The sequence below is a fragment of the Alphaproteobacteria bacterium PA2 genome, assembly GCA_002256425.1.
Lineage (GTDB): Bacteria > Pseudomonadota > Alphaproteobacteria > Caulobacterales > Caulobacteraceae > Phenylobacterium.
The window spans coordinates 1,870,331-1,925,609 of record NKIZ01000001.1; the positions used below are offsets into that span (position 1 = coordinate 1,870,331).

The 55,279-nt window shown below is 62.2% G+C and carries 60 protein-coding genes and 1 pseudogene (1 of these 61 only partly in view); 36 read left to right on the top strand and 25 right to left on the bottom strand.

The genetic code is table 11. The features are described from left to right. The first annotated feature begins 24 nt into the window (after positions 1–24). A complete protein-coding gene (locus CFE28_08940) occupies positions 25–1,374 on the top strand; it encodes a serine hydrolase (GenBank protein OYU70108.1) in 1,350 nt (449 codons plus the stop codon). A 101-nt stretch (positions 1,375–1,475) separates the two neighbouring features. Continuing rightward, positions 1,476–3,254, top strand: coding sequence for an aspartate--tRNA ligase (locus CFE28_08945; protein ID OYU70109.1), 1,779 nt, complete (start codon positions 1,476–1,478; stop codon positions 3,252–3,254). Here the strand turns inward: CFE28_08945 and CFE28_08950 are convergent. Beyond that, on the bottom strand, positions 3,244–4,107 hold the full coding sequence (locus CFE28_08950; protein ID OYU70110.1) for a hypothetical protein: 864 nt from the start codon (positions 4,105–4,107) through the stop codon (positions 3,244–3,246). The two genes, CFE28_08945 and CFE28_08950, sit on opposite strands and share 11 nt — an antisense overlap. A 93-nt stretch (positions 4,108–4,200) precedes the next feature. Next, entirely contained in the window at positions 4,201–4,692 is a 492-nt protein-coding gene (locus tag CFE28_08955) for a hypothetical protein (GenBank protein ID OYU70111.1), read from the bottom strand. Between the two features lie 94 nt (positions 4,693–4,786). On the opposite strand from CFE28_08955, the gene CFE28_08960 reads away from it, so the two are divergent. Continuing rightward, positions 4,787–5,104: a hypothetical protein gene (locus CFE28_08960; GenBank protein ID OYU70112.1), complete on the top strand. Its 318-nt coding sequence runs from the start codon at positions 4,787–4,789 to the stop codon at positions 5,102–5,104. Positions 5,105–5,120: 16 nt separating this feature from the next. Continuing rightward, complete coding sequence (locus CFE28_08965) at positions 5,121–5,471, top strand: ArsC family reductase (GenBank protein OYU71636.1); 351 nt, start codon at positions 5,121–5,123, stop codon at positions 5,469–5,471. Here the strand turns inward: CFE28_08965 and CFE28_08970 are convergent. Further along, positions 5,468–6,631, bottom strand: a complete 1,164-nt coding sequence (locus CFE28_08970) for a hypothetical protein (GenBank protein ID OYU70113.1) — start codon at positions 6,629–6,631, stop codon at positions 5,468–5,470. The two genes, CFE28_08965 and CFE28_08970, sit on opposite strands and share 4 nt — an antisense overlap. A 73-nt stretch (positions 6,632–6,704) precedes the next feature. On the opposite strand from CFE28_08970, the pseudogene CFE28_08975 reads away from it, so the two are divergent. The 9 genes and pseudogenes from CFE28_08975 (at position 6,705) to CFE28_09015 (ending at position 13,443) form a co-directional block, all read left to right on the top strand. Further along, a pseudogene (locus CFE28_08975) lies at positions 6,705–6,854 on the top strand (hypothetical protein). 347 nt (positions 6,855–7,201) lie between these two features. Further along, entirely contained in the window at positions 7,202–7,762 is a 561-nt protein-coding gene (locus CFE28_08980) for an RNA polymerase subunit sigma-70 (GenBank protein OYU70114.1), read from the top strand. After that, the gene (locus CFE28_08985; protein ID OYU70115.1) at positions 7,752–8,048 is read left to right on the top strand and encodes a hypothetical protein; all 297 of its coding nucleotides are present in this window, start codon (positions 7,752–7,754) and stop codon (positions 8,046–8,048) included. Before CFE28_08980 ends, CFE28_08985 begins: the two co-directional genes overlap by 11 nt. Positions 8,049–8,152: 104 nt before the next feature. Next, entirely contained in the window at positions 8,153–8,536 is a 384-nt protein-coding gene (locus CFE28_08990; protein OYU70116.1) for a hypothetical protein, read from the top strand. Between the two features lie 25 nt (positions 8,537–8,561). Then, entirely contained in the window at positions 8,562–9,140 is a 579-nt protein-coding gene (locus tag CFE28_08995; GenBank protein ID OYU70117.1) for an RNA polymerase subunit sigma-70, read from the top strand. Continuing rightward, entirely contained in the window at positions 9,133–9,513 is a 381-nt protein-coding gene (locus CFE28_09000; protein ID OYU70118.1) for a hypothetical protein, read from the top strand. The genes CFE28_08995 and CFE28_09000 overlap by 8 nt, the downstream gene beginning before the upstream one ends. Before the next feature lie 158 nt (positions 9,514–9,671). Further along, complete coding sequence (locus tag CFE28_09005; GenBank protein OYU70119.1) at positions 9,672–10,433, top strand: hypothetical protein; 762 nt, start codon at positions 9,672–9,674, stop codon at positions 10,431–10,433. Beyond that, positions 10,430–11,833 carry a dehydrogenase gene (locus CFE28_09010; GenBank protein ID OYU70120.1) on the top strand — a complete coding sequence of 468 codons (1,404 nt, stop codon included), beginning with the start codon at positions 10,430–10,432 and terminating at the stop codon, positions 11,831–11,833. The genes CFE28_09005 and CFE28_09010 overlap by 4 nt, the downstream gene beginning before the upstream one ends. 20 nt (positions 11,834–11,853) lie before the next feature. Beyond that, entirely contained in the window at positions 11,854–13,443 is a 1,590-nt protein-coding gene (locus CFE28_09015) for a ribosome biogenesis GTPase Der (protein ID OYU70121.1), read from the top strand. On the opposite strand, the gene CFE28_09020 is transcribed toward CFE28_09015, so the two are convergent. The 11 genes from CFE28_09020 to CFE28_09070 form a co-directional block, all read right to left on the bottom strand. After that, positions 13,388–14,143 carry an oxidoreductase gene (locus CFE28_09020; protein OYU70122.1) on the bottom strand — a complete coding sequence of 252 codons (756 nt, stop codon included), beginning with the start codon at positions 14,141–14,143 and terminating at the stop codon, positions 13,388–13,390. The genes CFE28_09015 and CFE28_09020 overlap by 56 nt on opposite strands. Positions 14,144–14,152: 9 nt before the next feature. Further along, positions 14,153–15,088 carry a bile acid:sodium symporter gene (locus tag CFE28_09025; protein ID OYU70123.1) on the bottom strand — a complete coding sequence of 312 codons (936 nt, stop codon included), beginning with the start codon at positions 15,086–15,088 and terminating at the stop codon, positions 14,153–14,155. Positions 15,089–15,156: 68 nt separating this feature from the next. Then, the gene (locus tag CFE28_09030; protein ID OYU70124.1) at positions 15,157–16,641 is read right to left on the bottom strand and encodes an amidophosphoribosyltransferase; all 1,485 of its coding nucleotides are present in this window, start codon (positions 16,639–16,641) and stop codon (positions 15,157–15,159) included. After that, on the bottom strand, positions 16,638–17,258 hold the full coding sequence (locus CFE28_09035) for a colicin V production protein (protein OYU70125.1): 621 nt from the start codon (positions 17,256–17,258) through the stop codon (positions 16,638–16,640). Before CFE28_09035 ends, CFE28_09030 begins: the two co-directional genes overlap by 4 nt. Positions 17,259–17,263: 5 nt before the next feature. After that, positions 17,264–18,628: a DNA repair protein RadA gene (locus tag CFE28_09040; GenBank protein ID OYU70126.1), complete on the bottom strand. Its 1,365-nt coding sequence runs from the start codon at positions 18,626–18,628 to the stop codon at positions 17,264–17,266. A gap of 89 nt (positions 18,629–18,717) precedes the next feature. After that, positions 18,718–19,809 (bottom strand): alanine racemase, encoded by a 1,092-nt coding sequence (gene alr / locus CFE28_09045; GenBank protein ID OYU70127.1) that lies wholly within the window; start codon positions 19,807–19,809, stop codon positions 18,718–18,720. 33 nt (positions 19,810–19,842) lie between these two features. Then, a complete protein-coding gene (locus tag CFE28_09050) occupies positions 19,843–21,333 on the bottom strand; it encodes a replicative DNA helicase (protein OYU71637.1) in 1,491 nt (496 codons plus the stop codon). Between the two features lie 156 nt (positions 21,334–21,489). Next, the gene (locus CFE28_09055) at positions 21,490–23,922 is read right to left on the bottom strand and encodes a TonB-dependent receptor (GenBank protein OYU70128.1); all 2,433 of its coding nucleotides are present in this window, start codon (positions 23,920–23,922) and stop codon (positions 21,490–21,492) included. Between the two features lie 251 nt (positions 23,923–24,173). Beyond that, positions 24,174–24,758, bottom strand: a complete 585-nt coding sequence (locus tag CFE28_09060; GenBank protein OYU70129.1) for a 50S ribosomal protein L9 — start codon at positions 24,756–24,758, stop codon at positions 24,174–24,176. A 14-nt stretch (positions 24,759–24,772) separates the two neighbouring features. Next, positions 24,773–25,036 carry a 30S ribosomal protein S18 gene (gene rpsR / locus CFE28_09065; protein OYU70130.1) on the bottom strand — a complete coding sequence of 88 codons (264 nt, stop codon included), beginning with the start codon at positions 25,034–25,036 and terminating at the stop codon, positions 24,773–24,775. An 11-nt stretch (positions 25,037–25,047) separates the two neighbouring features. Next, positions 25,048–25,413, bottom strand: a complete 366-nt coding sequence (locus tag CFE28_09070; GenBank protein ID OYU70131.1) for a 30S ribosomal protein S6 — start codon at positions 25,411–25,413, stop codon at positions 25,048–25,050. Positions 25,414–25,640: 227 nt separating this feature from the next. Between CFE28_09070 and CFE28_09075 the strand changes: the two genes are divergently transcribed. Further along, positions 25,641–26,162, top strand: a complete 522-nt coding sequence (locus CFE28_09075) for a hypothetical protein (GenBank protein OYU70132.1) — start codon at positions 25,641–25,643, stop codon at positions 26,160–26,162. 46 nt (positions 26,163–26,208) lie between these two features. Here the strand turns inward: CFE28_09075 and CFE28_09080 are convergent, their stop codons facing one another. Continuing rightward, positions 26,209–26,778, bottom strand: coding sequence for a peroxiredoxin (locus CFE28_09080; GenBank protein OYU70133.1), 570 nt, complete (start codon positions 26,776–26,778; stop codon positions 26,209–26,211). A 93-nt stretch (positions 26,779–26,871) separates the two neighbouring features. Between CFE28_09080 and CFE28_09085 the strand changes: the two genes are divergently transcribed. Further along, positions 26,872–27,831 (top strand): phosphoribosylaminoimidazolesuccinocarboxamide synthase, encoded by a 960-nt coding sequence (locus tag CFE28_09085; GenBank protein ID OYU70134.1) that lies wholly within the window; start codon positions 26,872–26,874, stop codon positions 27,829–27,831. An 11-nt stretch (positions 27,832–27,842) separates the two neighbouring features. Continuing rightward, the gene (locus CFE28_09090; protein ID OYU70135.1) at positions 27,843–29,135 is read left to right on the top strand and encodes an amidohydrolase; all 1,293 of its coding nucleotides are present in this window, start codon (positions 27,843–27,845) and stop codon (positions 29,133–29,135) included. Here CFE28_09090 and CFE28_09095 read toward each other — a convergent pair. Further along, on the bottom strand, positions 29,132–29,635 hold the full coding sequence (locus CFE28_09095) for a polyketide cyclase (GenBank protein ID OYU70136.1): 504 nt from the start codon (positions 29,633–29,635) through the stop codon (positions 29,132–29,134). The genes CFE28_09090 and CFE28_09095 overlap by 4 nt on opposite strands. 116 nt (positions 29,636–29,751) lie before the next feature. Here CFE28_09095 and CFE28_09100 point away from each other — a divergent pair, with 116 nt between their 5' ends. Continuing rightward, complete coding sequence (locus tag CFE28_09100; protein OYU71638.1) at positions 29,752–30,537, top strand: hypothetical protein; 786 nt, start codon at positions 29,752–29,754, stop codon at positions 30,535–30,537. Here CFE28_09100 and CFE28_09105 read toward each other — a convergent pair whose 3' ends face one another. The 3 genes from CFE28_09105 to CFE28_09115 form a co-directional block, all read right to left on the bottom strand. Then, positions 30,538–31,341, bottom strand: coding sequence for an oxidoreductase (locus CFE28_09105; GenBank protein ID OYU70137.1), 804 nt, complete (start codon positions 31,339–31,341; stop codon positions 30,538–30,540). 2 nt (positions 31,342–31,343) lie between these two features. Further along, complete coding sequence (locus tag CFE28_09110) at positions 31,344–31,913, bottom strand: carboxymuconolactone decarboxylase (protein OYU70138.1); 570 nt, start codon at positions 31,911–31,913, stop codon at positions 31,344–31,346. Positions 31,914–32,267: 354 nt separating this feature from the next. Next, positions 32,268–32,477 (bottom strand): cold-shock protein, encoded by a 210-nt coding sequence (locus tag CFE28_09115; protein ID OYU70139.1) that lies wholly within the window; start codon positions 32,475–32,477, stop codon positions 32,268–32,270. 380 nt (positions 32,478–32,857) lie between these two features. Here CFE28_09115 and CFE28_09120 point away from each other — a divergent pair, with 380 nt between their 5' ends. Next, positions 32,858–33,115, top strand: a complete 258-nt coding sequence (locus CFE28_09120) for a hypothetical protein (protein ID OYU70140.1) — start codon at positions 32,858–32,860, stop codon at positions 33,113–33,115. Positions 33,116–33,134: 19 nt separating this feature from the next. Continuing rightward, positions 33,135–33,359, top strand: coding sequence for a hypothetical protein (locus CFE28_09125; GenBank protein ID OYU70141.1), 225 nt, complete (start codon positions 33,135–33,137; stop codon positions 33,357–33,359). 111 nt (positions 33,360–33,470) lie between these two features. On the opposite strand, the gene CFE28_09130 is transcribed toward CFE28_09125, so the two are convergent. After that, on the bottom strand, positions 33,471–34,547 hold the full coding sequence (locus CFE28_09130; GenBank protein OYU70142.1) for an alcohol dehydrogenase: 1,077 nt from the start codon (positions 34,545–34,547) through the stop codon (positions 33,471–33,473). Positions 34,548–34,684: 137 nt separating this feature from the next. On the opposite strand from CFE28_09130, the gene fabD reads away from it, so the two are divergent. From fabD to CFE28_09165, 7 genes are all read left to right on the top strand, one after another. Then, positions 34,685–35,629 carry a [acyl-carrier-protein] S-malonyltransferase gene (gene fabD / locus CFE28_09135; protein OYU70143.1) on the top strand — a complete coding sequence of 315 codons (945 nt, stop codon included), beginning with the start codon at positions 34,685–34,687 and terminating at the stop codon, positions 35,627–35,629. Positions 35,630–35,637: 8 nt separating this feature from the next. Further along, the gene (locus tag CFE28_09140; GenBank protein ID OYU70144.1) at positions 35,638–36,375 is read left to right on the top strand and encodes a beta-ketoacyl-ACP reductase; all 738 of its coding nucleotides are present in this window, start codon (positions 35,638–35,640) and stop codon (positions 36,373–36,375) included. 140 nt (positions 36,376–36,515) lie between these two features. Further along, positions 36,516–36,755: an acyl carrier protein gene (locus tag CFE28_09145; GenBank protein ID OYU70145.1), complete on the top strand. Its 240-nt coding sequence runs from the start codon at positions 36,516–36,518 to the stop codon at positions 36,753–36,755. A 75-nt stretch (positions 36,756–36,830) separates the two neighbouring features. Further along, a complete protein-coding gene (gene fabF, locus CFE28_09150) occupies positions 36,831–38,114 on the top strand; it encodes a beta-ketoacyl-[acyl-carrier-protein] synthase II (protein ID OYU70146.1) in 1,284 nt (427 codons plus the stop codon). 68 nt (positions 38,115–38,182) lie between these two features. Beyond that, positions 38,183–39,169: an aminodeoxychorismate lyase gene (locus CFE28_09155; GenBank protein ID OYU71639.1), complete on the top strand. Its 987-nt coding sequence runs from the start codon at positions 38,183–38,185 to the stop codon at positions 39,167–39,169. Next, positions 39,166–40,050, top strand: a complete 885-nt coding sequence (locus tag CFE28_09160; GenBank protein OYU70147.1) for a YicC family protein — start codon at positions 39,166–39,168, stop codon at positions 40,048–40,050. Before CFE28_09155 ends, CFE28_09160 begins: the two co-directional genes overlap by 4 nt. Before the next feature lie 3 nt (positions 40,051–40,053). Continuing rightward, the gene (locus CFE28_09165) at positions 40,054–40,716 is read left to right on the top strand and encodes a guanylate kinase (GenBank protein OYU70148.1); all 663 of its coding nucleotides are present in this window, start codon (positions 40,054–40,056) and stop codon (positions 40,714–40,716) included. Here the strand turns inward: CFE28_09165 and CFE28_09170 are convergent. Continuing rightward, positions 40,713–41,840 (bottom strand): hypothetical protein, encoded by a 1,128-nt coding sequence (locus CFE28_09170; protein ID OYU70149.1) that lies wholly within the window; start codon positions 41,838–41,840, stop codon positions 40,713–40,715. The two genes, CFE28_09165 and CFE28_09170, sit on opposite strands and share 4 nt — an antisense overlap. Before the next feature lie 186 nt (positions 41,841–42,026). Then, the gene (locus CFE28_09175) at positions 42,027–42,797 is read right to left on the bottom strand and encodes a hypothetical protein (GenBank protein ID OYU70150.1); all 771 of its coding nucleotides are present in this window, start codon (positions 42,795–42,797) and stop codon (positions 42,027–42,029) included. Positions 42,798–42,961: 164 nt separating this feature from the next. Between CFE28_09175 and CFE28_09180 the strand changes: the two genes are divergently transcribed. From CFE28_09180 to CFE28_09190, 3 genes are all read left to right on the top strand, one after another. Next, positions 42,962–43,387: a preprotein translocase subunit SecG gene (locus CFE28_09180; GenBank protein OYU71640.1), complete on the top strand. Its 426-nt coding sequence runs from the start codon at positions 42,962–42,964 to the stop codon at positions 43,385–43,387. Positions 43,388–43,530: 143 nt separating this feature from the next. Further along, entirely contained in the window at positions 43,531–45,171 is a 1,641-nt protein-coding gene (locus CFE28_09185; protein OYU70151.1) for a CTP synthetase, read from the top strand. 134 nt (positions 45,172–45,305) lie between these two features. After that, positions 45,306–45,488, top strand: a complete 183-nt coding sequence (locus CFE28_09190) for a 50S ribosomal protein L32 (GenBank protein ID OYU70152.1) — start codon at positions 45,306–45,308, stop codon at positions 45,486–45,488. A gap of 17 nt (positions 45,489–45,505) precedes the next feature. Here CFE28_09190 and CFE28_09195 read toward each other — a convergent pair whose 3' ends face one another. Continuing rightward, complete coding sequence (locus CFE28_09195; GenBank protein ID OYU70153.1) at positions 45,506–46,276, bottom strand: enoyl-CoA hydratase; 771 nt, start codon at positions 46,274–46,276, stop codon at positions 45,506–45,508. A 124-nt stretch (positions 46,277–46,400) separates the two neighbouring features. Here CFE28_09195 and CFE28_09200 point away from each other — a divergent pair, with 124 nt between their 5' ends. The 7 genes from CFE28_09200 to lpdA all read left to right on the top strand — a co-directional run bounded on the left by CFE28_09200 (position 46,401) and on the right by lpdA (position 53,585). After that, the gene (locus CFE28_09200; protein OYU70154.1) at positions 46,401–47,684 is read left to right on the top strand and encodes a phosphopyruvate hydratase; all 1,284 of its coding nucleotides are present in this window, start codon (positions 46,401–46,403) and stop codon (positions 47,682–47,684) included. Between the two features lie 74 nt (positions 47,685–47,758). Continuing rightward, positions 47,759–48,055 carry a septum formation initiator gene (locus tag CFE28_09205; protein OYU70155.1) on the top strand — a complete coding sequence of 99 codons (297 nt, stop codon included), beginning with the start codon at positions 47,759–47,761 and terminating at the stop codon, positions 48,053–48,055. A gap of 61 nt (positions 48,056–48,116) precedes the next feature. Then, entirely contained in the window at positions 48,117–49,148 is a 1,032-nt protein-coding gene (gene pdhA, locus CFE28_09210; protein ID OYU70156.1) for a pyruvate dehydrogenase (acetyl-transferring) E1 component subunit alpha, read from the top strand. Then, entirely contained in the window at positions 49,145–50,488 is a 1,344-nt protein-coding gene (locus CFE28_09215) for a pyruvate dehydrogenase complex E1 component subunit beta (protein OYU70157.1), read from the top strand. The genes pdhA and CFE28_09215 overlap by 4 nt, the downstream gene beginning before the upstream one ends. Then, a complete protein-coding gene (locus CFE28_09220; GenBank protein ID OYU70158.1) occupies positions 50,485–50,880 on the top strand; it encodes an aldehyde-activating protein in 396 nt (131 codons plus the stop codon). Before CFE28_09215 ends, CFE28_09220 begins: the two co-directional genes overlap by 4 nt. A 22-nt stretch (positions 50,881–50,902) precedes the next feature. Further along, the gene (locus CFE28_09225) at positions 50,903–52,174 is read left to right on the top strand and encodes a pyruvate dehydrogenase complex dihydrolipoamide acetyltransferase (GenBank protein OYU70159.1); all 1,272 of its coding nucleotides are present in this window, start codon (positions 50,903–50,905) and stop codon (positions 52,172–52,174) included. A 10-nt stretch (positions 52,175–52,184) separates the two neighbouring features. Then, positions 52,185–53,585: a dihydrolipoyl dehydrogenase gene (gene lpdA, locus CFE28_09230; protein ID OYU70160.1), complete on the top strand. Its 1,401-nt coding sequence runs from the start codon at positions 52,185–52,187 to the stop codon at positions 53,583–53,585. 5 nt (positions 53,586–53,590) lie between these two features. Here lpdA and CFE28_09235 read toward each other — a convergent pair whose 3' ends face one another. Both CFE28_09235 and CFE28_09240 read right to left on the bottom strand, forming a co-directional pair. Beyond that, positions 53,591–55,147 (bottom strand): 2-acylglycerophosphoethanolamine acyltransferase, encoded by a 1,557-nt coding sequence (locus CFE28_09235; protein ID OYU70161.1) that lies wholly within the window; start codon positions 55,145–55,147, stop codon positions 53,591–53,593. A gap of 129 nt (positions 55,148–55,276) precedes the next feature. Further along, positions 55,277–55,279, bottom strand: partial view of a lysophospholipase gene (locus tag CFE28_09240; GenBank protein ID OYU70162.1) — the 3' portion only. The gene runs 1,056 nt beyond the window's last position; only the last 3 of its 1,059 coding nucleotides appear in the window; its start codon lies off the right edge, out of view; it ends in the stop codon at positions 55,277–55,279.

Sequence of the window (55,279 nt, forward strand, 5' to 3'; positions counted from 1 at the left end):
TTCCAGGTCGTATTCGTATATTTGATGGGGGGATTTTTCATGACGCGTCGTTTCCGGTTGCTGGCCAGCGTATTTGCCGTCGCCAGCCTGACACTTTCCGCGCCTGCTGTTGAAGCCAGGCCGGCCGCAAAGGCCGCACCAGCTGCGCCCATGGCGCCTGAAGCGGTCGGCTTTGATTCAGCGCGGCTGAAGAAGCTGGACGCCGCCATGGCCAAGGTTGTCGCAGACGGACGGGTTTCGGGAATGACCACCCTTTTGGTCAGGCATGGCAAGGTCGTGTCGTTCAACACCTACGGAAAGTCCGACATCTCGACCGGCGCAGCCACCCGGAAGGACGACATTTTCCGGATCTATTCCATGACCAAGCCACTGACCGGCGTGGCCATGATGATCCTGTTTGAGGAAGGCAAGTGGAAGCTGGACGACCCGGTGACCAAGTTCCTTCCCGAGCTGAAGGACCTCAAGGTCATGACGGCCCTGGACGAGAAGGGCAATATCGTCACGGTTCCGGCGACCCGCGCCCCGACCATGCGGGAAATCATGAGCCATACAGCCGGCTTTGGTTATGGCCTTGGGGACAAGCATCCCGTGGACAAGCTCTTCCGCGAGCGCCGGGTCCTTGGGTCATCGGGCATGAAGGAACTGGTGACCAGGGTCGCCGACATCCCACTCATGTTCCAGCCGGGGACAAACTGGTCCTACTCGGTTTCGGTGGACCTGCAGGGCGCGATCGTCGAACGGATTTCAGGTCAGAAGTTCGGGGATTTCCTCGGTGATCGCATCTTCAAGCCGCTGAAGATGACCGATACCGCCTTCTACACCGGCCCGGAAAAGGCTTCCCGCCTGGTCGCGCTCTATATGACCGACCCCAAGACCTACAAGATGGTCCCGGCCAGTGAGCTGTTTGGCAATCCTCCGCCCGACTACACCAAGCCGCCAGCCATGGAGTCCGGCGGCGGTGGCCTGGTTTCGACGACTGCCGACTATGGCCGATTTGCGCAGATGATCCTGAACAAGGGTGAGCTGGATGGCGCACGCATCCTGTCCCCGGCCGCAGTGGAGCTCATGGGGACGAATGTCATTCCTGAGAGCGTTCTGGTGAACACCAATGGCACCAGCGGCTCACGGTTCAACAATTCCGTGGGCTTTGGTCTCGACTTCATGGTGGTCAATGATCCGCGCAAGGCCGGAAGCCTGACCGGAAAGGGTGAAATGAGCTGGGGCGGCGCCGCTGGCACCTGGTTCTGGGTCGATCCGACCAATGACCTCTATTTTGTCGGCATGGTCCAACGCCTTGGTGGAACCGGCGGCGAGGACCTGGGGACCCAGGCCCGGACCCTGACCTATCAGGCTCTGACCCACCCGGAGAAGTAAATCGGGACGACAAGGATGAGGGGAGGCGGTCGCCGTCCTTGACTTTCGCCCCCCCTCATGCGCCCTTCCGCGCCTCGATTTTTTGAGCTTCAGCGATCCACATGCACGCCTATCGCAGTCATACATGCGGCGCCCTCCGGGCCGCCGACACCGGTCATACCGTCCGCCTTTCAGGCTGGATCCACCGTAAGCGCGACCATGGCGGTCTCGTCTTCATCGATCTGCGCGACCACTATGGGCTTACCCAGCTGGTGCTGGCGCCTGATACCCCCGGCTTCGCGGTCGTGGAGCGGCTGCGCGCCGAAAGCGTGATCAGGGTGGACGGCGAGGTTGTCGCCCGCAGCGCAGACACCATCAACGCCAACCTCGCCACCGGCGAAGTGGAAGTGCGTGTGAAGGCCGTCGAGGTCCTTTCCGAAGCCGCTGAACTGCCTCTGCCGGTCTTTGGGGAGCCCGATTACCCGGAAGAAATCCGCCTGAAGCATCGCTATCTCGACCTGCGTCGTGAGACCCTGCACAAGAACATCGTGCTGCGGTCCAAGGTGATCCATTCGATCCGCAACCGCATGATCGACCAGGGCTTTCTCGAGTACCAGACCCCGATCCTGACGGCGTCGTCGCCGGAAGGCGCCCGGGATTTCCTGGTGCCATCGCGGATGCACCCGACCAAGTTCTACGCCCTCCCGCAGGCCCCCCAGCAGTTCAAGCAGCTGCTGATGGTGTCCGGGTTCGACCGCTATTTCCAGATCGCCCCCTGCTTCCGGGACGAGGACTTGCGCGCTGATCGCTCACTGGAATTCTATCAGCTCGATGTCGAAATGAGCTTCGTCACCCAGGAAGATGTGTTCGCGGCGATTGAGCCTGTCATGCACGGGGTCTTTGAAGAGTTCTCCGACGGCAAGCCGGTCACCCCATATCCGTTCCCGCGCATTCCCTATCGGGAGTCCATCTCGAAGTACGGCACGGACAAGCCTGACCTGCGCAACCCCCTGGTCATGCAGGACGTTTCGGAACACTTCCGCGGCGGCGGCTTTGGCCTTTTCGCCCGGATGCTTGAGACCTCGAAGAACGCCATCTGGGCCATTCCGGCGCCAGGCGGCGGAAGCCGCGCCTTCTGCGACAAGATGAACAGCTGGGCCCAATCTGAGGGTCAGCCTGGCCTTGGTTATATCTTCTGGCGGGAAGGCGAGGAGGGCGGAGCTGGCCCCATCGCCAAGAATATCGGAACCGAGCGCACCGACGCCATCCGGGAACAGCTGGGCCTCAAGGTCGGCGACGCCGCCTTCTTTGTGGGTGGAGATCCCAAGACCTTCGTCAAGTTCGCTGGCCTGGCCCGCACCAAGGTCGGGACGGACCTCTCCCTGGTGGATGAGAACCGCTTCGAGTTCGTGTGGATCGTGGACTTCCCCATGTTCGAGATGAACGAAGAGTCCAACCATGTGGACTTCTCGCACAACCCCTTCTCAATGCCCCAGGGGGAGATGGAGGCTCTGAACACCAAGGATCCCCTGGATATCCTGGCCTACCAGTACGACATCGTCTGCAATGGCTATGAACTGTGCTCTGGCGCCATCCGGAACCATCGTCCGGACGTCATGCTCAAGGCCTTTGAGATCGCCGGGAATGGGCCTGAGTTCGTCGAAGAGCAGTTCGGCGGCATGCTCAACGCCTTCAAGCACGGCGCGCCGCCCCACGGCGGTCTGGCGCCCGGCATTGACCGGATCGTCATGTTGCTGGCCAACCAGACGGCCATTCGCGAAGTCATCGCCTTCCCGCTGAACCAGCAGGGTCAGGATCTTCTGATGAATGCGCCTTCAGAAGTGTTCGACAAGCAGCTGAAGGAGCTGCACATCCGCACCGCGCCGCCGATCAAGGTCTAGGCGGCGCTGGCGGAGCCGGCGGGGCAGGGGGCGCCTTGGGAGACCAGTGGGGCGTCACACCCCTGCAGGTCCTGGGAACCAGGCCCTTGGGCAATCTGGTCGAGGCGTCACTGCAGGCGTGGTTGATCTGGTCCTGATCGAGGTTGCGGGCCCCTGACAGGTCTGCGCCGAACAAGGCGGCCCGGTGAAGGCTGGCGTCCCGGAAATCCGCGCCATCGAACTGTCCGCCGTTCAGGACAGCGCCGTCCATGCTGGCGTCGACAAAAATGGCCCTGTCAAAACGCCCGCTGGATAGATTGGCGCCTTGCAGGGCGGCGTCGCGGAAACTGGCGCCACGCCCATCCACACGGCTGAGGACGGCGCCTTGCAGTGAGGTGTCGTTGAACTGGGCGCTGGACAGGTCAGCACGGCTGAAATTCGCGCCCTGGGCCTCGGTGTCCCGCAGGTCTGCCTTGACCATGATGGCGGAGCTGAAGGCGACGCCCCGGGCCTGAACCCCTCTGAGGCGCGCGTTCGAAAGATTGGCGTTGGAAAAGTTCGACCCGATCATTTCGGAGTCCGTAAGGTCAGCCCTTGAGAGGTCAGCCCCAGAGAAGTTGGCGCCCAGCACCCGAACACTACGCATGTCAGAGCCGACCAGGGCCGCGCCGGAGAAGTTCGCGCCCAGAATCTGGGCGCCCGACATCCGGCGGCCAGAGAGGTCACACTTTTCGCAGGCGCCGCCGAAAGTCACAACGCGGGCGACGACCTTGTCTCCATCCCCTCCGAGGGCGTGCGCAGCTGAAGGCGCCAGAATGGATGTGGCGGCAAACAACCCGAGCAGGAATTCTGTCAGTCGCGAGTGCTGGAACATGGTGGCTATCAACTGCCCCTCATCTTCCGGGAAGGCTACTTAATTCGCCGTAACCCCCTGGGTCGCAGAGTTGGGGGTCAGCAGAGTCGGGGGTCAGCAGCGGGGAATGCGCAGGCCTCTGGGCAGCAGGGTCTGACCATCTCCGCAGGCGCGATCCAGCTGGCCCTGGGTGAGCCCGTGTGCATGTCCCAATTCTGCGCCGGAGAAGTTCGTTCCGTCCAGACGGGCGCCGCTGAGGTTCGCGCCTTCCAGATAGGTCCCCACAAATGTAGCGTGGGTCAGGTCGGCGCCAGCGAAATTCGCAGATGAGAAGACGCCGCCATAGGCATTGACGTCACGCATGTCAGTACGGGAGAAATTTGTGCGGTTCATGACCGAAAGGCTCAAATCCGCCTGGCGAAGGCGCGCCCCGGCATAGCTTCGACCCGATATCTCCATGCCTGCGAAGTCAGCCTGAAACAGATTGCATCCCGTGCAATTGGCGCCCCGCTTGGCCGACGCGATATGGCCGACATTTTGAGCCGAGGCGGCGAGCGGCGATGCGAGCATGGCGATAACACCAAGGATCGGAACCAGCTTCGTCATGTCTTTCGTCTCCATCTGGTCCCAAGCAGATAGGGACCTATGCTTAAGAGCCGGTGACCATGGTCAAACTCGCCTATCCTGCTAGTCTGACACAATGTCCCTGCGATTGCCCCAGTCCCTGCAAAGGGGGCGCCAGTTCGAAACCGGCGAAAGCGTGCTCAATGGCGAGATCGCCTCTGAGAAGGCTTCAACCCTCGGACGTGCCGGCCGCATGGTGGAAGAGGCCCTGCTGAGGCTGCAGGATCCCGGACTGGTCGCAGACCTTGGTCGTGAGGCCCTGCTGAGGGAGGCGGCTGACGCGGTCTGGAAGTTCTTCATCCAGCGGGATGTGGTCGGACTCCGTGACCATTCAGCCGTGATCAGGGACTACCAGATTCCTCGGGCAGTCCTGGTCAGGATCGGCGCAAGATAGTGTGGCGGAGGAAAGCATGAAGCCCATCCATGTCTATGGCATCAAGGCCTGTGACACGATGAAGAAGGCCCGCACCTGGCTGGAGGCTCATGGCATCGCCTATGAATTTCATGACTACAAGTCTGAAGGCGTTACACGGGAAACCGTGTCACGGTGGATCGACCTGGTCGGGTGGGAGCGGGTGATCAATCGAAACGGAACCACATTCCGCAAGCTGGCTGAGGCCGATCGAGCCGACCTGGACGCGGAAAAGGCGCTGGGCCTGATGCTGGCCAACCCATCGATGATCAAACGTCCCGTAGTCGAAGGCGGCGACGAGTTGGTTCTCGGGTTCAGTCCCGAAGTCTATGCGAAGGTGTATGGCTAGGCGCTCACCAGGGCGGAAGGTCCAGTCAGCAGCCTGGTGTAGAACCTCTCGCCCATAAGCTGGTAACCGGCGGTATTGGGATGCAGGTCGTCCGGCAGCATGTGGGCGTCATCCGCGCCGAACAGGTCAAGTCCGCTGAGATAGCGGATGTTGAGATCTCCCGACTGAACCCGTGCGGCCACGACCTGTTCCAGCAGATCCCTCATGGTTTGAAGTGTCAGACCGTCCCCGGCGTCTTCACGACCCGGAGAGTAGATCGGCGAAATGACGACCATAGGCGTCGCGGGGTGTTTCTCGCGGATGATGGAAATCATGGCGTGGGCGGAGTCCAGGAAGGTCCGGGTTTTCAACATGCCTTCCGGCCAGACATTGATCCCGAGCTTCAGGATGATGGCGTCGGCAGTTGAATCCCGGATGATCCGCGCGGCCTGACCGCTCAGGAGGCAGGAGCCGGCCCAACCGAGGTTCTGATGCCTGGCGCCGCAGAGGTTGGCCGCCACCGCGGGCCATCCCGCACTGGCGCCGTCAGCCTCCATGCAATGGGTGATGGAGCTGCCATGGAACAGAAGCAGCGGACCCTTTTCCGCAGCAACTGCCCAATCAGCCTCCGGGTCGAGGGCGAGTTCTGTGATGGAAACCGTCCCTGCTTGCGGAAGCCAGATCTCAAGCAATTTGTCCCGGGCAGGCAGATCGCCGAACTCGATGATGTTGGTCTCGTCTCCCGTCAGGTTTCCTGTCTGAGGGTCCACCAGGGCTCCGCCATCACCCCAGATCCGCTGGTCAAGACACCCATCAATGAACAGGTCATAGGCGCCCCGACGCTCCGCCCCGGCTGCTGGAGGTGAGAGCCGCTGGGCCACCACCAGCCTTAAACGCGTGGAGTTGGTCTGAACCCGGATACGGACGCCTGCCGGGCATGAAGCGACCCATCGATTGAACGGGTCATAGTAAGCGGCCTCGGAGACGGGAAATCGAACCGGCTGCACCGACCCGGGGCGATGGCGAAGATCTACGTGCCCCGACAGCAGTTCGGCGATTTCGGCATGGGAGAGGATTTGCATCGCGGATTCCCGAGTATGAGGTGGACCTGTCCACATGGTCGCAGGCCGCCTCTCTGTGCTTGCCTTGTCAGGTCGAAAATATCCATCGTCACGGTGCATCCAATGCGGGGTTCCGCGGCAATTAGTGGGCAAGGCCGGACGCAACGGGTGCCCGGAACTGGGAGAGTTTGCGATGCACGATTTCTGGTGGAGCTATTGGTGGTTGATTTTCCCGATCGGCGCCTTCGTCCTGGGGGCGTGGGATCGGTGGCTCAGCTACCAGCGCAGCCGTGACACGCTGGAAGTGCTGAAAACCTATGCCGCTCAGGGAAAGGAGCCCCCACCCGAAATCAGCCGCCGGCTCACGGAAGACTATGAGGGCGATGAGTTCGGGGATGAAAGGGTTGGGCGGCGCTATCGGCGCTATCGGCGCTATTACCGCGGGGGCCCATATCGTGAGTGGCGCGCGGCCATCATCACCGGGTCGATCGCCGCCGGCTTGTGGTTTGCAGCCTGGTACGGATTTGTTCCCGGGACTGAAGGAGCCTTCAAGGTGGCGGCCATCATCCTGACCTGTGTCGCGGTGGCCAATCTGATGTTCGCGGCCCTGGGCAGTCGGTATGGCCGCAAATGAGCGCCATCGCCGCTGATAGCGCATGGCGTGGATCGGGCGGCTGGCTTGTGTCGTTGATGACGCGGTCTCAAGGCGCCAGGGGCTGGGCCTCAGATGACGACGCATTGGTTGCAGCCATACGGGGCGGATCCGATGACGCCTTTGCGGTCCTTGTTCAGCGTCACCAGCAGGGACTGCGCGCCTTTCTCCGCAGGACCTGTAGCGACTGGACCCTTGCTGACGATCTGGCCCAGGAAGTGTTTCTTGCGGCCTGGTCGGGGATCGGAAAGCTTCAGCCAGGGGCGAACCTTCGGGCCTGGCTTTGCGGGATAGGATATCGCAAGGCCCTGGCGGCAATTCGGACCGACCGCCGATCGCGACTGAGGGATGCAGAATACAGCAAGGCCGAAACTGCTGTTCTTGCGCCCTCGGCTGAAGACCGGATGACTCTTGATGGCGCGATGAGCGAGCTTCCGATGGATCAGAGGGCGTGTGTCGCCCTTTGTCTTGGCGCAGAATTTACCCATGCCGAGGCCGCTCTAGCCCTGGGCATGCCCCTGGGGTCAGTAAAGTCCCATGTACAGCGCGGCAGGGCCCGATTGCTGAGCGCCCTTGGAGTTTCCGATGATGAAGGCTGACGAGAAGCTCAAGGCCCTGTTCGCTGAAGACATGCCCAGGGCAAGGGACCTGGTGTTCCAGGAGTCAGTGCTTCAGGCTCTGGCTCGGAAGATCTTCTGGCAGGAGCTCAGCATTCTGGCGGCGGCCTGTGGCTCGGCCGTGGTCCTGATCTGGATGGTCGCCCCCAGCCTGGAACCCCTACTGATCCAGTTCGGGCGTCTGTTGACGCCTGGCCTTGTCATCATGGTGCTGGGCGTTCTGCTGTTCGCTGAAGACCTGCGGCGATCAAGGTTCAAAGGATTATGACAAATATTTCATCGCGCCACGTGCATCTGCTGACAGTCTTGCGTGCCTCTTACCTGTATCGATGAGCCAGCGTGGCTCGCAAACAGACAGGAAAGAACGCCAAAATGGTCGCAGTCACAATCGTCGCTATCATATTCGGATCCATAGTTTCATTGTTTCTCGTGCCGACCATTATGCGCAGTCGGGAACGCGAGAAGCTCCAGGACACGCTGAAGGCCGCCATCGAAGCCGGACAATCCCTGCCAGCCGACGTCATCACGGCACTCTCGTCCAACGTGAAGGTGCGCATGCCGGCCTCGCCCGAGCGTGACCTCCGTGTTGGCATCATCTGGTCCGGTGTTGCTGCAGGCCTGACAGGCCTGGCGATTGCCCTCAGCTTTGACGAGCCGGACGCGACCTATCCGCTGCTGGGCCTGGCATGTTTCCCGGGTTTCATCGGTCTGGCCTTTATCCTGATGGCCTATCTGAACCGCAATCGTAAGTCCTGAGGGCGCCGGGGGGAGGGGGAAACTCGTGTCTGGCGTCCAGAGCCTTTCAGGCCACCACGACGTGGATCTGGCCAACCTTGCGGCAGCAGGGGACAGGCGTGCCTTCGGCGAACTCGTGCGCAGGCATGCGACGGGCGTACGCAGCCTGCTTCGCCGCATGGGTGCAGCCCCCTCAGAGGCTGACGATGCAGCTCAGGACACCTTTCTCGCAGCCTTCGAATCCATCAGCGAGTTCCGGGGTGAGGGCGCTTTCGCAGGTTGGGTGAAGAAGATTGCGGTCCGTTTGTATGTCCGGCGGATGAAGCGGGAGAAGCGTCTGGCGCTTCTGGCTGCAGACTCAGCCTTGCAGGAACTCCCGCCAACGGTTTCGGACACCGCGACACGCATGGCTCTCGATGACGCGCTCAACTTGCTGCAACCGGCCGAACGTATGGCCGTTACGCTTTGCTATGGCGCCGGTTTGTCTCATGTCGAAGCGGCGGAGGCCTTAAACTTGCCACTAGGAACGGTCAAATCCCATGTCAAACGTGGTCTGGAAAAGCTCAGAGCGCGACTGGCGACGTCCGAAAATCTCGCTTCAGCAGGGGGGCTGGGGAATGGCTGAGCTCGAATTTGAACGCAGGCTTGAGCGGCTGTTTGCGCAGTCAACGCCGTTTTCCGACGACGTCGAGTTCGCACGACGGGTGGAAGCCCGGCTGGATCAGGGCTGGAACCTTCGCCGTTGGCTGATTGGCGCCGCCGGTGTCTCGGGCGGCGTGGTCGGGGCCAGCCAACTGATCATGTCGAATTTCGTCCACCGTGTTGAAGATGTTTCAGCAGGCTCAAGCAAACTGATTGAAGCCAGTGTCAGTCAGTTGAAGCCGGGCGTGACGCTGTTGGGTCTGGTCTCGACGGACTGGCTGATCATATGGGTCGCCAGCGGACTGGCCGTCGTCGCCATGGGGTTTGTCCTTACCCGGGTGATCGAAGAGATCTGAACCCCCGCAAGGATGGAGATCTGCGCCACGGTTCGGCCACGGTTCCACGTCAAACGAGGTTTCCTTACGGAGTAGGGACCCGGGACATTGCGGCGCAAGGCTAGCCGCTATAGGTTCCGCCGCTCTATCCCTGTACGCCTTTCGAGCGGAGTTCCTACGTGGTCGATGTCTTTGAAGAGGTTGAAGAGCAGCTTCGCTCCGACCACTACAAGGCGCTTGCGCTGAAAATCCTGCCCTGGGCCATCGGCGTGCTCGCCGTAGTGCTCGCGTGCTATGGCGCAGTCGTGGGGTACAACTCCTATCAGAGCAAGGCGGCCGCCAAGGCTTCCGAAAGCTACAGCAAGGCCCTGGAAGCCTTTGACCAGGGGCGGTCAGCAGAGGCTCAGGGCTTGTGGACCGAAGTCTCCAATTCGCCTTCCAAGGTGTACAAGTCACTGGCCCTGCAGCATCTGGGCGCCCTGCGCCTTGCCGCAAATGACACTGCCGGGGCAGTGAAATTCTTTGACCAGTCAGCGGCAAGCGCGCCCGATCCGATGATCGGCGATGCTGCTTCCCTGAAGTCGGCCTATGCCTTGCTCGACAACTCCTCCCTCAAGGACATGCAGGCGCGTCTGGATCCCCTCATGAAAGAGGGCCGCCCCTATCGAACCCAGGCGCGGGAAGCCTTGGCCTATTCAAAGCTCCTGGCGGGAGACACGGCTGGGGCAAGGGGCGATTTCGTTGTCCTTTCCCTGAGTCCGGATGCTCAGGAAGGTTCGCGTCAACGGGCGCAGGCGGCCATGTCGCTCATTGATTCCGGCTCGGCGAAGCTGACGTCGGCTGTGGTAAAGGCTGCTCTTGCTGCGCCGCCTCCCATGATTTCCGCTCCCGGCGCCGGACTTCCCGGCATGCCGCAACAGCCAGGCCCCAACGCCCAATGACGTCCATGCGCCGGAACGGCTCCTTCATTCTCGCACTTGCGGCGGCCTTCGTTGTCAGCGGGTGTGCGACAGTTGAGCGGATCAATCCCTTTCACAAGTCTGACGCCGGTCCCGCAGAGGTGGCGTCGGAGGGTAACCGGATCGCCATCAATGCGCCGGATGAAGCCGTGGCGCCTGCTGAAGGGCTCAAGGGCGCGGACTTCTTCATCCCTGACCCCAAGACAGTGACCGAGTGGGCCCTGCCAGGGGGCACGCCGGAACAGTCTGTGGAACATGCCGACGCTGGCGGCAGCCTTGCTGTCGCCTGGCGCCGCAGCTTCGGCAAGAAGTCCGGAAACGGCGGCTACATCACAGCCCCACCCGTGGCCGCCAACGGCAAGATCTATGTGATGGATGCTGAGGCGACTGTCTCGGCACATGACGCCACTACAGGCGCCACGGTCTGGAAGGTGGATCTCCGCGCCAAATCCAAACGCGATCGCGAAGGTTTTGGCGGCGGCCTGGCCCTGGCTGATGGCAAGCTTACCGTCGCCTCGGGCTTCCGCTTTGTCGCCCAGTTGAATGCCGATACGGGTGCAGTCTTGTGGCGCACCAATACCGAACAGCCGATTCATGCGGCGCCTACCGTCGCTGGCGGCCGGGTGTTTGTGGTGGCGATCGACAATACGCTTCTGACCTTTGACGCGGCGACAGGGGCCGTGGGCTGGACCTATCAGGCCCTGTCGGAATCGGCCCGGATCCTCGCCGCATCGAGCCCGGCTGTTTCCGGCGATACGGTTGTTGCGACCTTCGGGTCTGGAGAAGTCGTGGCCCTGCGTGCGGCCAACGGCAATGATCTCTGGAATGAAGCCCTGTCAAAGGCCAGCCGCACGAACGCCCTGTCTGAAATTCGCGACATTCCTGGTCGGCCGGTCATCTATCAGGGAGATGTTTTTGCGGTCAGCCATTCCGGACTTCTGGCGGCGACCGACCTGCGCACCGGCCAGGCGCGCTGGACGCTTCCGATTACCGGCATCACGACGCCATGGCCTGTTGGCGACGTGGTCTATGTCGTGGACAAGCCGGGCAAGGTTTACTGTATCTCCCGGGAGACCGGTCAGATCTATTGGGTGCGCGACCTCAATGACGGGAAGGTCAAGAAGGGACGCTGGGATTTTGTGACCAAGATGGGCAAGGGCGCCAAGAAGAACGCCGCAAAGCCCCTCTGGAGCAGCCCGATCCTTGCCAGCGGTAAACTGATTACCGTGTCTGACCTGGGCGAACTCAAGGCCGTGAACGCCAAGACCGGTGTTGTTGAGAAAACCATTCAGCTTGGTCAGCCTGTCCTGCTCGGGCCGATCGCACTGAATGGAACCCTGTATGTCGTGACCGATGAGGCCCAACTCATCGCCTTGCGTTAGAGCGGGAAGGGGATGCCCCGATGCCGCTTAGACTTGCAATCGTAGGACGCCCGAATGTCGGGAAGTCGACACTCTTCAATCGCCTGGCCGGCAAGAAACTGGCCATTGTCGATGACCGGCCCGGTGTTACCCGCGACCGGCGCTTCGCCACGGGTCAACTGGGCGACCTTGCGCTCGAACTGATCGACACTGCCGGTTTCGAGGACGTCACCGACGAAAGTCTCGAAGCCCGCATGCGGGCCCAGACAGAAATCGCCATAGATGAGGCTGACGTCGCCCTTTTCGTGGTGGATGCCCGCGAGGGCATTACGCCCATGGACGAGGTCTTTGCAGAGATATTGAGGCGCAAGGACAAGCCGGTCGTGCTGGCGGCCAACAAGGCCGAGGGCAAGAAGGGCGATGATGGAGTCAATGACGCCTTCCGTCTTGGCCTGGGAGAGCCCATCGCCATTTCCGCCGAGCATGGGGAGGGCATGGCGGACCTGTTCAACGCCCTCGTGGATCTCTCGGATGAACATGAGATCGTCGACGGCGAGCTGGCTGAGATGCCGATCAAGCTGGCCATTGTCGGACGCCCCAATGCCGGCAAGTCGACCCTGATCAACAAGCTGATCGGCGAAGACAGACTGCTGACCGGCCCTGAGGCCGGGATCACCCGCGACGCCATTCCCGTCGACTGGGAGTGGGATGGCCGCGCCATCCGCCTGGTGGACACAGCCGGCCTCCGCCGCAAGGCGAGGGTTCAGGAGAAGCTGGAAAAGCTTTCCACAGCCGACACCATCCGCGCCATTACCTTCGCCGAAGTGGTCGTTCTGGTGATGGACGCCACCCACCCCTTCGAGATCCAGGACCTGCAGATCGCCGATCTGGTGGAACGCGAAGGCCGGGCCCTGGTCTTTGTGGTGGCCAAATGGGATCTGGTTGAGGATCCCAGGACGACACTCGAAGAGATCACCGAGAAGGTCGACCGTGCCCTGCCGCAATTGCGTGGATCACCGCTGATCGCCCTGTCCGCCGAAACGGGCCGAAATCTCGACAAGCTCATGCCTGCGGTCCTGAAGGCCCATTCGGACTGGTCGACGAAGGTGAAGACCCGCGACCTGAATGACTGGTTGGCCATGGCCATCCAGAGGCATCCGCCTCCAGCCGTTGGCGGTCGTCGTGTGAAGCCGAAATACATGGCCCAGACCAAGGCCCGTCCGCCGACCTTCGTCATGTTCGCCAGCCGGGCTGACCAGCTTCCCGAGCACTACAAGCGCTATCTGATCCACTCCCTGCGGGAGAGCTTTGACCTGCCTGGCGTGCCCATGCGTCTGACAGTCAAGTCGAACAAGAACCCCTATGCCGAGGGCGAGGCCAAGAGCGGCGTGGCCATTGATCGGCCCAAGCCCAACCGCAACAAGGCCAAGACCGGTCTCGCCACCAAGAAGAAGGCTGAGGCCGCCGCCAAGGCCAAGGCGGGCGCGACTGGCAAGCCCAAGCCCATGCGGGTCGCCAAGCCCAAGCCTACGGGTGCGCCGAAAGGGCGGGCCCAGAAGCTGGCCAGGCCGGGTGTCAAACCGAAACGGGCTGCCCGCGTTCTTTCCGCCACGCCGAAAAATCGACGTTAGTGTCTGGCTGGCCGAGGTCAGCCTGGGCCAGCTCGACCATCAACGGGCCGATCTCTGAAGGGTGAGGCAGGGTCTCGGGATCCTCGCCGGGCATGGCTTCGGCACGCATCTTGGTGCGCATGGAGCCGGGGTCGATCAGGGCTGCCCGGACAGTCGTATTCTCCATCTCGTCCGCCCAGGTCCTTACAATATGCTCCATAGCTGCTTTGGAGGCGCCATAGGGGCCCCAGAAGGCCTTGGGGCGGATCACTCGACCCGTGGTGACAAACAGGGCTCTGCCCTGCGGAGCCGCCTTCAGAAGGCGTTCTGTGGCCCGGATGAGCCTGTAGGTCGCGGTGGCGTTTACGGTCATCACCTTGTCCCAGAGCCCGGGCTCGACGTGACTGACCGGCGTCAAGGCGCCGAGGACGCCGCCGCAATGCACCAGCAGGTCAAGGCGGCCGAACCGCTGGTGAATGGCGAGGCCCAGATGGTCAATGCCGTCTGTCAGGGACAGATCGAGGGGGACCAGGGTCGCTGACTGCCCCGTCAGGGCGCGGATTTCGTCATCGAGGGATTCCAGTGCGCCTTGTGTGCGGGCCGTGGCGACGATGTGGGCGCCCGCCGAAGCCAGAGCCAGGGCCGTTGCGCGGCCAATGCCCCGCGAAGCGCCTGTAACCAGGGCGATCTGTCCTGCAAGGGGTGTAGGTGTATCGGTCATGGGAACTCTTCAGGTATTTTCGGGCGATAGCTGATCTTCAGCGCGCTCGGCATAGTGCTGGGCGATGACGGCGCTGGCCATCAGCTGGATCTGGTGGAAAATCATGATGGGCAGAAGGATCAGCCCGAGGCTTGCGCCGGGGAACAGCACGCCTGCCATGGGGACGCCGCTGGCGAGGCTCTTCTTGGAGCCACAGAAGACGATCGTGATTTCATCGGCCTTGTTGAATTTCAGGGCGCGGGCGGCGGTCCAGGTGGCCATCATGACGGCGGCAAGCAGGGCGCAGCAGATCAGTCCCAGCCGGACGAGGTCATAGGCGCCGACCCGGTTCCATATGCCTCCGACTACGGCCTCCGAAAAGGCGGTGTAGACCACCATCAGGATCGAGCCGCGATCAACATAGGACAGGATCTTGCTGTGCGCCGACACCCAGGCGCCGATCCAAGGACGCAGGACCTGGCCCGCCATGAACGGGAGCAGCAACTGGAATACTATGGCCTGGGCAGAATGCAGGGACAATCCGCCGCCATTTGTGTGCATCAGGGCGGCGCCCAGCAGGGGTGTCACCACAATGCCCAGCAGGTTGGAAGCCGTTGCAGAGGCCACGGTCGCCGCAACATTTCCCCGGGCGATGGCCGTGAAACCGATGGACGACTGAATGGTGGAAGGCAGACAGCCCAGAAAAATCAGGCCCGGCGCCAACGACACAGGGGTGATCCAGGCGGGCAGGGCGGCCAGTCCCAGAGTCAGGACCGGAAACAGTACGAAGGTCGCGGCCAGGATCAGAAGGTGCAGGCGCCAGTGCGTAATGCCTGCGAGGACAGCTTCCCTTGAGAGCTTGGCGCCATGCAGGAAGAAAACAGCTCCGATGGCGACCTTGGTGGTCAGGCTGAATACAGGTGCTGCGGCGCCATGGGCGGGCAACAGGCTGGCCAGCACCACCATGCCAATGATCAGGAGGATATAGGTGTCCGGCTTCAGCCGGGCCAGCAGGGTGCGCGAGGCGGAAATGGTCAGGCGTCCACCAGGAAGGAAAGCTGTCTCTCCGCAGCTTCGTTGCGGCCTTCAGCCACCTCCCGATCCAGCAGGCGGGTTGGATAGTCGCCGGTGAAATAGTGGTCGGTGAACTGCGGATTGGCCGGATCCCGCGGCGCCACATTCATGGCCGCATAGAGCCCGTCCACCGACAGGAAGCCCATGGAATCCACTTCAAGGATTCTGGCGATTTCTTCTACGGAATGGTTCGCCGCCAGCAGCTTGTCGCGGTCTGGCATGTCAATGCCATAGAAGTCCGGCCATTTGATCGGCGGGGAAGCCGACCGCAGATGCACTTCAGCTGCACCAGCCTCACGAACCATGCGCACTACCCGCACGGAGTTCGTGCCCCGAACTATGGAATCGTCGATCAGCATGACCCGCTTGCCTGCCAGGACCGAGCGATTGGGTGACAGCTTCATTCGAACACCCATTTCCCGGGCGCCCTGGGTCGGCTGGATGAAGGTCCGGCCAACATAGTGGTTTCGGATGATGCCCATTTCGAAGGGCACGCCGGTCTCCTGGGCATAGCCAAGCGCTGCTGGCACACCTGAGTCCGGCACCGGGACGATCACATCCACATCCACATGGCTTTCCTGGGCCAGGCGGCGTCCCATGTTCTTGCGCACGTCATAGACCGAACGGCCGTTCACAACGCTGTCGGGGCGCGCGAAGTAGACATATTCAAAGATGCAGGGCCTGGCCTGGGCAGCGGGGAAGGGGCGAAGGGATTCAATCCCGTCCTGGTCGATGACGATCATCTCGCCATGCTCCACGTCGCGGACAAAGCGCGCGCCGATCATGTCCAGGGCGCAGGTTTCGGAGGCCAGAACGGCCCTGCCGTCAAGATCGCCCAGCACCAGGGGGCGGATGCCCAGGGGGTCGCGAACGCCGATAAGCTTCTTGTTTGTAATGGCCACCAGGGCATAGCCGCCTTCGATCCTGCTCAGGGCGTCGATGAACCGGTCGACAATGCGGGCCCGGCGGGACCTGGCGATCAGATGGAGGATGACCTCGGAGTCCGAGGTCGACTGGAAGATTGCGCCTTCGCCGACCAATTGCTGGCGCAGGGTCAGGAAGTTCGTGAGGTTGCCATTGTGGGCTATGGCTATGCCGCCAGAGTCCAGGTCTGCGAACATGGGCTGGACATTGCGGATGAAGCTGCCGCCGGCGGTGGAATAGCGTGTGTGGCCGATGGCCGATTGTCCGGGCAAACGATCCATGAGGTCGCTGCCCGCAAAGGCGTCGCCCACATACCCCATATGGCGTTCAGTGTGAAAACCCTGGCCGTCAAAGCTGGCTATGCCGCAGGCCTCCTGTCCGCGATGCTGCAGGGCATGGAGGCCGAGGGCCGTAACCGCCGCCGCGTCCGCGACATCGAAGACGCCGAAGACGCCGCACTCCAGCCGGGGGGCGTCATCATCCGGATCCCGGGGAGACCATCGGTCCGGAGGGGTCTTCATCGGGCTTTCTCCACCAGATCGTCGATTCCGCCACGCGCGCCGGCGTCATACCCCGAGCTGTCGCCAGAGTCACGTTGCGGGTTCACAGAACCGTCAAGAACAGCGCGTGTCAGGGCAGGGGTCAGCTGGTCGGCGGCATCCATGCCCTTCGGGGCAAAGGCCTTGAGCAGGGCGCCCGCCGTTTCCGTAAGCGGATAGAGCTTTGACTCGGCCAGCCAGGCTGGTCTCAGACTGCTGGGCGTGGCGGCATTGAACGCCAGATTGCAAGCGCCCAGGAAGATGAAGGCGCGCAGCAGACCAAACCCCAGGCCAACTGTACGATCCAGGGCGCCAAGAACCGGAACCCCGCGGATACCCTGGCTGATCCCGGCGCCCAGGAGGCGCAAGCCGGCGAAAACCAGGATGAAGGTCACCACAAGAGCGAGAACCGTCCCGACCCACTCCGGGTGCACCAGATTCTGGGCGAATGGCCCGGTAAAGCGAAGTCCGTAAACTGCAGCAATAGCCGCAACCATGAAGGAGACCGCCGAGATCATTTCCCGCACAGCGCCCTGATAGAGGCCGATGCCCCCCGAAATGACCAGGATAGCCAGAACTATGATATCGAATGTCGGCATGTCGCCTAGGTCCAGTCGCCTCCGCCGATGCGCGCGATGGCGTCCGCCAATCGCTTTACGCCCGACATTTTCAGAGGACCACCATCTAGGTCGGAAGGCCCTAGCGCTTGCTTAAAGCCCAGCTTGGCGGCCTCTTTGAGGCGGGAATCCATACGGCTGACCCCCCTGATGTCGCCAGAAAGGCTGATCTCGCCAAAGACCACGCAGTCCTGGGGCAAGGCGATGTCGAGGGCCGAGGACGCCAGGGCGGCGGCCGCGGCGAGATCGGCCGCGGGCTCATTGATCCGGAGGCCTCCGGCGACATTCAGATAGACATCGCGATTGCCCAGGCTGACCCCGCACCGGGCTTCCAGCACAGCCAGCACCATGGCGAGACGCCCGGAGTCCCAGCCGACAACGGCCCGACGAGGGGTGCCATAGGCGGATGGCGCAACCAGAGCCTGGAATTCCACAAGGACTGGTCGGCTTCCTTCGATCCCGGCGAATACAGCCGCTCCTGCGGCCCGCTCTCCCGAAGTATCGAGGAACAGGGCGGAGGGATTTCGCACTTCGTTGAGCCCGGAATCGCCCATTTCAAAAACGCCGATCTCGTCGGTGGCGCCAAAGCGGTTCTTAACTCCGCGCAGAACCCGGAAGGGGTATCCCCGCTCACCTTCGAAGGCCAGGACGGCATCGACCATGTGCTCGATGACCCTGGGGCCCGCAATGGTCCCTTCCTTGGTGACATGTCCTACCAGAATGACGGCCACGCCCTGTTTCTTGGCCAGTCTGACCAGTTCTCCAGCGGCGGCGCGAACCTGGGTCACGGAACCCGGCGCGGCCTCGTGGGCGTCGCTCCACATGGTCTGGATGGAGTCGATCACGACCAGATCAAAGCGGTCTCGCTTCAGGCCATCCAGGATTTCCCGCAGGCTGGTCTCGGCCGCCAGCCTTACAGGGGCGTCGGCCAGACCCATACGCTGGGCCCGCCCCCTGATCTGCTCAACCGCCTCTTCGCCGGAGATATAGGCGCAGGAGGCGCCGCGACGGGAGGCGGATCCCACGACCTGCAGGAGAAGGGTCGACTTTCCGACGCCGGGATCACCACCGACGAGAATGGCTGAGCCCGGCACAACGCCGCCGCCGCAGACACGGTCGAACTCATCAATGCCTGTGGCGATGCGGGGCGGGGCAGGGGTTTCAGATTCAAGACCCTGAAAGACCAGCCCCCTCGTCTTGGTGGCCTTGGTTGGCGCAAGGGCGCCGGGCGGACGCGCCTGCACTTCCTCTACAAGGGTATTCCAGCTGCCGCAGGCAGGGCATTGGCCCGCCCATTTGGACTGGGCGGCGCCACAGGACTGACAGACATAAACGGCGCCGTCGCGGGCCATGAAAACTCCTGAGTCGGGTCACGGCCCGAGGCGCTTCCTTCTGCCATGAATTGCCGATCCACGCCCAAGTCGATTTCGTCGCGACGGGACTAAATCTCGCCGACGATGTGACGCTCGGCCCGGGCGCTGAGCCGGACCAGCCACTCATGTGCAACGGTGTCGGACGCCGCCGCCAGAAGATCAATGTGGGCGTTTGGGCCCATGAGTTCGACCCACTCACCGGGGCGGGCCGGGGCGTCGCCTATGTCGATTGAAATGAGGTCCATGGTGACGGCCACGACCGGACGCAGGGCGCCCTTGAACCAGGCCATGCCTCTGCCCATCGCCTTGCGGATATAGCCGTCTGCATACCCGACGCCGACAATGGCCAGGCGGGTGGGGCGGTCAAGGACAATGGCCTCGCCATAGCCAACGGTTTCCCCGGCAGCGACCTGCCGGATGTCACAGATTGGCGCTTCAAGGGTTGCGACCGCCCTCAGCCGTGGATCGGGGCGTTCTTCAGGACCTCCGCCGAACAGGCTGATCCCGGGCCGCACCAGGTCGAAGCGATAGTCGGCTCCCAGGAAGATGCCCGCAGACGCCGAGAAGCTGGCGGGCACGTCGGGGAAAAGGGCGCGGAGCGGCCTGAAGCGCTCAAGCTGACGCTCTGACCTTGAGGCCTCCGGTATCGTGGCCGACCCCAGGTGGCTCATGAACAGCTGGAGATCAAAGGCTGAGAGTGCATCAGACTGCCCCGCCAGCGCTGTGATCTGTTCCGGCATCAGGCCCTGCCGGTTCATGCCGGTATCGACCTGAAGAGCCACGGGCGGCCGGTTCCCGAGGGAGGCTGCCCACTCAGACCCGGTGCGAACCTGCTCGAGGCTGTTGAGAACCGGAGTGAGACTAAACTCCAGAAGTGTCTGTCCCGCGCCGTCCGCATATCCGTCGAGAACATAGATGACTGCCGGGCGGCTGGGCCCGAGCGCCTTTCTCAGGGCCACCCCTTCCGAAAGCCGGGCGACAAAGAACCGACGGGCGCCTTCACGCCAAAGCCTGGCCGCCACAAGGCCTGCGCCAAGGCCATACCCGTCCGCCTTGACGACGGGCGCCGCTTCGACGCCCCCCGCTACCTGGCAAAGCACGGCGTAGTTCGCCGCCAGGGCGTCAAGGTCTATGGTCAGACGGGCGGCGGTCGGAGTCATTGCGATCCCCTTAGCGCGGAGAATGCCTGGGGGCTAGCGGACGTCGTAGCGGCGGGCGTCGCGGGCGAGATTTCCGAACTTGGTGATCTCTTCGTTGAAGGCCAGTTTCACATTGCCGATGGGGCCGTGGCGCTGCTTGCCGATGATGACGTCAGCCTGCCCCGCCACCTGATCCATCTGTTCCTGCCAGGTGAGATGTTCCTGTGTTCCTTCCCGGGGCTCCATCCGGCTGAGGTAGTAGCTCTCGCGATAGATGAACATGACCATGTCGGCGTCCTGTTCGATTGAGCCGGACTCCCGCAGGTCGGAAAGCTGGGGTTTCTTGTCCTCCCGGTTTTCCACCTGACGGGACAGCTGGGACAGGGCGATGACCGGAACCGCAAGTTCCTTGGCCAGGGCCTTGAGACTCTGGGTGATCATCGAGACCTCCTGAACCCGGTTGTCGGAACGGCCATCGCCCCCGGTCACCAGCTGGAGATAGTCCACGAAGATCACGTCCAGGCCATGTTGACGCTTCAGGCGCCTTGCCCTGGCGGCGAGTTTGGCCATGGAAAGTCCGCCGGTGGCGTCGATGTAGAGCGGCGCCTCCTGGATCTCGAGGGCGGCGTCGCGAATTCGGCCGAATTCCACGGCATCGATCTCACCCTTCCGGAGGCGGTCGCCCGAGACGCCGGAGACTTCCGCCAGCAGACGCATGGCCAGCTGTTCTGCGGACATTTCCAGTGAGAAGAAGGCCACAACCCCGCCGGCAACGCGCTTCTTCGTGCCGTCCGGCTGTGGCTCCCAGGCATAGTGCTTGGCGATGTCGAAGGCGATGTTACAGGCCAGTGAAGTCTTGCCCATGGAGGGACGGGCCGCGAGGATCACCAGGTCAGAGGGGTGCAGGCCGCCGATCTTCTGGTCCAGGTCCATCAGGCCGGTAGATATGCCCGCAAGGCCGCCATCGCGGCTGTGGGCCTCGGCCGCCATGGCGACGGCGCCGTGCAGGGCGTCCGCGAATGGAATGAAGCCCTGATTGGCGGTCCCGGTCTCTGCCAGGGCGTAAAGCTGGGCCTCTGCGGATTCGATCTGGTCTCGGGCCGACTTTTCCGGATCCGGCGCTGCGGCCGAAACACTGATGTCACCGCCGATCCGGATCAGGTCGCGGCGGATGGCCAGTTCATAGATGGCGCGGGCATAGTCGGAAGCATTGGCGGCCGGAGGGGCCCTATCAACGAGGTCGGCCAGATAGCGCACCCCACCCAGTTCGTCGAAGGCCGGGTCGCGGCTGAACTGTTCAGCCAGCAGGATGGGCTCGGCCAGCTGTCCCTTGCGGATATGGGTTTCAATGGTCGCGTAGAGGCGCTGGTGAAAGGGTTCGTAGAAGTGGCGGCCCTGAAGATAGTCGCCGATGCGCTCGAACGCGGCATTGTCATAGAGAATGGTGCCCAGCAGGGCTTGCTCAGCCTCGACATTGGCCGGAGCGTGAGGGATCGCCGTATCATTGTGGGCGGGAACTAGATCGAGAGCCGGGACGATTGCCATGGGCTGACGATAGACGAACAAGCTGCCTCTGGCAGTGCGTCAAAGTGGGCGCGGAACGGTTTCCAACAGGATTTCAGCCAGCCTGTGGAGAACCCTGGCCAGGTCGCCCGGATAAGGGTGGCGCGGACCCCTGAGGAGTCCGCGCCGCCAGATGTCTTACCAGTTGTAGGTCAGACGAGCGTAGTAGTAACGGCCGTTGAAGCCGAAGGGCGAGAAGCCCGGGAAGCCGTTCGGGCCATTGGTGTTGACGTTGGTCGGAGTCGGGTTCGGATACTCGTCCAGGGCATTGTTGACACCCAGGGCGATGCCAAGACCGATCGGGGTCTTGTAGCGGCCTTCCAGGTCCAGAACGCTGTGGGTCCCGACCTGATAGTCCAGGGCCGAGGTTGCGTTGTTCGGCACCAGGACGTCGCCATAGCGCGCGACCTTTGCCGTGGCGCCCCAGTCATTGAGGCTCCAGTCGACGCTGGCCACGAACTTGTCAGTGGGGGTGCCCTTTTCGAAGGTCAGACGGTTGGCGCGATCAAATAGGATCGGCGGCACCGGCAGGCCGGAGAGGACCGAGGTGGTCGGAACCTTGGTGACCTTGGTCTCGTTGAAGTTGGCGGCGCCAGTCAGGTCAAAGCGACCCATGGTGTCCGTGGTCCAATGATAGCGCGCGACAATGTCGACGCCCTTGGTTTCCGTATTCACGCCATTGATGAAGAAGCGTGCCGCGCCAAGGCCTGCGCCAGAGCCAGGAGGATTGATCAGGTTGAAGATAGCAATGGCCGTGGCCGAACCGGTAGGGGAACCCTGGATGTTCTCCGAGAGCACGATGCGGTTGTCGATCTTGATCTGATAGGCGTCGACCGTCACTTCGAAAGCGCCGTTATGATAGACGCCGCCCAGGGAGTAGTTGGTGGACTCTTCAGGCTCCAGCGGCTTGCCGCCAAGGGCCTTGGCGGTGGCGCTGGTGGCCGGGAAGGTGCCAACTTCCACCGGCGTGCTGACGCCCGCAATGGTGATGAAGTTGGTCGAAGTTGCAGTGAAGTACTGCTGCTGCAGGGCGGGCGCCCTGAAGCCGGTGGCGATGGTGCCGCGCAGGGCGAGGCCTTCAGCGAAGTCATAGCGGGCCGAGACCTTGCCCGTGGTGGTCGAACCAAAATCGGAGAAGTTCTCGTAGCGGACGGCGGCGTCCACACCGAACTCTTCGGTGACCTGGGAGTCGAGTTCCACATAGAGCGCGCTGGAGCTGCGATCCTTGCTGACTTCATTGCTGGGCTTGAAGCCCGGGAAGCCCTGGGCGCCAGCAGCCTTGCCGGCCACGCCGCCAAAGACATAGGAAGCGACATCGCCGCGACCGATTTCGTAGTGTTCCTTACGGTATTCAACGCCGAAGGCCAGGTTGGCGGGCTTGGCGAAACCCAGTTCCAGAGGCTTGGATGCGTCGATCTGGGCGATCGTCTGATCGTACTGCATGATGCCCGCGTCGAACACGGTCGGCGAGGTGGCGCCGATCGAGGCGTTCACGGAGTCACGGACGCCGTAGTGCACCTTGTTATAGCCATAGACGAGGCCGGCATCGACCTTGAAGCCGGCGATTTCGCCCTTGGCGCCGCCCGAAGCCGTCATGTCATCGATGTCGGTCGTGATCAGCGGAAGGAAACCGCCTGGCCAGATCGACGCAACGTTGTTGGCATTATTGGCCAGACGCGGGTTCGCCGCGCTGTCGGTCTTGCGGTTCTGGTAGCCGGCGAAGCCATAGAGGCTCCAGGTGTCATTCAGCGGCAGACCCGCATTGGCGTAGAAGCTCAGATCTTCGGACTGGGGATCACCAAAGCGCGAAGTCACCTTGGAGGGGGTCACGCGGGGATCGAGGTCACCCCGGCTGGTCGGGTTGCGGAAGCGGTATTCGCCGCTGAGGGTCAGGAAGCCGTCAGCGCCGAGGTTGAGGCCCTGCCAACCGGCGACGGTCCAGGTCGGGCCATCGACCTTGTGACGGCCGGCCACATTGCGGGCGGTCTTCACGTCGGTGTCGTAGTTGCCGAAGGTGGTGGAAATGCTGCCGCCTTCACGGGCTTCGCGCAGGTGCATGTTGATGACGCCGGCGATGGCGTCGGAACCGTACTGGGCCGAGGCGCCGTCCCGGAGGACTTCGACGCGGTCAACAGCGACGGTCGGAATGGCGTTCAGGTCGACGGCTGCCGAACCGCGGCCGATGGAACCATTGACATTGACCAGGGCGGAGGCGTGACGACGCAGGCCGTTGATCAGGACCAGGGTCTGGTCAGGCGCCAGGCCGCGCAGGGTTGCAGGGCGGACGCTGTCCGTGCCGTCCGTGATGGACGGACGGGGAAAGTCCAGGGACGGGGCGACGGTCGCCAGGGCGGCGGCCATTTCCGTGGTGCCCTGCCGGGCCAGGGACTCGGTGGAGATCACGTCGACGGGGGCGAGGCTTTCCAGCCGGGTGCGGCCCTCGGCCCGGGTGCCGGTGACGACAAGTTCTTCGACTTCAGCGTTCGGCTTCGCGGCGTCGGCTGCGGCGGCTTGGCCGGCCATGAGAGAGGCGGCCGAAGCGGCCATCAGAAGAAGTGTGCGGTAGGTCATTCTGTAGGGGTTCCCGGTCTGGCCCAGGCGGACGCCCGGACACACAGATAAGGCACTCAAAGTAGTGCGTCCTGGGCGCCCGGGAAATGACATATTTGCAACAGTGCTGATAAACGCGCCAATTGCTGATTAAATCGGGGTCATGTGGCCGAATTTGCGGGCGGTTTTACCGCTTTGGCGCGTGAGAACAAGAAAAGGGCGCGGAATGGACATTCCGCGCCCTCGTCTTCGTCCAGTTATGTCAGAGACGATCAGGCCTCTGAATAGTCGCCTTCATGGCTGCCGGCGCCGCCGGCAAGCATGTCCTGAGCAGCTTCTTCAGCCGCCAGACGGTCTTCTTCGAATTGCGAGTCGATGACGTTTTCGCCGCGCGCCTGGCGCTCAGCTTCGTCCTGGCTGCGTGCAATGTTCAGGGTCACCGTGATGGTGACTTCCGCATGCAGGCGCACCTTCACTTCGTGAAGACCAAGCGTCTTGATCGGCTTGTCCAGAACGACCATCGCCCGTTCAATCTTGCCACCGTCAGCATTGACGGCGTCAGACACGTCACGGCCGGTGACCGATCCGTAGAGCTGGCCGCTTTCGCCAGCCTGACGGATCAGGATGTAGCTGGTGCCGTCGAGCTTTTCGCCCGACTTGCCGGCCTGTTCCTTGGCCTTCAGGTTGCGCGCCTCGATGTCAGCCCGTTGGGCTTCAAACACCTTGAGGTTGGCGGCGTTGGCACGGAGGGCCTTGTGGCGGGGCAGGAGGAAGTTACGGGCATACCCGTCCTTCACGGTCACAACGTCCCCAAGGACGCCACGGCCTTCCACGCGTTCGAGCAGAATGACTTTCATGGTTCTCTGGCCCCTTACTTCACGACGTAGGGCAGCAGGGCCAGGAAGCGCGCGCGCTTGATGGCCTTGGCCAGTTCACGCTGCTTCTTGGCCGAAACGGCGGTGATACGCGACGGCACGATCTTGCCACGCTCGGAGATGTAGCGCTGCAGGAGCTTGACGTCCTTGTAGTCGATCTTCGGTGCATTGGCGCCCGAGAACGGGCAGACCTTGCGGCGACGGAAAAACGGGCGGCGGGCGCCGGCTGCGGCCGGAGCGGCGGAGGTTTCGTCGGTCATTGTGATCCCTCCTAGTACATTTCTTCGCGGCGCGGTTCGCGCTCACGATCACGGTCGCGACGGGCGAGCACCGGGGACAGTTCCAGGTCGAGTTCCTCGACGCGGATGGTCATGTAGCGCAGCACGTCTTCATTGATCGACAGCTGGCGCTCCAGTTCCTTGACGGCCGGCGCCGGAGCGTCCAGGGCCAGAAGGGAATAATGCCCCTTGCGGTTCTTCTTGATGCGATAGGTGAGGTTACGAAGGCCCCAGTATTCGATCTTGGCGACGGAGCCGCCGAGCTCTTCGATGAGAGCCTTGATCGTGTCATTGAGGGCTTCAGCTTGTTGCGGCGAGATATCCTGCCGCGAGATAACAACGTGCTCGTAGAGCGCCATTTTGTCCTTTTCCCTTGTGGGAGGCGGCGCTTACGTCGGCGGGTGACCGGCGTCCGCGATGGATCCTGCACGAGGCGACCGGGAGTTTCCCGACCCTTTGATGTTCCGTGCGCAAGACCGCCTTCCGTAGAAGAGGGCGGCTGATAGGGGAAAACCCGGGGAATGGCAAGGGCTTGGGGATTGCCGGCCATCCGGTTTGCGGGCAGTTTCCAGCCAAGACTCAATCAATGGTGGAAGACATGAAGATTTCTGCGCTGTTTGCGACCTGCATGCTGGCCTTAACCGCCGCAGCAACGTCGACCTGGGCTGCAGATGCGCCCGCCAAGCCGACTGCCCGGCAACTGGAGCTGGCCCATCGGTATATTCAGCTCATCCACATCGACAAATCCTATGGGGACGCCATGCGGGCCCTGGGGCCATCCATGCTTGCGAGCATGCCCAAGGGCGATGGTCGTGATCCAGCGCTTCAGCAGAAGGTCCTGGAGGCCGTCAATGACGCGACCGCCGACCTGATGATTACCATCGTGAAGAAGATGGAACCGGTGATGGCCGAAATCTACACCGAGGAAGAGCTCTCGGATCTGGTGGTCTTCTATGAGAGCAAGACCGGCCGGGCACTGATCGACAAGCAGCCTCTCATGGTCGCGAAGATGGGACCGATGATGCAGGAACTCGTGCCGCAGTTTCAGGCAAGTCTGCGGGAGAAGGTATGCGCCAAGGTTGATTGCAAGGCCCTGGATCGCAAATAGCGGAGGCTGACCGGCGGAGAGGAGGCCCCTCCGCCGGCTTCGCAGACTACTTCTTGGGGTTCTTTGCGCGCCAGGCCTTGAGGCTGCTCATGGTCTGGTTGACGTGGTCGTCTGCGGCGAGGTTGTCGTAGGTTGAAATCACCTTGCCGTCGGGTGCGATCACGTAGGATGTGCGGGCCGACAGAGCCATCGGAACGGACATGCCTGCCATCTTCAGCGTCGAGTCATAGGACTTGGCGATAGCCGCGCCGTTATCGGCGGCGACCGGGAACTTGCCGCCACAATGTTCGGTTTCTGCGGAAAAGGCCGCCAGTTCCTTGGTCTTGCCTGCCGTGACGCCGATCAGGGTTGCGCCCTGGGCCTTGAACTCATCGGCGGCCTCTGAAAACAGGTGGGCCTCAAGATTGCAGCCCTTCGTGTAGGCCGAAGGGAAGAAGTACAGGACCACGGGGCCCTTCTTGCGGGCTTCAGCCAGGCTGAAGGTGAAAGGCTTTCCAGCGAGAAAAGCGGGCGCATTGAAGTCCGGGGCCTTGGCGCCTGGCGCAAGGGCGGCCAGGGCCGATGTTGCTGCTGCAGCGGACAGTGCGAGGGTGGTGAAAAGAGCAGTGCGGTTCATGGGGGGATCTCCTCTTGCAGACACCATACGAACTAGACGACGGTTTGTCTTCGCGGCAAAGCCTGTGATCAGACAAGTTTTTGAGGTGGCGTGATGACGGATCCCGCGGCGGGGCAGGTTCTGGCGGAAATTGACCTGCCCGAACTGCCCAACCACTACCATGGCAAGGTCCGTGACAATTACGATCTGCCTGACGGGCGGCGGATCATCATAGCATCTGACCGGCTGTCGGCGTTTGACCGCATCCTGACTTCGATTCCGTTCAAGGGCCAGGTGCTGACCCAGACGGCGCGATACTGGTTCGAGCAGACGGCCGACATCTGCCCCAATCACGTCCTCAGCTATCCGGATCCGAATGTGGTCGTGGGCCAGCGGCTCAACATTCTCCCGGTGGAGATGGTGGTTCGGGACTACCTTGCGGGGACAACTGGCACATCGATCCTGACCCTCTACAAGCAGGGGAGACGGGAAATGTACGGCCTGACCTTCCCCGATGGCCTTCGCGACAATGAGAGGCTGCCGGAGACGATCCTGACCCCGACCTCCAAGGAGTTCGATGGCGGCCACGATGAGCCCCTGTCACCGCAACAGATCCTCGATCAGGGGCTGGTTTCCGCCCAGCAATGGGAAACCATGTCGACCTACGCCCTGGCCCTGTTCGCCCGCGGCAGGGAGATCGCTGCGCAGCGGGGACTGATCCTGGTGGATACCAAGTATGAGTTCGGTCTCGATCCGCACGGACGGGTCATCCTCGCCGATGAAATCCATACCCCGGATTCAAGCCGCTACTGGTTCGCCGAAAGCTATCCTGAGGCTCTGGCGAACGGGAAACGTCCTCCCAGTTTTGACAAGGATTTTGTCAGGAGCTGGGTCGCAGAGCGCTGCGATCCCTACAAGGACCCCATTCCGGAAATTCCGGCCAAGCTCATTGAGGAAACCTCCAGGGTCTACATTTCGGCCTTTGAAACCCTGACTGGCCTCGACTTTGAGCCCCCACCAGCGGGCGAAGTCGTTCATGATCGCATCCGTCGCAACCTCGCCCAGTTCTTCTGAAGACCGAACCTATGATCCGAGCCCTTGGCCTCGCGGCCCTGCTTTTTGCGAGCTCCGCCAGCGCAGAGAACCTGGTTGTCCACGCTGGAACCCTGATTGACGGGACAGGCGCGGCGCCGCTGAGGAACGTCTCAATCCTGGTTCAGGGCGACCGTATCAAGGCGGTCTCCGATGGCTTTTCCAGTCCGGCCGGCTACCGGGTTGTCGATCTGTCGGGAGCCACCGTGCTGCCCGGCTTCATTGACGCCCACATCCACATCGCCGCCAAATTGCCCAGCACCACCAATGCCACCGAGGACTGGGTGACACACTCCTCCCTGGACCGCGCCTTTGATGGCGCTGTCTATGCCAGGGCGATGCTGCAGCAGGGTTTCACTGCTGCCCGGGACGTGGGTGGATCGGATGACAGTGTCGCCGTGCGGAATGCCATTGACGCCGGAAAGATCCCGGGCCCCCGCCTTTGGGTCTCGCTGGAGGCTCTGGGGCCGACGGCGGGCCACGGCGACCCCCGCAGCGGCCTGGATCCATCCCTTTCCCACCCGGGTTGGGAACAGGGCATTGTTGACACACCTGAACAGGCGCGGATCAGGGTGCGGGAACACAGGCGTCGTGGCGCCGATCTGATCAAGATCATGCCGTCAGGGGGTATTGCCTCCACCGGGGATGATCCCCGCCAGCAGCTCATGACCGACGCCGAGATGCAGACCGCGGTGGAAACCGCGCACAGCCTGGGCATGAAGGTGGCGGCGCATATCTATCCGGCAGGTGCTATCGAAGCCGCCGTGCGGGCAGGGGTCGACTCTGTGGAGCATGGGTCATTTGCAACCGATCAGACCTTCGCGTTGATGAAGGCCAGGGGAACCTATCTGGTGCCGACCCTGACGGTCTTCGATGTCTTCTATCGTGCGGCCAGCGAGCATCCTGAATTGCTGACGCCCGGGACAGCGGAAAAGGAGCTGGCGAATGACCTGTTACCGAAACAGAACATGCCCCGCGCGCTGAAGTCCGGTGTGAAGATCGCCTATGGTACGGATCTGGGGCAGGGGGATCACACCCTTGAATTCAGCCTGCTGACCGAAAGCGGCATGGCGCCCATGGACGCCATCCTCACCGCGACCCGCAATGCGGCCGATCTTCTCGGCGCCTCAGACAGGATTGGCGCTGTCGCGGCGGGCCGCTTCGCCGATCTCGTGGCGGTCAATGGCGACCCGATCAAGGACATCAGCCTGTTGCGACACGTGCAGTTCGTCATGAAGGGCGGCGTGATCTACCGGGCAGACGGCGCGCCGACGGCTATTCCCTAGGCGGGAACCAGCCCCATCTTGGCCTTGTAGGCTTCCCGGGCTGCCTTGAAGTGTTCGAAGGGGAACTTGATCGAGACCCCCTCCAGCGTCGCCGCCAGCATTTCGAGATGAGCCTCCCAGCCGGCGCAGGACCTGGCTATGTCCTCGCTGGCCGGCATGGTCAGGGTCAGGGAGAGCTGGGCCTTGCCGTCATAGGTCGAGACTTCCCAGCGAAGGGGACGAAGGGTGTCGCCGTCGCCGCTCCAGGAGTATTCCAGCAGGCGGCCCGGTGAGTAGGCTGAAACCTGGCTGCGGATGACAATTCCGCTGTCGCCGAAATCAAGATTGACATGGCCGCCCAGGAACATCTGGATCTCGCCTGGGGCAAGCCATTGGGCGAGCAGGTCGGAACGGGTGAGCGCGGCCCATACAGCCTGGGTTGGGTGGTCAAAAGTGCGGGAAAAGATCGCTTCGGCCTCATCGCCGCAGATCGAGATTTCGCCGAGCCTGAACGTCGTCATGACACTCTCCAGCAATGCTTCATGCCAGGGGGATTTGAGGCTCGTCAGGCGTGACGCGCCTTGATCAAGGTCAAGGGCTGCTCGACACGGCAGGATTTTCTGGCATGTATCCCGCCATGGAAAATCAGCCTTTTTACGTTCGCGAGGGGGATCATTTCATTCCCCAGGATTCTGGTCGTGGTCCCTGGGGCAACCGATCGCTGCATGGCCGGGTTGTCATCGGCCTGCTGGGGCATGGGCTGGAGGAAGCCTTCGGTTCAGACGAGTTCACGCCGGCCCGACTGACCGTCGACATGTACAAGCTGCCCGGGTTTGAACCTGTGGAGATCCGGACCACCCTGATCCGGGAAGGCGGCCGTATCCGCATGACCGAAGCTGAGTTCGTCTCTGGCGGCGTCAGCATGGCCAAGGCCAGCTGCCAGTTCCTGCGTCGCACCGAGAATCCCGAAGGCACCACCTGGAGCCCGCCTAACTGGGATGCGCCCATGCCCGAGACCATTGAGCCCCTGCCCAATACGCGCTCTCCCATGGGCGGCATGTGGGCCACCCGGCAGATTGCCGGTGGCTTTGGCGAGCCGGGTCCAAGGAAGATCTGGATGAGTGAAGTTCGTGAGCTTGTGGCCGGCAAGCCACTAACGCCCTTCCAGCGGGTCGCGGTGGCGGCTGATTTCTGCAGCCCCTTCGCAAATGCGTCCAGGGACAAGGGGCTGGCCTACATCAATACCGACGTCACGGTTTATCTTCATCGCGCCATGGTCGGCGAATGGGTCGGCTTTGAGACGGTGAACCACCATGCAACCGACGGCGTCGCCATTGGCGAGACCTGGCTCTACGACCGGGAGGGCCCGATCGGCACGGCGACCTGCGCCGCCCTGGCCCAGAAACGGCTGGCGCCCAAATAGTCAGCCGATCCGGCTGGACATGCCGCCGTCCACCGGCAGGACGACGCCGGTGATGAATGCAGCCTCATCCGACGCCAGGAAGAGGGCGGCGTAGGCCGTGTCCCATGCCGTGCCCATCTTGCCCCCCAGGGGGACCCTGGCGTTGCGGGCGGCCCGCACGGCCTCCTGCTCCTGACCCGAGGCCTGGGCAATGCCGGCCACCGCCATTGGCGTGTCCATAAGGCCCATGGCCACAGCATTGCATCGGACGCCCTTCGACGCATTGGCCTGGGCGACGCTGGTGGTCAGGCGGTTCACCCCGGCCTTGGTGACTTCATAGGCCAGCTGATTGCCTCCGGCGATTCCAGCCAGTGACGAGATATTGACGATGGCGCCGTGTCCCTGCCCGCGGAATACGGGCAGGAAGGCCTTTGTGGTCAGCCACATGCCCTTGAGATTGACCTGCACAATCTGGTCAAATGCGTCCTCGGTCAGGCGATGGGCAGGACCGTCTCCGCGGCCGCCTATGCCAACATTGTTGACCAGAATGTCCAGGCTACCCAAGGCTTTGAGGGCCTGGTCCGGAAGGTCGTCGCACTCTGCTGGCCTGGTGACATCCACCGACAGAGCCAGCGCATCGCCGCCTTCAGAGCGGATCATTGCGGCAGTCTCTTCGGCCCGATCGAAAATGCGGTCTGCACACAATATGCGGGCGCCTTCCCGGGCAAAGAGGATTGAGATGGCCCGTCCATTGCCAACCGTGTCTCCGGGCGTCTGGCCCGCGCCGATCACGACGACCGATTTGCCGGCGAGGCGACCGCTCATCTTCAAAACCCCTTTAGGTCGGGATCAAGGGTCTGCCCCTCGTCAAGTTGCACCCCGAAGCTGTTCAGGATCATCGACACCTGGGTGTACTGACCAGCGGTGAAGACCACATCCATGCACTGCTTGTCCGAGAAATGCGCCTTCAAGGCGGTCCAGGTGGGCGTGGTGATGAACTGGTCGTGGTGGAGCTCATCGGCCGCCTTCAGAAGGGCCTGATCGGAAGGGCTCCAGCCAGGAGCGTCGGCGCCGACCTTGATCCTGGAGATCTCGTCGTCTGTCAGGCCATCGCGCTTTCCGATGGCGACATGCTGTGTCCATTCATAGCCGGACCGACACAGGAAACCGATCCGCAATATGACGATCTCGCGATCCCGGGCCGGCAGGTCATTGCGGCGCGACAGGACATAATTGCCCCATGCCAGGAAGCCCTTGGCAGCCTTGGGAGCGTTGACCATGGTCCGGAAGATGTTCAGCACCCGCCCAGTCGCCGCCATGGGGGCGAGGATTTCAGCCTGGTCCGCGTCAAGGTTGTTGTCGGCCAGCGGCGCAATGCGCGGTGAAGTCAGTCGCATGTGGTTTCCCCCCTGTGGTTGGCATAAGCCTACAGGGCGGAGGGGAGGGGATTCAAACCCTCATTGTAGTCCTAGGCTGGCAGATGCTTGACCATGCGCAGCAGCATGGGAGCCACCTGCAACAGAACGAGCAGACCAAACCCGACGATCATGATCCGCCCGAACAGCCTGTTGCGGGCCTGGCGCCTGACTTCGTCGGCCTGGGGATCGTCCATGTCGTTACATCCTGAAGCGCTCTGAGCGCATGCAATAGGCGGTCAGGTCGCCTCTGCCAATGGCGCAAAGAAAAGGGACCGACACCGCGAAGCGTCGGTCCCTGAATGTCGTCTGCAGCCAGGGCTGCAGGCGGAATTCTTAGGCGTTCTTCAGTTGGACAGCGCTTTCCTTGCCCGAACGCTGATCGCGCTCGAGTTCGTAGGAAACGGTTTGACCTTCATGCAGGCCATTCAGGTCCGAACGTTCAACGGCCGAGATGTGCACGAACACGTCCTTGCCGCCGTCAGTGGGTTGAATGAAGCCGAAGCCCTTGGTGGTGTTGAACCATTTGACAGTACCGGTAGCCATTTTCAGCCTCCGTAGTGGGTGCGAAACCGCCGGAAGAGCCCGGCGGAGATCGAATCTGAAAAGGTCGGCTTTCAAACATCCCGCGCGAGCGAGTGGGCTTAAAGGAGCGTTGCGCAGCAGAGATCGATGTCTCTAGTTTAAATACTAATCCAGAAAATACTAGAAGGCGGGTCAGATATTTTTACGCGTAAGGAAATCGTTCTGAAATGTGGTGAACGGCAGGGCATGTAAAATGCCAATTGTCCAAGATTGAAGTGTGAATTTTATCTTATTTCGCGCATAGTGCAATTTAGGCTGGCTCTCGGACGCGGCGGCGAAAAGCGCCCCGTAACCTCGGATATCTCGCCGAAACGTCTGGCATAAGCCTCCAAAGGACCCGAATGCGCCCGAAATCCACAAGTCCAGTTTCGTCTGGCCAATCCATCCTGAGTCTGAGGACCGAAATCGAGCAGGCCCTGGCTGATGGCGCCGATCTTGGCAGCCTCGTCCTTCACCTGACGCCGCGGGATGACTCAGCTTTGAAGCGCCATCCGAGCGTAGCTGTCGCGGATATCGATTTCCGCAATGGCGAAATGCACTTCCTGGGCGTGAAGGTTCTGAAGGGCGAAGTCAGCCAGCTTGAAAAGGTGATGTCATGATGCCCGCAACCTCACCTATGTGGCGGACCCTCTGATGGGCATGCGTCCAAGTCTCGCCAGGAAGCTGGTCAAGGTGGCGCCCGCCAATGGCGTCTGGACAGTCCAGCTTGAGGACGGTCCCGTGGATACCTTCGGAACCAAGGATGAAGCCAAGGCGGCGGCCAACAAGCTGGCCCGCGCCTGTCAGGACGCCGGATCGCCATGCAGGGTCGACGTACATGGTGAACTGGGCTTCGTGGGATAGGGTTCCCACATTGGTGCAGCATATGAAAAAGCCGCCTCAAACCCCGGGTTGAGGCGGCTTTTTTCTTTCATGGCCAGCGCGGGAGAATCCTCACCATCTCCACACCGTCAGTTATGGCTCGACCAGTATCTTCACATGGGCTTCCGGGTCGCCAAGGGTGACAAAGGCCTGGGCGACCCCTTCCAGCCCTACCTTGCCGGTGACAACGCCACTGACATCAATGACGCCTTCGGCGATCTGCCTCAGGGTCCCGGCAAACTCCTCCGGGGAATAGCCAAAGACAAAGGTCAGTTCGATTTCCTTGGTAATGGCGATTGCAGGTTCGATCTTGTCAGTTTCCATGCAGACGCCCGCGACCACGATCTGGCTTCCGGCCGGAGACGCTTCGATCAGGTGCTGGAGGATGCCAGGCGATCCGACGCACTCGAAGACTACGGGGTGTCCGAAGGTCTTGCCCATCATGCGGGCGGCGTTCTGGGCGGCCCTGGCGGTGGGAACCCCAAAGGCTTCCCAACGGGCGTGAGGGCTCTCCTGGGCCGGATCAATCACGACGTCGGCGCCGAGCATTTCAGCGGCCTTGCGGCGGCGGGGAGAATAGTCGGCGGCAATCACGGGGCCGTGGCCCTTGGCCTTCAGGCCGGCGATCACGGCCAGGCCAACAGGGCCGCAACCAACCACCAGCGCCACTGAATCCTTGTCCAGTCTGGCCTTGGCTACAGCATGTGCGCCCACGGCGAAGGGTTCCGTCAGCGCCGCCTGATCTGTTGGCAGTCCATTCGGAACTTCAAGGAGCAGGGCCTCGGACAGGATCATCCGCTCGGCAAAACCACCCGGCAGGCGATTTGAGTAGCCAAGGGCCTCGACCCCGCTTTCGGTCAGGGTGACAGGGAGGCTGACAACCCGGGCGCCAGCCTTGAGTGTTCTGGCGGTTCCAGGACCATGGTCGAGGATCTCAGCGCAGAATTCGTGCCCGAATACCGTGTCCTTCGTCGGATCAAATCCGGAGCCCATCCCCCCACCGGCGCGGGCCGAGGTCTCCATCATGTGTTCCATGTGGTGCAGGGCATGCAGGTCAGACCCACAGATGCCGCAGGCCAGGGTGCGCACCAGGACCTGACCGGCGGCAGGGGTCAAATCCGCCACGTCCGTACAGATGAGCTGCTTGTTTCGGCGAACAACGGCGCGCATGGAGACCTCCCGCAATTTCTTTCAGGCATTCTGAAACGCGGAATGGGAATTGACCAGAGAGTTGCCGGGGAAGGGGTAATCCCCTAACCCGTCGGGCAACATCGTCGCGCCGGATCGGCGTCCATAGGGAGTAGACCATGAGCCTCGCCTTTCTGTTTCCAGGTCAGGGCAGTCAAGCTGTCGGCATGGGTGTCGACCTGGCTGAGGCCTTCGGGACCGCGCGGGAGGTCTTCCAGGAGGTCGATGACGCCCTGGGGCAGAAGCTTTTCGCGCTGATGAAAGAGGGTCCGGAAGACCAGCTGACCCTGACCGAGAACGCCCAGCCAGCCCTGATGGCCGTGAGCCTTGCCGTGACCAGGATCCTCGAAAAGGAATTCGGGATCTCGATCGAGCGCGCCGGCTTTGTGGCGGGGCATTCACTGGGTGAGTACTCCGCCCTGGCAGCGGCCGGAGCCCTGACCCTGGGGGATACGGCAAGGCTGCTCAAGCTGCGTGGTCAGGCCATGCAGCGCGCCGTTCCCGTTGGTGAAGGCGCCATGGCATCACTGATCGGACCCAAGTCGGACGTCGCCCTTGCCGAGGCCGCTGCTCAGGCTGGGTCGGCTGCTGGCGTTTGCGTGGTCGCCAACGACAATAATGCCGGGAATGTGGTGATCTCGGGAAGCAAGGCTGCGGTTGATCTGGCCATCGAGAAGGCCAAGGAGCTTGGCGCCCGCGCCATTCCGCTGAACGTATCAGCGCCCTTCCATTGCCCCTTGATGCAACCCGCCGCAGACGAAATGGCCGCCGCACTTGCTGGCGCCGTCATCATGGCCCCTCGTGCGCCTCTGGTCGCAAATGTCACCGCCCGGCCGACTTTGGACCCGGAAGCAATCCGGCGGATGCTGGTTGAGCAGGTCACGGGGCGAGTTCGCTGGCGTGAAAGCATGATCTGGCTAGCCGGGGAGGGCGGGGTCACCCGATTCGCCGAAGCCGGGGCCGGAAAGGTTCTGTCGGGCATGGCCAAGCGCATCGCCCCCGACGCAGAAGCCACGCCCCTGAATTCACCGGCTGACCTGGAAGCCTTCGCCAAGACCCTTTGAGGACCAACATGTTCAATCTTTCTGGAAAGACGGCCCTGGTCACCGGGGCTACGGGTGGAATCGGCGCGGAAATCGCCAGAACCCTCCATGCTCAAGGGGCCCACGTGGTCCTGTCAGGGACCCGCGAGGCGGTTCTCGCCGACCTTGCCGGTCAGTTGGGCGAGCGGACTTCGGTTGCTGCGGCGAATCTCTCGGACGCCGAATCGGTGGACGGGCTCGTGGCGCGGGCTGAGGCAGCCACCGGACAGCTGGACATTCTGGTGGCCAATGCCGGCATCACCAAGGATGGCCTGTTGATGCGGATGAAGGACGAAGACTGGGAACAGGTCCTGAGGGTGAACCTCGAAAGCTATTTCCGGCTCTCCCGCGCAGCCATGCGTGGCATGATGAAGCGCCGTTTCGGGCGCATCATCGGAATCACCTCGGTCGTGGGGGTCATGGGCAATCCCGGCCAGACCAACTATGCCGCCTCCAAGGCCGGAATGATCGGATTTTCCAAGAGCTTGGCGCAGGAAGTCGCGACCCGGGGAATCACGGTGAACTGCGTCGCGCCTGGCTTTATCGAAAGCCCCATGACCGACGCCCTGAATGAAGCCCAGAAGACGCAGATCCTGTCGACCATCCCCGCCGGGCGACTGGGCTCCGGCGCGGAAGTTGCGGCGGCCTGCGCCTACCTCGCCAGCGACGAAGCGGCTTACATGACCGGCCAGACCCTTCATGTGAATGGTGGCATGGCAATGATTTGACCTGTTGGCCTCCCATAGGCGAACATGCTACGGCGACCTTCGAACCCAGAGGCCTAGGTCTCTAACCACAAATCTCGCGAGCGGTTGACATCCCGTCGGCGGTCGCAGATGGATCAGTTGAACAACAGGGACCTATACTCATGTCCGACATCCTTGAGCGCGTGCGCAAGATCGTCATCGAACACCTCGACGCCGATCCTGATAAGGTCACCGAAAAGGCCAGCTTTATCGACGACCTGGGCGCTGACAGCCTCGACAACGTCGAACTGGTCATGGCCTTCGAAGAAGAATTCGACATTGAAATTCCGGACGACGCAGCCGAGCACATCCAGACGGTGGGCGACGCGGTGAAGTTCATCGGAGAACGTCTGGGCGCCTAAAGCCTAGGCTTTGTTGCAAAGTTGACCGCCGCGTCCCTTACCAGAGGCGCGGCGGTTCGCGTATTGGAGCCAGCCATGCGTCGTGTCGTCGTCACCGGGATAGGCCTTCTGACCCCCCTGGGCCAGGGTACCGAACTCAGCTGGAAAGCCATTCTCGCCGGAAAGTCCGGCGCAGGGCGGATATCCCATTTTGATCCTGAGGTTTATGCCTGCCAGGTCGCCTGCGAAGTGCCGCGGGTGGATGGTCGTGGCGGCGGCGGTCCTGAGATCGAGGGCTCCTTCGATCCGGACAAGACCATGGCGCCAAAGGATCAGCGCAGGGTGGATGACTTCATCCTCTACGCTGTCGCCGCAGCTGATGAAGCGGTTCGGGATTCGGGTTGGGTTCCGGCGACTGCCGAAGACGCCGAGCGGACCGGCGTAATCATCGGCTCCGGCATCGGCGGTCTGGCGACCATCGAGATCAACAGTGTCGAGCTCCATGAGAAGGGCCCCCGGCGGATCAGCCCGTTCTTCATCCCTTCGGCCCTTATCAATCTGGCCTCGGGTCAGGTTTCCATCAAATACGGGTTCAAGGGCCCGAACCATTCCGTGGTTACGGCCTGCGCCACCGGCGCGCACGCCGTTGGCGACGCGGCCAGAATGATCAAGTACGGCGATGCCGACGTCATGGTGGCAGGCGGCGCCGAGGCCGCAATCTGTCCGGTGGGTATTGCCGGCTTCATCGCCTGCCGCGCCATGTCGACCGGGTTCAACGACGCCCCCGAGCGCGCAAGCCGCCCCTATGACAAGGATCGCGACGGCTTTGTAATGGGCGAAGGCGCCGGTGTGCTGGTGCTCGAGGAATACGAACACGCAAAGGCCCGTGGGGCCAAGATCTATGCCGAGGTCGCGGGTTACGGCATGGCGGGCGACGCCTATCACATCACGGCCCCGGCTGAAGACGGCGATGGCGGATTCCGCGCCATGCGTGCAGCCTTGAAGGACGCCGGTGTCGATCCTTCTGAAGTCGACTACATCAACGCCCATGGCACCTCTACGCCCCTGGGCGACGAGATCGAGCTGGGCGCTGTGACGCGCCTGCTGGGTGATGCGGCGGCCAAGGCCACCATGAGTTCGACCAAGTCGGCCACGGGACACCTGCTGGGCGCCGCCGGAGCGATTGAAGCGGCCTTTACCTGCCTGGCGATCCGGGACCAGGTCGCGCCGCCGACCATCAATCTCGAAAATCCGTCTGTGGAGTCGGTGATCGATCTTGTGCCCAATAAGCCCAAGGCCATGGAGATCAACGTCGCCCTTTCCAACAGCTTCGGCTTTGGTGGAACCAACGCCTCAGTGGTCTTCAAGAAGGTTACGTGAGCGGCAAATCAAAGCCCAGGTCGAAGTCCCGCCGGGTAACCCCGGCGCGGAGTCTGCTGGTCGCACTTGTGAGCGGCGGCGCGGTGTTCGGGCTGGTCCTTTTCCTTGTGATCGCGGGTGCCCTCTGGAGCTATGGCGGGCCCGGTCCCGCGGCCAAGGCGGGGGAGGAGACTGTCGTCGAACTTCGCCAGGGCGCAGGCCTTCCGGAGATCGCCTCTACACTCAAGCGGGCAGGGGTGATCGGCTCATCCTCGGTCTTTGTTACCGCAGTCCAGATCACGGGCGCCGCCCGGGACCTGAAAGCGGGGGAATATGCGATCAGGAGCCGGGCTTCGATCAAGGATGTCCTGTCAGACATCCGCGCGGGAAAAACCGTGCGGCACCAGATCACGGTACCCGAAGGGCTGACGTCGGAAGCCGTTGTGGAGAAGCTTGCCACGGAACCGCTCTTGTCCGGGGTTGCGCCGACCCCTGCGGAAGGCAGCATCCTGCCCGAGACCTATGAATTCCAGCGCGGAGAAGACCGGGCTCGCGTTCTGAAGCGGATGATGGACGCGCAGGATCGATTGATGGTCCTGCTCTGGCAGAACCGGCAGGCCGACCTGCCCTTCCAGACGCCCAATGAGGCCATAACCCTGGCGTCAATTGTCGAGAAGGAAACGGGCAAGGCCAGCGAGCGCCCCCGGGTTGCGGCGGTCTTTCTGAACCGGCTTCGCATGGGCATGCGCCTGCAGAGTGACCCGACGGTGATCTACGGCATCAGCCAGGGCCGTTCGCTGGGCAGGGGATTGCGGGTCTCCGAGCTTGCCGCACCAACGGTCTACAACACCTATCAGATCAATGGCCTGCCTCCGACGCCCATTGCCAATCCCGGGCGTGAGGCTCTTGCCGCCGTCCTCGATCCGCCAAAAACCGATGAGCTGTATTTCGTGGCTGATGGGACTGGTGGGCATGTGTTTGCGTCGACCCTTGAGGAACACCAGCGCAACGTCACCAAGTGGCGCCAGATCGAGAAAAAGCGGGCTGCTGACGTGAAGCCGGGGGGCAAGCCTTGAGCCTGTCAGGGATGACCGGCTTTGGCCGGGCGGAAGGGACTCACGGGGACTGGACCTGGTCGGTAGAAGCGCGGTCGGTGAATGGCCGCAATCTTGATTTGAGATTTCGGGGACCTCCCGGATTTGACAGTCTTGAGCGTCAGGCCCGCGATGCGGCCCAAGCGCGATTTCAGCGTGGCCAGCTGACGGTCGGCGTTACCGCCAGGCGTTCAGACGCCCGCGCATCGGTGCGGGTCAATGTCGAGCAGGCGGAATACTATCTCAAGGCTGGCGCCGCCTGGCTCGGTGCGGGAGCGGTGACACCCCCGAGTCTTGATGGCCTGTTGGGGCTTCGGGGGGTTCTGGATGTGGATGCAGAAGCCGAAGCGCCTGAGCTTCTGGCCGCAGTGGAAGCCGGAATGGTCCAGACGATCCACGCTGCCCTGGATGGACTGCTTGCCACCCGAAACGAGGAAGGCGCCAGTCTCGAAGGCGTCCTGTTGGGCCAGTTGGCCAGCATGGCCAGTCTGGTGGACCAGGCTGAAGCCCGTGCAGGTGATCAGCCGGCGGTCATTCAGGCTCGATTTGCCCGCCGTATGGCTGAGCTTGCCGGCGACGCCCCAGGGATAGCCGAGCGCATCGTGGTTGAAGCGGCTGCAATGGCCGTGAAGGCCGATGTCCGCGAGGAGCTCGACCGGCTGGTCGGACATGTTCAGGCCGCCCGGGCCCAGATCGCCACACCGGGTCAGGCAGGGCGAAGACTTGATTTCCTGACGCAGGAATTCATGCGAGAGGCCAATACCCTGTGCTCAAAATCCGCCTTGCCGGAGCTTACGGCGCTAGGGCTGGAACTGAAGGCGACCATCGAGCAGTTTCGCGAGCAGGTACAGAATGTGGAATAGCCTATGAGCCCGGCGGATGAGCACCACAAACCCTGGGAGACCCAGAGGCGAGGTCTTCTGCTGCTCATGTCCAGCCCGTCCGGGGCCGGCAAGACCTCCTTGTCCCGGCGGCTTGTCGCTGACTATTCAGACCTGACCCTTTCGATCTCGGCCACTACCCGCGGCCCGCGGCCCGGGGAGGAAAATGGTCGGGAATATCATTTCGTGTCTGACGATGAATTCGACCGGCTGATCGCCGATGACCAGATGCTCGAATGGGCCGCGGTTCACGATCACCGGTACGGCACCCCGCGCAAGCCGGTGATCGAGGCTCTGGAGCAGGGGCACGACGTTCTGTTCGACATCGACTGGCAGGGTGCACGATACATCAGCGCCGCCATGCCTGACGATTCTGTGCGGGTATTTGTTCTGCCGCCATCCTGGTCGGACCTTTCCCGCCGTCTGCATGCCCGGGCCCAGGACCATGAAGATGTCATCCAGCGGCGACTTGAGCGCGGGCGGGAGGAGATCACCCACTGGGGTGAGTACGACTATGTCATCGTCAACAAGAACTTCGACCGCGCCTATGCCGATCTCAGCCACATCTATCGTGCAGAGCGCATTAAGCCTGGCCGGAACACCTGGATCGGCGACTTCGTCGAAGAGTTGCGGAACGAAGGCGCCTAGTTTGTGCCCCACAGCGCCTGGTCATAGCTGACCAGATTGGCTTCGAAATCCTGCAGGATGTCGACGACTTCTTCGATCGGGGCGTTCAGGGATCTCAGGTCGGGGAACCTGTAGCGCCAGAAGCTCGCAATGTGCGAAATCACGCCCATCCGCTCCCCCAACATCATGAACATGTCGGGCGCCTTAAGCAGGAAGTCGCGGAACGCCATGGGCCGGCCGTTCTGGGTAAGGTCATTGAAGGCTGAGTCGTAGACCTGCAGGGCCGCTGCGACCTCACGGCGTCTCAGCTGAACGGCGTCCAGCAGGCGGGCGCGGGCGTCCTCGATGTATTTCAGCAGTTCGCGGTCCCGGTGACCCGTGGCCCGAAGCATGGGCAGTTCCTTGATCACCGTGCCAAGCTTCGGCGCAAGGTCGCTCAGGACCCATTTGTAATAGAGGAAGCCTTTCCAGCTGAAGACGCCTTCACGATAGGCTTCTCCCTCCAGCCGCATGACGATGCGCAGTGGCTCCAGCCGCTCGTCAATCTGGGTGGAAAGCAGGGCCTGGACCATCTTGTCGGAATTGCCCTGGGCGCTGTTGGCCGGGAAGGCGAGACTGATCAGCTGATGGATCTGTTGTCCCACATACTCCTGCATCCGCTCCAGGTCGGCGTCGGAAATGGCGAAGTAGATCGGCGCAATGGGAAAGCCCCGGCGATTGAGGTGTTCACGCAGCAGGAAGGGGTCGAGGGATGGAAGTTCGTCGAGGGCCAGCAGCAGGGAAATGTCCCGGTGCAGCTTGGCGTTTTCGCCGGCGATCTCGTCGATCATGGTTGTCCAGCCGCGCTGGCCGACAAAGAAGGATCGGCCTCCCATGCGAAGGTCAGATCTCTCGAATGGAATGATGACCTTGGTGGCGACCTGGCGCTGATCGTCAAACACGAAGCGCTCGTCGGCCCGGACCCTGTGCTTCAGGATCAGGCTTTCATTGAGAACCGGATTATCGAAAAAGGGCTGGGTCTTGTAGGTCGGATCTTCCCGATGGGTAGAGCCAACGGCGATCAGATTTAGGACCCGGCTTGTAGACGCGGTCTTCTGAAGAGCACCCAGATTCCGGATAGCCCGATCAGAGCTCCTATTTTTCATTCATCGCCCCCAAGCGGGTCAGCCGGCTTCGAGGGGACACGGATGCATTTGCCTCCGTCCGACCACCAGACACTGACGAGTCGAATTAAGCATTTAAGGGCTTAAGAATTCATATTCTTTTCCGCTCTCTCGAGCGCCGTCATCAACCCTGGGCAGCCAGCTTCGGGTGCCAGACTACCGCCTTCCTTAGGACTTGGAGCTGTAGCTGACAGCCATTCCGGCCCTGACATCCTGCTGGACGCCATACTGTGGGAAGGGATAGCGGAAACCATTCCCTGAAAGGGCTTTCATGCCCGCAATGGCGGCCTCGATGAACTCTGGGGGAGATGCCATCAGCATCTCGTCATCCAGTACGCCGCCATACCGCCGCTCGGCAAAGCAGGGGATTGAAAGGCTGGGCAGGCGGGTGGTCAGGGCCCGTCCCCACGAATCGGCGCAGGCGCTTTCTCCCACCACGCTCCAGTCGAATCGCTTGTATCCAGACCACTGCAGGCCATTGATGAAGTAGATCATGGCGCCTGGCGTTGCGTAAAAGAGGACGATGTCAGGGTCCTTGAGCTTGCCAGAGGCCAGTGGGCCGACGGCAAGGGCGTCATAGAGACCATCCGGCACACAGTTCATGGCATCCTGATGGGCTTTGGCGTCTTCTGATGTTTCAAACCAGACGCCCTTCATGTGCTCGCCCGAGCGCCATGCCTCGGTCTTGGCGTTTCCCAGGCCGACCACAGCCCGGCATTGCGCGCCAACCAGATCGTCCGCCGTAACGCCGACGGTCCACCCAAGCCGCGACGCCTGCCCGACAATCTGGTCCAGGGTATGGACTGATTGTGGACGCCGGATCCGGGGGATGGCCTCCATGTCCTCCCGGCGGGCGAACATCTTCATGGCGAAGGGTATGGATCGCAGCTTCAAGAGGCCTTCGATTTCACGGGCGAGGACTTCGGCTTCCATGGTCATGTCTCCCTTTTAGGCGCAGGCTGCGCCCGACTTCGGGGCTTTGACAAGATGCCTGGAGGCCTTTCACTTTGAACCTGTCGTCCCCAGCTATGGCTTTCGACGCGCGAGGATGTTAGACGCGCGGCTTGGTTTTTGGGGTGCGCCCCAATGCATCGGACATGGACATGCTCGGAATTCTGCTCGTCTGTCACATCCTGGTCAGTATCGCGCTGACTGGCGTCGTTCTGTTGCAGCGGTCAGAAGGGGGCGCCCTGGGCATGGGCGGCGGGCCCACCGGTATGATGAGCGCCCGCGGCGCCGGGGATCTGCTGACCCGCACGACCTGGATCCTGGCAACGCTGTTCTTCGTTCTCAGCATCAGCCTTACCCTGCTGTCGGGCAAATCCCGTGGCGCCACTTCGGTTGTTGACCGGGTGAAGATGAACAATCTCGCGCCCAGCACGCTCAACCGTCCTCCGGCTGGTCAGGCTCCCGGGCAGACGGCGCCCACCACGCCAGACGGCGCGCCTGCGCCGATCCAGGCGCCGACTCCGACCGTCAACAATCCCTTCGCCGGCGAAGTTGAGCCTGCGGCTCCGACAAAACCGTAAGGTCTGTTCCCGTGCTTCATGACCTGGAGCCGCGTTTGCGGCTCGCACTCCTTTGCGCGTTTGGCCTGGCCGACGGGAGAACAGCTGGTTCAGTGCAATCGGTTCAAGGCGTTCGCGCCGAATCACGACTAGTCTGACCGCCCATGACCCGGTACATTTTCATCACCGGCGGCGTGGTCTCTTCCCTTGGAAAAGGTCTGGCGTCCGCCGCCCTCGGCGCGCTCCTGCAGGCCCGTGGATACAAGGTCCGCCTGCGCAAGCTGGACCCCTATCTCAATGTCGATCCTGGGACGATGAGCCCCTATCAGCACGGGGAGGTCTTCGTCACGGACGATGGGGCCGAGACCGATCTGGATCTTGGGCACTACGAGCGGTTCACAGGCGTGAACGCCACGGGCGCCGACAACATCACGACCGGACAGATCTACAAGACCATCATCGAGAAGGAGCGGCGGGGCGACTATCTGGGCGCAACTGTCCAGGTCATTCCGCACGTCACCGATGAGATCAAACAGTTCGTCCTCTCTGATCCAGGCGAAGGCGTCGATTTTGTCCTGGTGGAGATCGGCGGCACTGTAGGCGATATCGAAGGCCTGCCCTTCTTTGAGGCCATTCGTCAGCTCGGGCAGGAACTGCCACGCGGGCATGCCTGCTACATCCATCTCACCTTGCTGCCCTACATCAAGACCGCCGGTGAGATGAAGACCAAGCCGACCCAGCACTCCGTCAAGGAGTTGCGGTCCATCGGCATCCAGCCCGACATACTGCTGTGCCGGTGCGAGCAGCCCATTCCTGACAGCGAGCGCCGGAAGATCGGTCAGTTCTGCAATGTCCGGGAGAGTGCGGTCATCCAGGCCATGGACTCCAGCAGCATCTACGGCGTGCCTCTGGACTATCACGCCCAGGGTCTGGATCGGGAAGTCCTTGACGTCTTCGGGATGCGCGACTCTGCACCGGCTCCGGACCTGTCCCGGTGGCAGGACATTTCAGACCGCCTGACCAATCCTGATGGCGAGGTCAACATCGCCATTGTCGGCAAATACACCGGCCTGACAGACGCCTACAAATCCCTGGTGGAAGCCCTGATCCATGGTGGAGTTGCCAGCAATGTCCGCGTCCGACTGGACTGGATCGAGGGCGAGGCTTTCGAGCGCGAGGAAGGTCTGATCGCCGAGCGCCTGACCGAGGTCCATGGCGTCCTTGTGCCTGGAGCCTTTGGTCAGCGGGGGTCCGGCGGCATGATCCGGGCGATCCAGTTCGCCCGGGAACACCAGATTCCCTATTTCGGTATCTGCTTCGGCATGCAGATGGCCATGGTGGAAGCTGCCCGCAATCTGGCGGGGCTCTCCGAGGCGTCTTCAACCGAATTCGGCCCGACACCTGAACCTGTCGTCGGTCTGATGACGGAATGGACCAAGGGCAATCAGCGCGAAATGCGTGGGGAAGGCGACGATCTCGGCGGAACCATGCGTCTGGGGTCCTACGAAGCCGTCCTGACCCCGGGCTCCCTGGTGTCGGAAATCTATGGCTCCACGGTCATTCATGAGCGTCACCGCCACCGCTATGAAGTGAACATCGGCTACAGGCAGGCCATTGAGCGGGCCGGGCTGTCCTTCAGCGGTCTCTCTCCGGATGGTGTCCTGCCGGAAATCTGCGAGAGGCCGGATCATCCCTGGTTCGTCGGGGTTCAGTTCCACCCGGAGCTGAAGAGCCGACCCTTTGATCCCCACCCACTGTTCTCAAGCTTCATCGGGGCTGCGAAGGTTCGCAGCCGCCTGGTGTGACCCCGCTAAAATGGTCAGATTGGGATTGCTTCCGAACGGGGTCTTGAATCGATCGATCGATTGAGGCATACACCCGCGCTCACGTCGGCGGCCCCGGGCCGCCGCATCCATTTTTACGCCTGAGAGATTCTCCCGTGGCCGTTCCTAAACGCAAAGTATCCCCGTCCCGTCGCAACATGCGTCGCTCGCATCACGCCCTGGGCGCCAACAGCTTTGTCGAAGACAAGGAAACCGGCGAACTGAAGCGTCCGCACCATGTCGATCTGAAGACCGGCATGTACAAGGGCCGTCAGGTCATCACGCCCAAGCAGGACTAAGGGATTCGGCACGCAGTCTACTGCGCGCGTCCCCGGGCCTGAATGCCGGCCCGCCGCTGTTCCACCATGTCAGGCGTAACGTGCCGGTTGTGCGCGCTTGATCTCGCGTGTTCGAGCTCCAGGCCTTGACGCAGGCTCATTTCATAGCCGTCGTCGATCATCGCCTTGTAACCGGTCAGCATTTCCACATCGATCTGGGCCATGTCCGCCGCCAGCTTCAAGGCCGTGGGGATGAGCTCTTCCGGGGCTACGACCCGGTTTGCCAGGCCCCAGGCATAGGCCGTCTCGGCGTCCAGGAAATTGCCGGTCAACGAAAGTTCCTTTGCCCGGTAAGGCCCGATCAGCCTCGACAGCTTCTGTGAAAGTCCCCAGCCCGGGGTGATGCCGACCCGGGCATGGGTGTCGGCGAACCTTGCTCTCGTCGAACAGATCAGAACGTCGCAGGCGAGGGCGACCTCAAATCCACCAGTAATGGCCACGCCATTGATTGCTCCGATGACAGGCTTCTGGCAGGCGATGACCGCCCAGGCGGGATTCTCGGAGGGTTCCGTCGCATTGGCGGCCTTTAGGCCGTCCGGGTCTTCTCCCAACTCCTTGAGATCCAGGCCGGCGGTAAACGCCCGGTCGCCAGCGCCGGTCAGGACGATAACCTTCACCTGGGGATCAGCGTCCAGCGCACTGAGCGTCCGATGCAGTTCAGCCCGGAGCTCCCTTGAGAGTGCATTCATTGCTTCTGGCCGGTTGAGCGTCACCAGGGCAACCGAGTTCGCAATGTCCACCAAAAGCATGTCGTCTCTCCCGATCTGACCCGCGAAAGTCTGCTTTCGGGAACTGAAGTCAAGGTCGCGCGATTGCCCGGCGGAGCGAAGATGGCTAAGGCTCGCCGCACATTTTGTTATCCGGAGACCGGACATGACCGAGATTGTCGACATCACCGCGCGTGAAATTCTGGACAGCCGGGGTAACCCCACCGTGGAAGTCGATGTTGTCCTCGAGGATGGCTCCATGGGCCGGGCGGCAGTGCCTTCAGGCGCTTCTACAGGCGCTCACGAGGCCGTAGAGAAGCGGGACGGTGACAAGTCCCGTTATGGCGGCAAGGGCGTGCTGCAGGCCGTGGATGCGGTCAATGGCGAAATCTACGACGCGCTCTCGGGATTCGACGCCGAAGATCAGCGCCGGCTGGACAATGTCCTGATCGAGCTCGACGGCACGCCGAACAAGTCCCGTCTGGGCGCCAACGCCATTCTGGGCGTCAGTCTGGCGGCGGCCAAGGCGGCGGCCTGCGCAGCTGACCTGCCCCTCTACAAGTATGTGGGCGGCGTAAACGCCCGCGTCCTGCCGGTTCCGATGATGAACATCATCAATGGCGGCGCCCATGCTGACAACCCGATCGACATCCAGGAATTCATGATCCTGCCCACCGGCGCGGCGACCTTCGCCGAAGGCCTTCGCATGGGCGCAGAGATCTTCCACAGTCTGAAGTCCGCACTGAAGGCGGCCGGGCACAATACCAATGTTGGCGACGAGGGCGGCTTCGCGCCGAACATCGCGACCGCCGAGGAAGCCCTGGCCTTCATCGTGAAGTCGGGCGAGGCCGCTGGCTACAAGGCGGGAACGGATTTCCTGCTCGGCCTGGACGTCGCCTCAACTGAATTCTTCAAGGGCGGAAGGTACGACATGGCCGGGGAGGGCAAGAACCTCGACCCTGCCGGAATGGTCGATTACCTGGCCGCCCTGGCGGCGGCCTTCCCGATCGCCACCATCGAGGATGGATGCGCCGAGGATGATTTCGAGGGCTGGAAGCTACTGACCGACAAACTCGGCGGCAAGGTCCAGCTGGTTGGCGATGATCTGTTCGTGACCAATCCGGCCCGTCTGGCGGACGGGATCGGGCGTGGTCTGGCAAATTCCATTCTGGTCAAGGTCAACCAGATCGGCACCCTGTCGGAAACCCTCGACGCCGTGGATATGGCCCACAGGGCCGGGTACACGTCGGTCATGAGCCACCGGTCAGGCGAAACCGAGGACTCGACCATCGCCGACCTGTCGGTCGCTGCGAACTGTGGGCAGATCAAGACCGGCTCCCTGGCGCGGGCCGACCGGACGGCCAAGTACAATCAGCTGCTCCGGATTGAGGAAGAGCTTGGCGATCAAGCCATATATCTGGGTCGAAAGGCTCTGAAACGCGCTGGCTGAGCCCCATCGCAAGCCTTGGTTAAGCATGTGAAGGCAAAGTGGAATCGTCTCTGCGATTAGGTGATTCCCACCCCGTGCTATCTAGTCTGCGCACCTATATTCCTACCCTCGCCCTGGGGCTGCTGATCTCCTATTTCGGATTTCACGCCCTGACGGGTGATCGGGGAATACTGACTACCGGCGAGAGGGACGCGGCCCTGGCCGCGAAAACAGCGGAGCTGGAGCTGGTGCGCAGCCAGCGGGAAGATCTCGAGGCCCGCGCTCGCTTGTTGCGCGATGAATCCCTATCTGCTGATCTTCTGGAGGAACGTGCGCGTTCCCTGTTAGGTTTCGCTGATCCAAGAGATTATGTGATCCGGCGGCAGCCTTAGGATTCGGGCCCTGCGGAAACAGGTCTCGCCGGTTGGCGACGAAAATTATCTGGAGTGACCTATGGCGCGCAGCCCAGCTGTCTCACCGTCGAAAGCCAAAAAAACCATGGGGACGGTTGAAACGGCCTCCAAGGACGAGTTGCTCGGTTATTATCGCGACATGCTGATGATCCGCCGCTTCGAAGAGCGGGCCGGGCAGCTTTACGGCATGGGGCTCATCGGCGGATTTTGCCATCTGTATATCGGCCAGGAAGCTATTGCCGTAGGCGTTCAGGCGATCAAGAAGCCCGGTGATCAGGTCATTACGGGCTATCGGGATCACGGCCACATGCTGGCCTGTGGAATGGACCCACGGGAGGTCATGGCCGAACTGACCGGTAGGTCCGGAGGGTCGTCCAAGGGCAAGGGCGGGTCCATGCACATGTTCTCGACCGAGGCGGACTTCTACGGCGGTCACGGGATCGTTGGCGCTCAGGTGAGCCTTGGTACGGGCTTGGCTCTCGCCAACAAATACAAGGCCAATGGCAATGTCAGCTTCGCCTATTTCGGCGACGGCGCGGCCAACCAGGGCCAGGTCTATGAGAGCTTCAACATGGCCGAGCTCTGGAGCCTGCCGGTCGTTTACGTGATCGAGAACAACCAGTACGCCATGGGAACCTCCATTGAGCGGGCTTCCGCAGAGACCCATCTTTACAAGCGCGGCGCCTCATTCCTGATCCCGGGCGAAGAGGTTGACGGTATGGATGTCCTGGCCGTCCGCGACGCCGCCGGAAGGGCCGCAGAGCACGCCAGGTCAGGAAATGGCCCCTACATTCTCGAAATGAAGACCTATCGCTATCGCGGGCATTCCATGAGTGATCCGGCGAAGTACCGCAGCCGGGAAGAGGTCGACGAGGTCCGGAAGAACCGTGATCCCATCGACCATCTGCAGGAACTGCTCGAAAAGAAGGGCTGGGCGGACGACGCGGCCCTGAAGGCCATAGACGCAGAGGTCAAACGCGTCGTCGCCGACGCCGCTGAATTTGCCCGAACCAGCCCCGAGCCTGATCCATCGGAGCTCTATACCGACGTCTACCTGGAGGCCGCACAGTGACCGACATCCTGATGCCGGCCCTGTCCCCCACCATGGAAGAGGGGACCCTGGCGAAGTGGTTCGTGAAGGCCGGTGACTCGGTCCGCAGCGGCGACGTGATTGCCGAGATCGAGACAGACAAGGCGACCATGGAGGTCGAGGCGGTTGATGAAGGCGTCGTCGAGGAAATCCTCATCCCGGAAGGGACTGAAGAGGTAAAGGTCAATACGCCGATTGCCCGCCTGGCCGGGCAGGGGGCTGTTGAGGCGGCTCCTTCACCTGCGCCGACAGCGCCTGTAGTGGCGCCTGCGCCTGTCGAAAAGGTTGCTGCGCCCATGCCGGCTGTGCAGGTCGATCCGGAAATTCCGGCAGACGCCAGGCTGGTCAGGATCACTGTGCGCGACGCCCTGCGCGACGCCATGGCCGAAGAAATGCGTCGGGATGACGCCGTGTTCCTGATGGGCGAGGAAGTCGCGCAGTATCAGGGCGCCTACAAGGTCAGCCGTGACCTCCTTCAGGAGTTTGGCGACCGCAGGGTCATTGACACCCCGATCACTGAACATGGGTTCGCTGGTCTGGGCGTTGGCGCCGCCATGGCGGGTCTGAAGCCGATCATCGAGTTCATGACCTTCAACTTCGCCATGCAGGCTATTGATCATATTATCAATTCCGCAGCCAAGACCCTCTACATGTCTGGCGGACAGATCCGCTGCTCAATCGTCTTCCGTGGACCAAATGGTGCGGCGGCCCGGGTAGGCGCCCAGCACAGCCAGGACTATTCGGCCTGGTATGCCCAGGTGCCCGGTCTCAAGGTTGTGGCGCCCTATGATGCGGCCGACGCAAAGGGCCTTCTGAAGGCGGCGATCCGCGATCCCAACCCTGTCGTCTTCCTTGAGCACGAGATGCTCTATGGAACCGAGTTCGACATTCCGGCCGATATCGACTGGGTCGTGCCCATTGGCAAGGCCAAGGTCCGGCGGGTCGGGAAGGATGTCACCATCACGGCCCACTCCCGCATGGTTGGGCTGGCGCTCAAGGCGGCCGAGGAACTTGCAGCCGAAGGCATTGACGCCGAGGTCATCGACCTTCGCACCCTTCGCCCCCTTGACCATGAGACCATCGTCGAGAGCGTCAAGAAGACCAATCGTCTGGTCACGGCCGAGGAAGGCTGGGGTCCCATGGGGGTTGGCGCCGAGGTGATCGCCCGGGTGCTGGAACACGCCTTTGACTATCTGGACGCACCGCCGACCCGGGTGTGCCAGGAGGATGTTCCCATGCCCTACGCCGCGAACCTGGAGCTCCTGTCGCTTCCAGGCGTGGAAAAGATCGTTCAGGCCGCAAAGGCGGTTTGTTATCGATGACCGGTGCTTCCTGGCGTCAGGGCGGCTGTCACTGCGGCGCAGTCCGTTTCGAGGTCGCGCTGGTTGAGCCCGTTGAGGCCCAGACCTGTAATTGTTCCATGTGTGGCAAGGTCGGCTTCATCCACATGATCGTCCCGGAGAGCCGTTTCCGGCTGGACCAGGGGCAGGACAGCCTCACCGAATATGTCTTCAATACCGGCGTCGCCAAACACCTGTTCTGTCGTGTCTGTGGGGTGAAAGCCTTCTACCGGCCGAGGTCCAACCCCGATGGCTGGTCAGTCAACGCCCGGTGCCTGGACGCGCCGGTCGCCCTCAACCTGTCCGAATTCGACGGCCAGAACTGGGAGGCCAACGCCGGCCATCTCAGCCATCTGTCCCAGGAGCAGCCATGACTCCCTGCGTGAGCATCTGACAATGTCTACTGATATCCTCATGCCCGCCCTCTCGCCCACCATGGAGGAGGGTGTCCTCGCCAAGTGGTTCATCAAGGCCGGTGACACGGTCCGCAGCGGCGATGTCATTGCCGAGATCGAGACCGACAAGGCGACCATGGAGGTCGAGGCTGTAGACGAGGGCGTTGTCGAAGCAATCCTTGTCCCTGAGGGGACTGAAGAGGTGAAGGTAAACACGCCCATCGCCCGCCTCGCCGGAGGTGATGCAAAGCCCGCTGCGCAGGTTGTTGCCGAGCCCGTCGCCGTGCAGGCGCCACCTTCTCCCGCCCCTGCGAAGCCCGTTATGGCCGCTGTCCCGACCAAGGCTGAGGGCGGCCGGATTTTCGCTTCGCCCCTGGCCAGACGCATTGCTGAGCAGAAGGGCCTTTCCCTTTCCGACATCAAGGGGACAGGTCCCCATGGACGGATCATCAAGGCCGATGTGGATGCGGCCCAGCCCGGCGCCCCGAAGGCGGCGTCTGCACGGCAGGATGCGGCTCCCGCGACTGCCGTGTCCGCAGTTCCAAGGCAGGCCCAGTCCCTGGCGCAGATGGGCATTGCTGATGGCAGCTATGACCTGATCCCATTGGACGGGATGCGCAAGACAGTCGCCCGCCGCATGTCAGACAGCTTCCGGGATGTGCCTCACTTCCCGCTGACCATAGACCTGAACATCGACGCCCTGCTGGCGGCGCGGGTCAAGATCAATGGCATGCTTGAGGCCCAGGGACAGAAGGTCAGCGTCAATGATCTGGTGATCAAGGCCGCGGCGGTCGCCCTGAAGCAGGTTCCAGAGGCCAATGCCAGCTATTCGCCCGAAGGCATCGCCATGCACCATCACGCGGACATCGCCATGGCGGTCGCGATCGATGGCGGTCTGATTACGCCCATCATCCGCTCGGCCGAGCTGAAGGGGCTGGCGCAGATCGCATCCGAGGCCAAGGATCTGGCCACCCGCGCCCGATCGAAGAAGCTGAAGCCCGACGAGTTCCAGGGCGGCACCTTCTCCATTTCCAATCTTGGCATGTTCGGGATCAAGGCCTTCGCCTCCATCATCAATGAGCCGCAGGGTGCGATCCTCTCGGTTGGAGCCGGTGAGAAGCGCGCCATAGTGGTGGGTGACCAACTGGCCATAGCCACCATGATGACTGTGACCCTGACCTGTGATCATCGGGTGGTGGACGGCGCCATCGGCGCGCGCTGGCTGCAGGCCTTCAAGGCCCTGATCGAAGATCCCATCACCATGATCGTTTAGGGCGAAGACCATGGATTTCGACCTCATCGTCATCGGATCAGGGCCGGGCGGCTATGTCACGGCCATCCGCGCCAGCCAGCTTGGCATGCGCACCGCCATTGTTGAGCGGGAACTCCTGGGCGGCATCTGCCTCAACTGGGGCTGTATCCCGACCAAGGCCCTGCTGAAATCCGCCGAGGTCTATGAGCAACTGGGCCACCTTTCTGACTATGGTCTCAAGGTTCAGGGGGCCAGCTTCGACTTTGACGCCATAGTCACACGTTCCCGTGGCGTTTCATCCCAGCTGAATGCTGGCGTCGCCTTCCTGATGAAGAAGCACAAGATCGAGGTGATCGAGGGCGTCGCAAAGCTGGAAAAGGGTGGGCTTGCGCCCAAGGTGGTCGTGGCCCTGAAGGCTGGCGGAAGCCGGACAGTCACGGCCAAGCATGTGATCCTGGCGACAGGCGCCAGGGCCCGCACCATTCCCGCCATTGGGCTGGTTCCCGACGGCGAACGCATCTGGACCTATCGGGAGGCCCTGGTCCCGAAATCAACGCCCAAGTCCCTGGTCGTCATTGGTTCGGGCGCCATAGGCATTGAGTTCGCCAGCTTCTATCGGGCTCTGGGCTCCGATGTGACGGTGATCGAGAGCCTTGCCCGCATTCTCCCCGTCGAGGATGAGGAGGTGTCAAAGGCGGCGCAGAAGGCCTTTGAAAAGCGCGGACTGAAATTCCGTGTCGGCGCCACGGTGAAGAGTCTCAAGGCCAGCAAGTCCGGCGTCACTCTGGAGCTGGAGTCTGCCGGCAAGGCCGAAACCCTGAGTTCAGATGTCGCCATCGTGGCGGTCGGTATTGTGGGGAATGTTGAGGACATGGGGCTCGAGGCCCTGGGTGTCAGAATCGAGAAGACCCACATTGTAACCGACAGTCACGGTGCGACGGGCGTGCCAGGACTCTACGCGATCGGCGATGTGGCGGGTCCGCCCTGGCTGGCGCACAAGGCCAGCCATGAAGGTGTCCATTGCATTGAGCATATAGCTGGTCTGCCGTCCTCAAACCTGACAGCGCCAATCCCTGGATGCACTTATGCAACGCCGCAAATCGCTTCCATTGGCCTGACTGAGGCGCAGGCGAAGGATAAGGGTCTGGACATCAAGGTCGGCCGTTTCCCGTTCAAGGTGAATGGCAAGGCCATCGCGTCCGGGGAGACCGAGGGTTTCGTCAAGACCATCTTCGATGGCAAGACTGGCGCCCTCATCGGAGCCCATATGATCGGGGCAGAAGTCACAGAAATGATTCAGGGCTATGCCCTGGCCATGACCCTTGAGGCCACCGAGGCCGAACTCCACGCCACGGTCTATCCACATCCGACCATGAGCGAGGCCATGCACGAGTCCGCACTGGACGCCTTCGGCAAGGTCCTGCACGTCTGACGGGGTCAGGCGGCCCGTCGACCGTCGGTCTCGGCCATGCGCTGAAGGGCGACATAGTCGGTCTTGCCGGTGCCCAGCACCGGGACCTCAGCAATCCGCACGATCTTTTTGGGTACGGCCAGTTCCGGAGCGCCGATGGATTGGGCGTGGGCCAGGAGAGCGGAGGATTCCGCATCCTGCTGATCAGTGAAAAGGACCAGCCTTTCGCCCTTCTTGGGGTCCGGCATGGCCACCACGGCGTGCCTGGCGTCTGGCCAGACCGTCGAGGCCAGGTCTTCAGCCGCGGTGAGGGACACCATTTCCCCGGCGACCTTGGCGAAGCGCTTCACCCGCCCAAGGATCGTGATCCAGTTGTCATCCGTGATCGAAACCACGTCCCCGGTGTCATGCCAGCCATCCACGGGCGCCTCGACAGACCCGTCGGGCAGCAGATAGCCCGACATCACATTCGTGCCGCGAACATAGAACCGGCCACCGCCGGCAATTCCCTCAACCGGCTCGAGCCGCACTTCGATACCCGGAAGAAGCCCGCCGACAGTCCCTCGCCGGTTGTCACCTGGCTGGTTGACGGCCACCACGGGCGCCGCCTCGGTCATTCCATAGCCCTCCAGGACAGGCACATTGCCGAACCGCTCGGTGATCAGGTTATGGGTCTCATCGCGCACCTTCTCGGCGCCGCAGACGATGAATTTCAGGCCACTCATCTCGTCGCGCTCGGCCACTCTGGCGTACTGGTTCACGAAAGTGTCGGTAGCCAGCAGGATGGACGCGTTACAGTCCTTCAGCAGCGGGGGGATGATCTTGGTATGTAGCGGGGAGGGGTACTCAAATGCCTTCATGCCGTTGAGGATAGGCAGAAGAACGCCTGCGGTCAGGCCAAAGCAGTGGAAGGTCGGCAGGGGATTGAACATCACCCAGTCCGGATCCAGGTCAATGTGAGCCGCAATCTGCAGGACATTGGCCACAAGGTTCGCCTGGCTCAGCACCACGCCCTTCGGAGTCCCGAAGCTGCCTGAGGTGAAAAGAATGACGCCGGGGTCGGATGGCTTGGCCTTGGCCAGGAAGGGGCCGGGCAGGGCGCCTGCCGTGGCTGCGAACACCTTGTCGGCCAGGCCCACGCTTTCACGGACATCTTCAAGATAGACCACCTTGGCGACGGTCTCGAGGGCGTCCGTCAGGTCATGGAGTTTGCCCTGCTCGATGAACTTGCTGGCCGTCAGGACATGCTTGACCCCTGCCAGTTCACAGGCCGCCTTCAGGTTCCGGATGCCTGAGGTGAAGTTCAACATGGTCGGAACCCGCCCGAAGGCGTGAAGGGCGAAGAAGGTCACGACGACGCCAGAGCTGGCCGGAAGCATCACGCCAACCCGCTCGCCAGGCTTGGTCATGGCGGCGATCTTGCGGCCCAGGGCGAAGGAAGCCCGGATCAGGTCGGTATAGCTGAGGGGGTTACGATCCTGGTCTTCGAGGATCAGCTTCTTCGCGCCGTACTTTGTGCGGGCGTCCAGCAGGGCCTGAAACACAGTGCGCTCGGCAGCGATGGGATCAAACGATTCCGACAAGTGGTAAGTCCTCCCCGACCTATCGTCGGCTGTATGGACCCTAACCTAGCCAGTGCGCCAACCCTTGAAAAGGTCCGTTACATTCCGTGAGTGCAACTTCTGTATGTCGCCATCAAACGCGAGCCGGACCTA

What these genes read in the sequence shown, in the direction of transcription:
- CFE28_08940 (OYU70108.1), top strand. Translation starts at nt 25, where the DNA reads ATGGGGGGATTTTTCATGACGCGTCGTTTCCGGTTGCTGGCCAGCGTA.
- CFE28_08945 (OYU70109.1), top strand. Translation starts at nt 1,476, where the DNA reads ATGCACGCCTATCGCAGTCATACATGCGGCGCCCTCCGGGCCGCCGAC.
- CFE28_08950 (OYU70110.1), bottom strand. Translation starts at nt 4,107, where the DNA reads ATGTTCCAGCACTCGCGACTGACAGAATTCCTGCTCGGGTTGTTTGCC.
- CFE28_08955 (OYU70111.1), bottom strand. Translation starts at nt 4,692, where the DNA reads ATGACGAAGCTGGTTCCGATCCTTGGTGTTATCGCCATGCTCGCATCG.
- CFE28_08960 (OYU70112.1), top strand. Translation starts at nt 4,787, where the DNA reads ATGTCCCTGCGATTGCCCCAGTCCCTGCAAAGGGGGCGCCAGTTCGAA.
- CFE28_08965 (OYU71636.1), top strand. Translation starts at nt 5,121, where the DNA reads ATGAAGCCCATCCATGTCTATGGCATCAAGGCCTGTGACACGATGAAG.
- CFE28_08970 (OYU70113.1), bottom strand. Translation starts at nt 6,631, where the DNA reads ATGCACCGTGACGATGGATATTTTCGACCTGACAAGGCAAGCACAGAG.
- CFE28_08980 (OYU70114.1), top strand. Translation starts at nt 7,202, where the DNA reads ATGACGCGGTCTCAAGGCGCCAGGGGCTGGGCCTCAGATGACGACGCA.
- CFE28_08985 (OYU70115.1), top strand. Translation starts at nt 7,752, where the DNA reads ATGAAGGCTGACGAGAAGCTCAAGGCCCTGTTCGCTGAAGACATGCCC.
- CFE28_08990 (OYU70116.1), top strand. Translation starts at nt 8,153, where the DNA reads ATGGTCGCAGTCACAATCGTCGCTATCATATTCGGATCCATAGTTTCA.
- CFE28_09000 (OYU70118.1), top strand. Translation starts at nt 9,133, where the DNA reads ATGGCTGAGCTCGAATTTGAACGCAGGCTTGAGCGGCTGTTTGCGCAG.
- CFE28_09010 (OYU70120.1), top strand. Translation starts at nt 10,430, where the DNA reads ATGACGTCCATGCGCCGGAACGGCTCCTTCATTCTCGCACTTGCGGCG.
- CFE28_09015 (OYU70121.1), top strand. Translation starts at nt 11,854, where the DNA reads ATGCCGCTTAGACTTGCAATCGTAGGACGCCCGAATGTCGGGAAGTCG.
- CFE28_09020 (OYU70122.1), bottom strand. Translation starts at nt 14,143, where the DNA reads ATGACCGATACACCTACACCCCTTGCAGGACAGATCGCCCTGGTTACA.
- CFE28_09025 (OYU70123.1), bottom strand. Translation starts at nt 15,088, where the DNA reads ATGGTGGTGCTGGCCAGCCTGTTGCCCGCCCATGGCGCCGCAGCACCT.
- CFE28_09030 (OYU70124.1), bottom strand. Translation starts at nt 16,641, where the DNA reads ATGAAGACCCCTCCGGACCGATGGTCTCCCCGGGATCCGGATGATGAC.
- CFE28_09035 (OYU70125.1), bottom strand. Translation starts at nt 17,258, where the DNA reads ATGCCGACATTCGATATCATAGTTCTGGCTATCCTGGTCATTTCGGGG.
- CFE28_09040 (OYU70126.1), bottom strand. Translation starts at nt 18,628, where the DNA reads ATGGCCCGCGACGGCGCCGTTTATGTCTGTCAGTCCTGTGGCGCCGCC.
- alr (OYU70127.1), bottom strand. Translation starts at nt 19,809, where the DNA reads ATGACTCCGACCGCCGCCCGTCTGACCATAGACCTTGACGCCCTGGCG.
- CFE28_09050 (OYU71637.1), bottom strand. Translation starts at nt 21,333, where the DNA reads ATGGCAATCGTCCCGGCTCTCGATCTAGTTCCCGCCCACAATGATACG.
- CFE28_09055 (OYU70128.1), bottom strand. Translation starts at nt 23,922, where the DNA reads ATGACCTACCGCACACTTCTTCTGATGGCCGCTTCGGCCGCCTCTCTC.
- CFE28_09060 (OYU70129.1), bottom strand. Translation starts at nt 24,758, where the DNA reads ATGAAAGTCATTCTGCTCGAACGCGTGGAAGGCCGTGGCGTCCTTGGG.
- rpsR (OYU70130.1), bottom strand. Translation starts at nt 25,036, where the DNA reads ATGACCGACGAAACCTCCGCCGCTCCGGCCGCAGCCGGCGCCCGCCGC.
- CFE28_09070 (OYU70131.1), bottom strand. Translation starts at nt 25,413, where the DNA reads ATGGCGCTCTACGAGCACGTTGTTATCTCGCGGCAGGATATCTCGCCG.
- CFE28_09075 (OYU70132.1), top strand. Translation starts at nt 25,641, where the DNA reads ATGGTGGAAGACATGAAGATTTCTGCGCTGTTTGCGACCTGCATGCTG.
- CFE28_09080 (OYU70133.1), bottom strand. Translation starts at nt 26,778, where the DNA reads ATGAACCGCACTGCTCTTTTCACCACCCTCGCACTGTCCGCTGCAGCA.
- CFE28_09085 (OYU70134.1), top strand. Translation starts at nt 26,872, where the DNA reads ATGACGGATCCCGCGGCGGGGCAGGTTCTGGCGGAAATTGACCTGCCC.
- CFE28_09090 (OYU70135.1), top strand. Translation starts at nt 27,843, where the DNA reads ATGATCCGAGCCCTTGGCCTCGCGGCCCTGCTTTTTGCGAGCTCCGCC.
- CFE28_09095 (OYU70136.1), bottom strand. Translation starts at nt 29,635, where the DNA reads ATGACGACGTTCAGGCTCGGCGAAATCTCGATCTGCGGCGATGAGGCC.
- CFE28_09100 (OYU71638.1), top strand. Translation starts at nt 29,752, where the DNA reads ATGGAAAATCAGCCTTTTTACGTTCGCGAGGGGGATCATTTCATTCCC.
- CFE28_09105 (OYU70137.1), bottom strand. Translation starts at nt 31,341, where the DNA reads ATGAGCGGTCGCCTCGCCGGCAAATCGGTCGTCGTGATCGGCGCGGGC.
- CFE28_09110 (OYU70138.1), bottom strand. Translation starts at nt 31,913, where the DNA reads ATGCGACTGACTTCACCGCGCATTGCGCCGCTGGCCGACAACAACCTT.
- CFE28_09115 (OYU70139.1), bottom strand. Translation starts at nt 32,477, where the DNA reads ATGGCTACCGGTACTGTCAAATGGTTCAACACCACCAAGGGCTTCGGC.
- CFE28_09120 (OYU70140.1), top strand. Translation starts at nt 32,858, where the DNA reads ATGCGCCCGAAATCCACAAGTCCAGTTTCGTCTGGCCAATCCATCCTG.
- CFE28_09130 (OYU70142.1), bottom strand. Translation starts at nt 34,547, where the DNA reads ATGCGCGCCGTTGTTCGCCGAAACAAGCAGCTCATCTGTACGGACGTG.
- fabD (OYU70143.1), top strand. Translation starts at nt 34,685, where the DNA reads ATGAGCCTCGCCTTTCTGTTTCCAGGTCAGGGCAGTCAAGCTGTCGGC.
- CFE28_09140 (OYU70144.1), top strand. Translation starts at nt 35,638, where the DNA reads ATGTTCAATCTTTCTGGAAAGACGGCCCTGGTCACCGGGGCTACGGGT.
- CFE28_09145 (OYU70145.1), top strand. Translation starts at nt 36,516, where the DNA reads ATGTCCGACATCCTTGAGCGCGTGCGCAAGATCGTCATCGAACACCTC.
- fabF (OYU70146.1), top strand. Translation starts at nt 36,831, where the DNA reads ATGCGTCGTGTCGTCGTCACCGGGATAGGCCTTCTGACCCCCCTGGGC.
- CFE28_09165 (OYU70148.1), top strand. Translation starts at nt 40,054, where the DNA reads ATGAGCCCGGCGGATGAGCACCACAAACCCTGGGAGACCCAGAGGCGA.
- CFE28_09170 (OYU70149.1), bottom strand. Translation starts at nt 41,840, where the DNA reads ATGAAAAATAGGAGCTCTGATCGGGCTATCCGGAATCTGGGTGCTCTT.
- CFE28_09175 (OYU70150.1), bottom strand. Translation starts at nt 42,797, where the DNA reads ATGACCATGGAAGCCGAAGTCCTCGCCCGTGAAATCGAAGGCCTCTTG.
- CFE28_09180 (OYU71640.1), top strand. Translation starts at nt 42,962, where the DNA reads ATGCTCGGAATTCTGCTCGTCTGTCACATCCTGGTCAGTATCGCGCTG.
- CFE28_09185 (OYU70151.1), top strand. Translation starts at nt 43,531, where the DNA reads ATGACCCGGTACATTTTCATCACCGGCGGCGTGGTCTCTTCCCTTGGA.
- CFE28_09195 (OYU70153.1), bottom strand. Translation starts at nt 46,276, where the DNA reads ATGCTTTTGGTGGACATTGCGAACTCGGTTGCCCTGGTGACGCTCAAC.
- CFE28_09200 (OYU70154.1), top strand. Translation starts at nt 46,401, where the DNA reads ATGACCGAGATTGTCGACATCACCGCGCGTGAAATTCTGGACAGCCGG.
- pdhA (OYU70156.1), top strand. Translation starts at nt 48,117, where the DNA reads ATGGCGCGCAGCCCAGCTGTCTCACCGTCGAAAGCCAAAAAAACCATG.
- CFE28_09220 (OYU70158.1), top strand. Translation starts at nt 50,485, where the DNA reads ATGACCGGTGCTTCCTGGCGTCAGGGCGGCTGTCACTGCGGCGCAGTC.
- CFE28_09225 (OYU70159.1), top strand. Translation starts at nt 50,903, where the DNA reads ATGTCTACTGATATCCTCATGCCCGCCCTCTCGCCCACCATGGAGGAG.
- lpdA (OYU70160.1), top strand. Translation starts at nt 52,185, where the DNA reads ATGGATTTCGACCTCATCGTCATCGGATCAGGGCCGGGCGGCTATGTC.